Here is a 55,680-nt window from a genome sequence, read left to right as displayed (position 1 = left end):
GCCGGTGTTCGCGGGCCTCGCGGAGCGGCACCGGCGGGAGCTGCACGTGCACTGCTACCGCATGCTCGGGTCGTTCGAGGACGCCGAGGACACCGTCCAGGAGACGTTCCTGCGGGCCTGGCGCCGCCGGGAGACGTACGAGGGACGCTCGACGTTCCGGGCCTGGCTGTACCGGATCGCCACCAACGCCTGCCTCGACCTGCTCGCCAGGTGCCGCCCGGAACCGGCGACCGGCGGAGAGGTGCCCTGGCTACAGCCCTACCCTGACCGCCTGCTCGACGAGCTCACCGCGGACGACGCCGACGAGCCGGAAGCCGTCGCCGTCGCCCGGGAGACGATCGAGCTGGCCTACCTGGTCGCCGTCCAGCATCTCGCGCCGCGCCCCCGCGCCGTGCTGATCCTGCGGGACGTGCTCGGCTGGCGGGCCAAGGAGGTCGCGGAGTTCCTGGGGGACTCGGTGAACTCCGTGAACAGCGCCCTGCAACGGGCCCGCGCCGGCCTGCGCGAGCACCTGCCCGCCGAGCGCCAGGACTGGACCGGCGGCGAGGAGGACGCCGGGACCCGCGAACTCGTGCGCCGCTTCACCGAGGCCAGCGTGGCCACGGACATCCCGGCGCTCACCGCGATGCTCCGCGACGACGTCCGCTGCTCGATGCCGCCGACCCCGGGCCTGGCCGTCGGCCGCGCCACGGTCCTGAACAGCTGGATCGAGGACGGCTACGAGGGCATGACGGGCCTGCGCCCCCTGCCCACCGCCGTGAACCGCCAGCCGGCCGTCGCCTACTACCTCTGGCAGGAGCGCGAGAACGCCTACCTGCCCCTGACGATCGACGTCCTGCGCGTCACCGGCGGGGCGATCACCGAGATCACCATCTTCGACAGCACCCAGTTCCCCCACCTCGGCCTCCCCGCCCGCCTGCCGGCGGAGACCACGGAACCGGCGTGACGCGATGATCTCGTGGGCGCGTGTCGCCTCCGCCCTCCGAAGCCCGTCACCTGCGGTGACGGCTCAGGCGCGCAGGGCCTCCAGTTCGGCCGCGCGGCGCCGGTCCTTGGGCCGGCCGAGGGAGCGCCGCATGAGGATCAGGTCGTCCAGGCCGGCGTAGCGGATGGCGAAGCCCGCCGGGTCGTACGTGACCGCCGCCCGGTCCAGGCAGGGGGTCACGTCCATGGGGCCCCACGGCAGGGCCGGCGTGCAGAGGTCACCGCTCGCGCCGGTCACGCGGTACAGCACCTGAGGGCGGTCCAGCGGGGGCAGGTCCGCGCAGCCCGTGGCGGTCAGGGCCCGGCGCAGGGCGTCCGCCTGCTCGGGCGTGCCGTCCCACAACAGGTCGAGGTCGCCCGTCAGGTCCGTGGAGCCGTGCAGGATGCCGGCCACCTGGCCGACGACCACCGCCCGGGAGCCGGCCTCGTGCAGCGCCCGCAGGAACGGCAACGGGTCGAAGCCGAGCGCGCCGTCCGTGCCGAACGTCCCGGCCACCTCGTCGGCCTCCTCCGGGCCCACCCCGGTCGCGGCACGGTCCCGGGTGTGGTCGGCGATCCGCCGGACGGCCTGCCGGAGGCGCAGCGCGGCGGTCTCATCCCTCGGCCCGTCGGCATCCCTCGGCCGGTCCGCATCCCTCGGCCCGTCCGCCCGGCCATCCGTCACCCGGCCACGCGTGCGCTCACCCGTCCGCTCATCCATCGGTTCATCCATCCGCTCATTCAATCGTGGCCCGGGCCGTCCGGAGGTCCGCCCTCACCACCCGCCCGCCGGTAGGGACCATCGGCCCGCCCCCGGGACCTCAGGCCCCTGCCCCGCGCCCGTACCCGGAGACAGGGTGGAGACAGGACAGCGGACTGAGGAGGAGATCGGCATGGCCCGCACGATCACCGTGGGACTCGACGGTTCGGGGGAGAGCCGGGCGGCCGCCGAGTGGGCGGCCCGTGAAGCGGCGCTCCGCCGGGTGCCGGTACGGCTGCTGCACGTGTGGCAGCCCGTCCCGGAACCCCTCGCGCAGGCCCCGCTCCTCGGCGCCGAGACCCAGCAGCACTGGACCGAGCGGATCCCCCGGAACGCCGCCGAGGGCCTTCGGCTGCGGCACCCCGGGGTCGAGGTGACCACCGAACAGTGGCCCGGAGCACCCGCCGACGTCCTGCTCGAAGCCTCTCGGGACGCGGAGCTGCTGGTGCTGGGTTCGCGGGCGCTGAGCGGCCTCGCGGGCTTCCTGGTCGGATCCGTCGGCCAGTCGGTGGTGGCCCGCGCCGAGGTGCCCGTGGTGCTGGTCCGGGCGGGCGCACAGGCCGCCGACGAACATGTGAAGGACCCCGCCGGCATACCGTCCGCCGCCACCGGATTCCGGCCCGTCGTCCTGGGCGTGGACACCCGCGGCCCCGACGGGACGGTGATCTCGTTCGCGTTCGAGGAGGCCCGCCGCCGTGAGGCCACCCTGACCGCCGTCGAGGGCTGGAACCTGCCGCCGGCCTCCGTCTACAGCCTGGCTGCCGGCGTCGACCCCCGCGAGGAGATGATCCGCGAGCGGGCCGCCGCGCTCACCGAGGTGCTGCTGCCGTGGCGGGAGAAGTACCCGGACGTCGAGGTGACCGAGGTGTCCCGGATCGGCAGCCCCGCGAACCACCTCGTCGACGCGGCCCGCGACGCCTCCCTCGTCGTCGTCGGGCGCCGGGTGCGCCGCAGCCCGTTCGGCATCCACATCGGCGCGGTCACCCACGCGGTCATGCACCACGCCGTCGCGCCCGTCGCCGTCGTCGCGCACGAGTGACGCGGTCCACCGAGGAGAACCGGGAGGAGTATGCACCATGAAGGCAGCGGTCGTCCGGGCGTTCGGCGCCCCACTGGTCATCGAGGACCGGCCCGATCCGCGGCCCGGACCGGGGCAGGTCCGGATACGCGTCGAGGCGTCCGGGCTGTGCCACACCGACATCCACGCCGCCCACGGCGACTGGCCGGTCAAGCCCGTCCCGCCGTTCGTGCCCGGCCACGAGGGCGTCGGCCTCGTCGAGGAACTGGGTGAGGGCGTCACCCACCTCGCCGTCGGGCAGCGTGTCGCGGTGCCCTGGCTCGGCAAGGCGTGCGGGCGCTGCGAGCACTGCCTCTCCGGCTGGGAGACGCTGTGCGAGAGCCAGATCAACACCGGGTACGGCTGCGACGGCGGTTACGCCGAGAAGATGCTGGCCTGGGCCGACTTCGCGCAGCCCGTGCCCGACGGCGTCGGCGCCCTCGACGCCGCCCCGCTGACCTGCGCGGGCGTCACCACCTACAAGGCGCTCAAGGTCGCCGGGGTCCGGCCCGCCCAGCTCGTCGCGATCTCGGGTGTGGGCGGTCTGGGGCATCTCGCTGTGCAGTACGCGAAGATCGCCGGGGCCCGGGTCGCCGCGATCGACGTGACCGACGACAAGCTGGCCCTGGCCCGGGAGCTCGGCGCCGACCTCGTCATCGACGCCCGCGCCCAGGACGTCGGCGCCGAGCTGAAGCGGCACGGCGGAGCCCACGCGGCGCTCGCCCTCGCGGTGAACCCGGATGCCTTCGCCGCCGTCAACTCCGGTCTGCGGCGCGGAGGAAAGCTCGTCATGGTGGCCCTGCCCGCCCATGGAACCCTCCCGCTCCCGATCTTCGACACCGTCCTCAACGGCACCTCGGTGATCGGTTCCATCGTGGGCACCCGCCAGGACCTCGCCGAGGTCTTCCAGCTGCACGCCGAGGGACGTACGAGGGTCATCCGGGAGACCCGGCCGCTCGCCGCCGTCAACGACTGCGTCGACGAGGTGCTGCGCGGCCAGGTCAAGGCCCGCATCGTGTTCGACCTGAGCGCCGAGGACTGACCCGCGCCGCACCGGCCGGCGCGTGACCGGTGGATGGTCGCCCGACTAGTGGATGGTGAGGCGCCCCCGGCCCGCGAGCCGGAAGAGCAGGACGAGGGAGGGCAGGACCGTGACCCCGGCGACGCAGGCGACGACGATCAGCACCTGCAACGTGGCCCGGGGCGAGGCGCCTTCGTCGATCGTGAGGTGGGTGCCCAGCAGATAGGGGTACTGGGCGACCCCCCACCCGCACACCACGAGCGCCACGGCGGCCGCCGCCGTCTGCCGCAGCAGGACCGTGCGATGGGTGAGCAGCAGGAGGATGCAGGCCACGCCGCACACCGCGGCCCCGATGACGAGCGGCAGCGCGACATGGCTGAGGTCGTGGAACAGCCGTTTCGCGTCGGAGTGCAGGACGAAGACGCCGGCCACGGACACCGCTCCCGCCGCTGCGCCCGCGGCGAGGCCCCGGTCGCGGAAGTACCGGGCCAGGGCCGTGTCGCCCGCGCGCCGCGCCTCCACGTGCAGGTACACGGCGGCGAGGTAGGCGCAGACCACGACGGCCAGGACGCCGCCCAGGTGGGAGGTCGGGTGGTTCCAGCTCGTCAGCGCGTTGCCGTTGCCGCCGGTCGGCACCCGTCCGGAGGCGATGGCCCCGGCGATCGCCCCGAAGCTGTACGGCGTGAGGACGCTCGACAGCGCGAACACCGCACCGTACAGCCGCTGCTCGGGCGTGCGCAGGGCGTTGTGGCGGAACGCGAAGCCGGAGCCGCGCAGCACGATGCCGAGGGCGGCGAACACCAGGGGCAGATACAGCGTCGTGGTGATCGCGGTGAACGCGGTGGGGAAGCCGGACCACAGGATGACCAGGCAGTAGATCAGCCAGGTGTGGTTCGCCTCCCACACCGGTCCGATGGAGGTGTCGATCAGATGCCGGGGCCGGCGGCCCCGGTCGGCGCCCCCGGCGGTGAGGTCCCAGAACCCGGCCCCGAAGTCGGCTCCGCCGAGCAGGGCGTAGGCGACCACGCCGACGAACAGGAGGATGGCGACGGTGTCCTGCATCTACTGCTCCCTCGAACCCGGACGGGCGGCCACGGGCTCGGGCGCCGGGCCGTAGGGGACGGTGACGTTGTCGTCGCCCTCCGCGCGCCAGCGCCGCCGCATGGAGCGCAGCACCCAGATCGCGGCCGCGCCGACCGCGGCGTACAGCGCCAGCACGCAGGCGAACAGCGCCCAGATGTTGCCTTCGGTGGTCACCGCGTCGCGGGTCAGCAGCAGGCCGACGACGGTCCACGGCTGCCGTCCCACCTCGGTGACGACCCATCCGCTCTCCAGGCAGACCACGGCGAGGGCGCCGCTGACGGCGGCGGCGCGCAGGAACCAGCGGTTGTCCGGGACGCGCCGGTGCCGGTACCAGAGCCAGGCGAACCACGCCGCCAGCAGCGTCAGCAGGCTGCCCGTGCCGACCATGACGTCGAAGGCGAGGTGGACGACGCTCACCGTGCGGTCGTCGGGCCGTACGTCGGCCGGGATCGCGTCGAGCCCCTTGATCGTCGTCGACGGCGAGAAGTCGGCCAGGATCGAGCCGAGGTCGGGGATCTGCCAGCCGTAGCGGACCTCGCCGTCGATCATGACGCCGCCCAGCGTCTCGGGCACGTGGTCGTCGGTGGTGGGCACCATCTCGATCGCGGCGAACTTGGCGGGTTCGTCGTTGAAGACGTCACGGGCGATCGTGTCGCCGACGAGCAGCTGGACCGGCATGAGGCAGGCGGCCGTGACGAAGCCGATGAGGAACCCGGTGCGGTGGTAGTGGTTGTCGCGTCCCCGCAGCAGGCCCACCGCGTACACGCCTCCGACGGTGAAGCCCGCCACGATGTACGCGGCCAGCAGCATGTGGATGGTCTCGCCCCAGAACGCCCCGTTGAAGAACACCTGGGACGGGACGACGTCGACGACCTTCCCGTCGCGCATCGTGATGCCGCCGGGCTGGTTCATCCAGCTGTTCGCGGCGACGACGGAGGCGGTGCCGCCGATGCCGGACAGGGACACGGGGACACCGGTCCAGAAGTGCGCCCACGGGGGCAGCCGGTTCCAGCCGTAGATGTAGATCGAGACGAAGATGGCCTCGAGGAAGAAGAACAGGCCCTCGATGGAGAACGGGAACCCGAACGCGGACCCGAAGGTCCCCATCAAGCCGGGCCACAGGACGCCCAGTTCGAAGGTGAGGACGGTGCCGGTGACCGCGCCGACGGCGAACAGGACGGCCGCCGCCTTCGACCAGCGCCGGGCCAGGAGCAGGGCGGTGGAGTCGTCGTGCCGCAGCCCCCGGTGGTGGGCGATGAGGGTGAGGCTGGTCAGGGCGACGCCGAACGGGACCAGGATGATGTGGAAGCCCAGCGTGAAGGCCATCTGCTGGCGGGCGGGGAGCAACTGGGCCGGCTCGTCCGCAGCGGTGGCGAGACCGTGCAGGACCGTGTCGAGTGTGAGCATCGTGTCTTTTCGTCCGGACTCGCGGGTGCGCGGGGCGACGGCACCGTGGGGGACCCAAATGGCCGACATGTCCCGTTTCGTATGCCGGTCATGCTAAGGGCTGTCCCGTGATTCCCGGTGGATCAGCGTGCGGCGTCAGATGCGGTGCGTCGCAAGGCGGAGGGTCGTCCGCATACTGGATGTATGCGGACGACCCGACAACGCGGCGAGGTGCCGTAGCTGTCGTCGCACGCCCGCCGGGAATCACGGGACAGCCCTTAGGCCACGGCCCGCGCCTCGCCTCGGACGTCCGCCCGCGTCATCGCCGGGAGGTGTCGGCCCGTCAGGTCGTACGGTCGCCGCTCCGCAGGAGACGGACCGTCACCGCGGCCGCGACGGCGATGACGCACCCCACGAAGATCAGACCGGCGCTCCGCAGGCCGAGCGGGACCGAGAGGGCGCCGATGCCGACCACCGGCAGCGAGATGCCGACATAGGCGGTGACGAAGAGCGCGGAGATCGTCGCGCCGCGCTGCTCGGCGGGCGCGGCCCGCGCCACCGTGGCGACCGAGGCGCGGAACGACATGCCCTGCCCGCCACCGGCGACGACCGCCCCCGCGACCAGCAGCCCCAGCGACTCCGCCAGCAGGGAACCGCCGATCAGGAAGAGACCGGCGATCAGGATCGCGCAGCCCAGCGGCAGCGCGCGGTCGGGGCCGCCTTGGCTCAGCAACTGTCCCGCGGTGGAGGCCAGGAAGGCCGCCAGGACGATCGCGCCGGCCACGGCCAGGTTGTCGACGCCCAGATACCGCGCGGCGAACGACGGGGCGACGGCGGTGAACAGGCCGAGCACGGAGAAGCCGGCGAAGGACGCCAGCGCGGCGGGCACGAAGACGGACCGGGTCGGCGGCGGCACCACCATGCCCTCGGGGCGCAGCGGCGGACGCGGGACCGGCGGGTGCACGGACTCGGGCAACGCCACCACCAGGACCGTGGCGACGGCCAGCATGCCGAGGTGGACGAGGAAGGGCAGGCGCAGCGGATGCGGGGCGTACTCGGCGAGGACTCCGGCCAGCAGCGGCCCGCACCCCAGCCCGCCCATGTTCGCCGCGGTGGCCGCGAACGCGGCGCGCGCCCGCTCGCCGGGGCGGGCCAGTTCGGTGACGGCGGCGGTGGCGGCGCCGCTGAGCAGCCCGGCCGCGAACCCGGAGAACACCCGGCCCGCGAACAGCAGCGGGAGACCGTCCTGGAAGAGGAAGCAGAGCGCGGACAGGACCGACAGCACCAGCGCGGTGAAGATCACCGGCCGCCGGCCGATGACGTCGGAGAAGTTGCCGGCCAGCAGCAGGGCCACGATGACCCCGACGGCGTACACGGCGAAGATCACCGTGATCATGAACTGTGAGAAGCCGATCTCCTCGCGGTAGAGCCCGTACAGCGGCGTGGGCAGCGTGGTGCCGGCCATGCCGACGGCGAACACCACGGCCGCGACGACGTACCAAGGGAATTCCCGCTGCCTGGGTTCCGTCATTCCGCCCTTCCCTGGGTCGCCGGGGCGCGGCGCGCACGGAGCCGGGCCGCACGCGATCAGCTCACCACAGGCGGCCGTCCCGCGCATCGCGCCGCGCGCACCGCACGACGGTGTCCGCTCGGGCGGGTGCCCCACCGGCGGATGCACCCGACGGGGCCCCGGGTGATCCCGAGGGTTCTGCCGTGGTGCACCATGGATGTGACGTAGCTCATGGGAACTCCTCCGCGCGAGCCGACAGTTCAGGTCGTGACCACAGACAGACGAGCGCGGGTGCGCAACGGGGATCCGGATGCCTTCGCGGAGCTTTTCGACGAGTGTGCCCGCGCGGTGTACAACCACGCCTTCCGCCTGACCGCCGACTGGTCGACGGCCGAGGACGTCATGGCCACGACGTTCATGGAGGCCTGGCGGCGCAGGGACACGGTCGACGCCGAAGGGGGCACGCTGCGGCCGTGGTTGCTCGGCATCGCCACCAACGTGGCGCGCTCCCACCATCGCAGCGACCGCCGCTACCGCGCCGCGGCGAGCGCCGCGGCGGCCGCGATGGAGGACGTCGGGGACCACGCCGAGGAGATCGCCGGACGCGTGGACGACCGGCGCACGCTCCAGGCCACGCTGACCGCCCTGAGCCTGCTCAAGCGCGCCGAGCGCGAAGTGCTGACCCTGTGCCTGCACGAGGGGATGGCGTACGCCGAAGTGGCGCGCGTCCTCGGGATCCCCGTCGGGACCGTCCGCTCCCGCCTGTCCCGCGCCCGCGGCAGGCTGCGTCGGCTCACCGACGCTCAACTGCTCCGCGAAAAACGGGAACCAACCCCCGCAAACCGGCAGATACAGGATGACCGCGGATATGCGGTCCGGTCCGCACAGGAAGGAAACCGATGAACGCCAGCCCCTCCCACCAGCCGCACCCGGCTGAGTGGACGGAGACGCAGAGCCTGCTGCCCTGTGTCGAGCGGGATCTGCCGGCGGGCCGCCACCAGTTCCACAAGGAGCAGTTGATGGCCCGGATCCACGAAGACCTGCGCACCACCACCCGCCCCGAGCCCCCGAAGCGCCGCCCCAACCCGTTCCTGCGCCGCACGGTCCTGCTGCCCGCTGCGGCCCTGGCGCTGGCCGGAGCGGTCGCGGGCGGCTTCGCCCTCAGCAGCGGCGACCCGCACGACGGCAGGACCGCGCTGGCCACCGGCCCGGCCCTGACCACCACGGTGGGCGCCGCCGACGCCGAGGGCGCCCCCCGGCTCCTCGACCGGATCTCCCTGGCCGCCGCCGACACCTCCACGCCCACGCCGCGCAAGGGCCAGTACATCTACATCGAGTCGAAGGTGGCCAGCACCTACGCCAGCTCCGTCGGCGACAAGACGTCGGTCGTCAGCGAGGAACTCCACCCCCGCCAGGTGTGGAACTCCCTCGACGGCAAGGACGGCTGGCTGATCGAACCCGGCCAGACGGGCGACGAGGGCATCACCTTGGCCAGTGAGGTGGTGATGAGCGGGGCCTACGACGTCCTCGCCACGCTGCCGACCGACCCGGACGCGCTGCTGCGGCGCATCTACCGGGAGTCGGACGCCACCCGGGACCACGAAGTCCCGCGCGACCAGGCCGCGTTCACCGCCATCGGGGACCTGCTGACCGAGAGCTACCCGCCCGCCGACGTCAGCGCCGCCCTCTACAAGGCGGCGGCGAAGATCCCCGGTGTCGTCGCGGTGGACGACGCGGTCGACGCCACGGGCCGGCACGGAGTCGCCATCGCCCGGGAGGACGGCACCGGGGAACGCACGGAATGGATCTTCGACAAGAAGACGCTGCGCTTTCTCGGCGAACGGGTCGTCGTGGTCAAGGCCGTGGCGGGAAGCCCGTTCAAGGTGGGCACCGTCGTCTTCACCAGCGCGATCACGCAGCGCGCGGTCGTGGACTCGAACAGGCAGGTCCCCGGAGGAGCGAGCTGACCGCAGACGCGGCCCGCACTGGCCGCCGCCGTCCTTCGCGGCGCGTCAGCACGCCTCCAACGCGGCCTGAAAGGCGTCGGCGGTCGGCGCGATGACCACCGCGCCGTCCTGCAAGGCGGCGGGGAGATGGCGGCGCTCCTCCTCGTGGAAGATGAGGGCGCCGCCGTCCTGGGGCAGTATCACCGCCCCGAGGTCCACGGCGAGCCGGGCGAGCAGACCGCTGATCTCCCCGCGGGCGAAATGCGTGGCCGTCACACACGTCAGCCCCTCGTCGCCCTCGCAGGCGTGGTATAGGTCGGCCTCACCGCCGTCCTCCGCGCGCAGGGCGGAGAAGCCGTCGTCGCGCCCGTCCGGCACGACGTACGGCTCGGTCGTCCGCAGGAGACGTCCGGTGTCCAGGGCGACGGGCTCGCCGTCCACGAACCGGAGCAGGAAGACGCTGTAGCTCACGGCCTCACTGTGCCACCCGCTCAGCGCCAGCCGAGTTCCGGTGCCACATGCGTGAGGATGCTCTCCAGCACGTGCGTGTTGTAGTCGACGCCCAGCTGGTTCGGGATCGTCAGCAGCAGGGTGTCGGCGGCCTGGATCGCCTCGTCGTCCTGGAGGAGCTTCACCAGTTCGTCCGGCTCCCCGGCGTACGACCGCCCGAAGATGGCCCGGGTCGTGTCGTCGATCATGCCGATCTGGTCCCGCGACCGCCGGTCACGTCCGAAGTACGCCCGGTCCAGGTCGCTGGTCAGGGCGAAGATGCTGCGGCTGACCGACACCCGGGGCTCCCGTGTGTGGCCGGCCTCGCGGTAGGCCTCCCGGTACGCCTCGATCTGCTTGCGCTGCTGCACGTGCAGCGGCTCGCCGGTCTCGTCGTCCTTCAGCGTCGAGCTCTGCAGGTTCATCCCGAGCTCGCCCGCCCAGACGGCGGTCGCGTTCGACCCGGAACCCCACCAGATCCGGTCGCGCAGCCCCTCGGAGTGCGGCTCGACGCGCAGCAGGCCGGGCGGGTTGGGGAACATCGGCCGCGGGTTGGGCTCCGCGAACCCCTCGCCGTCGAGGACCTTCAGGAACTCCTTGGTGCGCCGGCGCGCCATGTCGGTGCCCGACTCACCGGGCGCCGGTTCGTGGCCGAACAGCCGCCAGCCGTCGATGACCTGCTCCGGTGAACCCCGGCTGATGCCCAGCTGCAGCCGGCCGCCCGCGATGAGGTCGGCGGCGCCCGCGTCCTCCGCCATGTACAGCGGATTCTCGTAGCGCATGTCGATCACGCCGGTGCCGATCTCGATCGTCGAGGTCCGCGCCCCGATCGCCGCGAGCAGCGGGAACGGGCTGGCCGCCTGCCGGGCGAAGTGATGCACCCGGAAGTACGCGCCGTCCACGCCGATCTCCTCGGCGGCGACCGCGAGGTCGATCGACTGGTGCAGCATGTCCGTGGCCGTCCGGGTCCGGGAGTACTCGCCGGGCGACCAGTGACCGAAGGAGAGGAAGCCGATTCTCTTCACACTCTCCCCAGCGCCCGGACGCCCTCGTTGATTCCCGCTCCTGGTCAGCGGGGCAGCAGGGCCAGCGCCGCCCCCGCGTTGTGCTCCGCGATCCCCCGCATCACGTCGCGGTGCGGGAAGTCGCCGTCGAGGAGCCGCAGCGGACCGGCGACGAGGGACAGGTGCGTCGCGAGCGTGTACAGGTCGAGCCGTGCCGGATCGAGTCCGGGACGGGACAGGACCGGGTACCGCTCGGCGAAGCGCAGCTTCAGGAAGACGTGCTCCCACTCGACGTCGAAGTACATCAGGCCCTCGATGTCGATGAGCACGGGCCGCCCGTCGGCGTCGACGAGGACATGGTCGGGCCCGAGCTCGCCGTGGATCAGCCCGTGCCCGGTGCGCGGAGCGACCCGCGCGGCCAGCTCCCGCAGCCGGTCCCGCAGCTGGGACGCGGCCGCACCGATCGCGGGGTCCCGGCCGGCCGCCTCCGCGAGATCGCCGAGAGCCCGCTCCAGCACCAGCCCCTGGCACGACTCACCGGGGGCCGCGCCGCCGCGTTCGAGCACGTCCACACGGCCGTACCGCGCACCACGCTGCCCGTGCATCACGTCGAGCATGGCCGCCAGCTCGCGCAGGGCACCCGACGCCCGTACGGGATCCGCCTCGAACAGCGCTTCCAGCGTGCCCCCGGAGACGTCCTCGACGACCGCCACGTCCGCCGCGAACCGGGTTCGGCTGTCGTCGGCGAGGAGCACGGCGGGCACCCGGACGCCGAGGCCGTCCAGCACGCGCTGAGCGGCCAGGAAGGGGGCGAGGCCGGAGGCCGGGGCGAAGGGGTGGGCCGTGTCCACGCCGTCCGCGCCGGGCCAGAAGTTCTCGGCCTCGGCCCAGCTGTAGACGATCACCCGCGCGGGCCGCGGTCCGTCCGTGCGGACGCGGTACACGCCCTTCTTGCTCCCGCCGCGCAACCGCTCCACGCCGGTGACGCGGGCCGCCGCCCCCAGTGCTTCCCGTACGACCCCCGACAGGGCTTCACCCTCCGCGAACCGGCGCATCCGGCGACCCTACCGGGGTGGAGGGCCCGGGTCAGGCCGCGCCCGGGTGGGAGGCGAAGAACCCGGCCATCCGCCGGAGGCCGTCGGGCGCGAACATGTCCCGCAGGTTGTCGGCGGACTCGGCGGCAGCCGCCCGGCCGCGGGGGAAGAGAGCCTCCTCGTAGCGGGCGAGGGCGCTCTCCACGTCGCCGGGGTGCGCGGCGAGCGCGAGGGCCAGTTCGGCGCCGTCCTGGAGGGCGAGGTTCGCGCCCTCGCCGGCGAACGGCGACATGAGATGGGCGGCGTCGCCCAGCAGGGTCACCCCGGGGGTGCGCTCCCAGCGGTGTCCGACGGGCAGGGCGTGGATGTGGCGCGGGGTCACGGTCACCGCCTCGGCGACCAGGCCGCGCAGATCCTCGTGCCAGCCTTCCAGGTGGGCGAGGACCGCCTTCTTCGCGAGGGCGGGGTCGGCGAAGTCCACGGTGCCGAGCCAGTTCTCGGCCGCCTTGAGCGCCGTGTAGACGTGGAGGCTGCCGTCGGTCTCGCGGTGGGCGAGGATGCCGCGTTCGTCGCCGAGGCACATGAACGAACCACCGCCGACCAGGGCGGCGCCGCGCGGATGCCGGGTGTCGGCGTCGTGCAGGTCCGTCTCCACGAAGGAGATGCCGGTGTAGGCGGGCCGGGCGGCGGAGACGAGGGGCCGGATGCGCGACCAGGCGCCGTCCGCGCCGATCAGCAGTCCGGTGGTGACGGCCGAGCCGTCGGCGAACGCGACCTCGTGACGGCCGTCGCCGAGCGGACGCGCGCCGGTGACCTTGCGGCCCCACCGGACCGTGCCGTCGGGCAGGGACGCCAGCAGCAGGTCGCGCAGAGCGCCGCGATCGACCTCCGGACGGCCACCGGAGCCGTCGTCCGCGATGTCCACCAGGACGGTGCCGTCGGGACCGGCCAGGCGCAGGGCCTCGCCTCCGGGGTGGACGATCGCCCGGAACCCGTCGTACAGACCGGCCGCGCGCAGCGCCCGCTGCCCGCTCTCCTCGTGGATGTCCAGCATGCCGCCCTGCGTGCGGGCCTCGGGTCCGGACTCCAGGTCGAAGACGGCCGCCTCGATGCCGTGGACGTGCAGGACACGGGCGGCGACGAGACCGCCGAGACCGCCGCCGATGATCGCGATGGGGTGGTGGGGGACGGACATGGTCGCCTCCGTGGGTGGGGTGGGTGCTGACCTCTCCACCGTAACGAACATGTTCGTGACGAACAAGTTCGTTCGTGGGTGTGCGTCGGTACGGCCGGGGGGAGAGAGGGGGTCAGCCGGCCGCCGGACCGGAAACAGGCGTGTGCGTGATCCCGTTGACGATCACGTCGAAGCCCCAGCGCAGCCGCTCCTGGGCGGTGCCGCTGATCAGCTCGGGCATATGGGCGGCGATCGCCGGGTGCGTGTCCTCGTTCACGGCACGCAGCGCGGCGACGGCGGCGTTCCAGTCGTCCGCGGCGGCCGGGTCGCGGTCCTGGGCGGAGTGCTCGGCCGCCGTGGCGGTGGCGTCCTGCAGCACCTTGTCCACGCCCCAGGCGACCTGCGCCCGGGAGGCCCCGCTGTGGGATAGCAGATCAAGGACACGGTCGACCAGCCGCAGATAGTTCTCCCCGCTGGGCCGGGCCACGAGCGCGGACCGGGCGAGCTGCGGGTGCGCGAACAGCACGAGGGTGTACGACGTGACGACGGCCCTCAGCCGCTCCCGCCAGTCGTCCCCGGCGTCCGCGCCCGTCAGGTCGACCTCGCCCAGGAGGGCGTCCAGCACGGCGGCGTGCAGCTCGGCGGTGTTGGCCACGTAGACGTAGAGCGAGGCCGCGCCGGTGTCCAGCTCCTGCGCCAGCCGGCGCATGGTCACCTTCTCCAGTCCCTCGGCCCGCATGAGCGCCACCGCCGTGTCGACGATCACCCGCCGCGACAGGGCGGGCTTGGCGGGACGCTCACGGCGGCTGACCGGCTCTCTTCTCGCAACCATGACGCCGATGCTAACGAACGCGTTCGTCCCGCCTCCCGGGCCGGCGTACCGCGTGCCGACCCGAGAGCGAGAGGCCCTACCGGCGCAGGTCGTACCGGTCGAGGTTCATCACCTTGTCCCACGCGGACGCGAAGTCACGGACGAACTTCTCGCCGGCGTCCCGGGCGGCGTAGACCTCGCTGACGGCGCGGAGCTGGGAGTGCGCGCCGAAGACGAGGTCGACGGCCGTCGCGGTCCACTTGACGTCACCCGTGACCCGGTCGCGGCCCTCGTACACGTTCTCGTCCGTCGTGGACGTGGACCACTCGGTGCCCATGTCGAGGAGGTTGACGAAGAAGTCGGTGGTCAGGGCGCCGGGCCGGTCGGTGAGGACGCCGTGCCGGGAGCCCTTGAAACCGGTGTCCAGAGCGCGCATGCCGCCGATCAGGACGGTCATCTCCGGGGCGGTGAGGGTGAGCAGGTTCGCGCGGTCCAGCAGGAGCGTCTCCGGGGAGAGTTTCTCGCCGGCCGGCAGGTAGTTGCGGAACCCGTCGGCCGAGGGCTCCAGGACGTCGAAGGTGTTCACGTCCGTCTGCTCCTGCGTGGCGTCCGTACGCCCCGGCGCGAAGGGGACCGTGATCGGGTGCCCGGCGTCCGCCGCCGCCTTCTCGACCGCGGCGCAGCCGCCCAGGACGATCAGATCGGCGAGGGAGACCCGTGTGCCGCCGGTCCGGGAGCCGTTGAAGTCCTGCTGGATCCGCTCCAGAGCGCTGATGGTCTCGCGGATCTCGGGGAGGTCGTTGAGCTCCCAGTCCTTCTGCGGGGCGAGCCGGATGCGTGCCCCGTTGGCGCCGCCGCGCTTGTCGGTGCCGCGGAAGCTGGCGGCCGACGCCCAGGCGGTGGTCACGAGCTGAGGGACCGACAGGCCCGCGTCGAGGATGGTGCGCTTGAGGGCGGCGATGTCCGCCTCCCCGACCAGGTCGTGGTCCACGTCCGGCACCGGGTCCTGCCACAGCTGCGGCTCGGGGATCCACGGGCCGAGGTAGCGCGAACGGGGACCCATGTCGCGGTGCAGCAGCTTGAACCACGCCTTGGCGAAGGCGAGCGCGAACTCCTCCGGGTTCTCGTGGAAGCGCTTGGAGATCGGCCCGTAGACCGGGTCCAGCTTCAGCGCCAGGTCCGTCGTCAGCATGATGGGCGCGTGCCGCTTCGACGGGTCGTGCGCGTCGGGCACCTTGTCCCGGGCGTCCGGGTCGGTGGGCGTCCACTGGTGGGCGCCAGCCGGGCTCGTCGTCAGCTCCCAGTCGTAGCGGAAGAGGTTGTCGAAGAACCCGTTGTCCCACTTGGTCGGCTCGTACGTCCACGCCCCCTCGAGTCCGCTGGTGAGCGCGTCGGGGCCCTTGCCGGCGCCGCAGGTGTTCCGCCAGCCCAGGCCCTGCTGCTCGATGGGGGCTCCCTCGGGCTCCGGGCCGAGGCAGCTCGGGTCGACCGCGCCGTGACACTTGCCGAACGTGTGACCGCCCGCGATGAGCGCGACCGTCTCCTCGTCGTTCATCGCCATCCGGCCGAACGTCTCCCGGACGTCCCGGGCGGCGGCCATCGGGTCGGGCGTGCCGTTGGGGCCCTCCGGGTTGACGTAGATCAGCCCCATCTGGACGGCGCCGAACGGGCCGGTCAGCTCGCGGTCCCCGCTGTAGCGCTCGTCGCCGAGCCAGGTGTCCTCCGGGCCCCAGAAGATCTCCTCGGGCTCCCACAGGTCCTCCCGCCCGAAGGCGAACCCGTACGTCCTGAAGCCCATCGATTCCATGGCGCAGTTCCCGGCGAAGACCAGGAGGTCCGCCCAGGAGATCTTCTTGCCGTACTTCTGCTTGACCGGCCACAGCAGGCGGCGCGCCTTGTCCAGGCTCGCGTTGTCCGGCCAGCTGTTCAGCGGGGCGAACCGCTGCGCTCCGGTGCCGCCACCGCCCCGGCCGTCCGCGATCCGGTACGTCCCCGCCGAGTGCCAGCTCATCCGGATGAAGAGCGGACCGTAGTGCCCGTAGTCGGCGGGCCACCAGTCCTGCGACGCCGTCATCACCTCGAACACGTCCCGCTTCAGCGCCTCCACGTCGAGGGACGCGAACTCCTCGGCGTAGTCGAAGTCGGGGTCCATCGGATTCGAACGCGACGAGTGCTGGTGGAGGACCTGGAGGTCCAGCTGGTTCGGCCACCAGTCCCGGTTCGTCCGGGGCCGCGGGGTGGGCTTCGGGGAGGGGGAGGGGATTGCCGGGTTCTCGCTCTCACTGCCGGGCATGCGCGCGTCCTGCTTCCTGGTGTCGTATCCCTTTTGCCGGATTCTTCTCCTGACGGTGGGTGCTTTCGACGCGCCGGGCAATCCGACACGCGCGCAGGGGGCGCCATGGCGCCCACAGGAGGGAAATACGGGGGTGCCGCCGCGCCCGGTCGTGGGGTGAGGGGCCGGCGGCGCCGCGCGCTACGGCTGGACGCCGTCGATGCGCTCCAGCAGTGTGGCGGCCTCGACGGTACGGCGGTGCTCCGGACCGAATGACGCCAGACAGGCGTCGTGCGCGACCGCGGCGCGGTGACGGGCGTCCGAGGTGCGCCCCAGCCCCAACAGGGCGTTGCCGAGGACGAGTTCGACGGCGCCCGTGTCCGGCCGGCGGAGGTCCGAGGGAAGCGCGCGATACAGCTCGTCGGCGCTCTCGGCCACGGCGAGGGCCTCGTCGTGGCGGGCCTGCCCGTTGAGGCTGCGCGCCAGCCCGAGCCTCAGGACCAGGGCGGCCCGGTCCCGCGCGGCATGGGCGGCCAGGGCCTCGCGGGCGTGCGCCTCGGCCTCCTTGTGACGGCCCTGCGCGTTGAGCGCGAAGACCAGCCCGTTGCGGGCGGCCGACGCGAGGAAGGCCATCTCGGGCCCGGTGCCGCGCGCCGCCGCATCGGCGACCGCCGCGCACTCCGCGGCGGACTCGGAGTGCCGGTCGAGCGACACCATCTGCTGGGCGCGGTCCGAGCGCAGTTTGAGCGTCAGGAAGTGATCGGCACCGAACAGCCCGGTGAAGACGGGCAGCGCCTCGTCGTACGTGTCGACCGCCTCGGCGTGCCGGCCCTGGGCGCCCGCCGCGAGGGCGGCGATGTTCAGCGCCACGGCCGTGTACTCGTCCTCACGCGGCCGGGACCCGGCCACGGCACGCGCCTCGGCCTCCGCCTCGGCGTAACGCCCGGCCTCGTAGAGCGCCTTGGCTTCGGCGACCGGCGTTCCCTTCATACGCTCGTCGTCACTTCGGCCACGCCGGAAGAATCGCATGCCCGGGAGCATACGCACCGCGCGCGGCCGCCCGGCGACGAGGCCAGACGAGGTCAGGAGGGGCGGCGGGCCCCGGACGAGACGGCGCTCGTCACACCTCCACGGCGCTCGAGGAGTGCGTCAGGCCGCTGACGGAGGGGAAGCCGACCGCGCTCACATGGGCCATCGCCTTGCTCGTCACCCGGTAGCGGTCGTTGGGGACGTCACGGGACGTGGTCACGTGCACGGCCAGGGGTCCCGCCCACTCGTAGCCGCGGCGTGCGCCGTACTGCGCCAGCTTGTCGGTGAGGACCTGACCCACCCGGGCGCCGTGGCCGCCGAGTTCGGCGTGGACGTGCTCGGCGAGCTCCACGTCGTAGGCGTTGGGGACCACGACCCGGTTCTCGCTGCACACCACCGCCTGACGGTCGCACTCGCGCCGCAGCGCGTCGACCAGTTCGACCGGCTCCTTGGGGAACCACCGCTCCCACAGCCGCCCGCCGACCCGTTCCAGCGCCTGTTCCCATCCCGTGAGGCTGCTCATCCGCACGCCACTCCTCTGTCCCGTCGACACGGCCTTGCGTCACGTCATGGGAAGGCGGGTGCCCAGAACGCCGACTTCATTGCCTCGGAGCCCCGCCTTCCCTCGCCCCCTCACTCGAACGGGCGTGTGCCCCGTCTAGGAACGGGCCGCCGTGGGGTAGTCCGTGTAACCCTCCGCTCCACCGCCGTAGTACGTGTCGCGGTCGCCGTCGGCGAGCGGGTGGCCGTGCGCGAAGCGGTCGACGAGGTCCGGGTTGGCGATGAAGGGCTCACCGAAGGACACCGCGTCCGCCAGCCGCCGTTCGAGCAGCTCGTTCGCCGTCGCCTGCGTGAAGCCGAGGTTGGCGACGACGGCGCCCCGGTAGTGGCCGCGGAAGCGGGAGAACGCGGTGAACGTGTCGTCGGTGTGCGTGCCGGGCGCCGGACCGACGAGGTGGAGATAGGCCAGGTCGCTGTCGCCGAGGCGCTTGAGCAGCAGGTCGTAGTCGGCCAGTGCCTCGGCGTCCGCGGTGAACGCGGGCCCGGTGTTCCAGTACGGGGACAGCTTGACGGCGACGCGCTCGCCGCCCCACACCTCGCTCACGGCCTCCACGATGTCGAGGAGGAGCTGGGCCCGCTTCTCGCTGGTGCCGCCGTAGGCGTCGGTGCGCTGGTTGAGGCGGGGGTTGAGGAACTGGGCGATGAGGTGGGAGCCCTGGGCGTGGATCTCCAGGCCGTCGAACCCGGCGCGCAGGGCGTTGGCGGCGGCCTTCCGGTAGTCGCGGACGGTGGCCGCGATCTCCGCGCCGGTCAGGGCGCGCGGCGTGACGGTGTCCTTCGGCCCTTCGGCGGTGAAGGACATCTCCTGCGGGTTGACCGCCGACGGGCCGACGGGAAGGCGGCCGCCCTGGTGGTCGGGGTGCGAGGCGGCACCGAGATGCCCGATCTGGGAGACGATCCTGCCTCCCGCCGCGTGTACGGACTCCGTGACCCTCGCCCAGCCGTCGGTCTGTTCGTCGGTGTAGATGCCGGGGACGTGGATGTAGCCGATCGCCTCCCGGTTGACCCAGGTCCCCTCGCTGACGAGCAGGCCGGCGCCGGCCCGCTGCGCGTAGTACGTGGCGTGCAGTTCGGTCGGGGCCAGTGCGGCGTTCGTGGCGCGGGCGCGTGTCATGGGCGCCATGACGACCCGGTTGGGCAGTTCGAGCGCGCCCAACTGGACGGGACGCAGGAGGGGCTGGGTGCCGGGTGCCGAGGTCTGGTCGGACATGAACGTCTCTTTCGTGAGGTCGAGGCTGGGCTGATGTCCTCCTCGCGGACGCGGGGAGGACGTGTGGGTCAGCGGGGGAGCGGGTTCAGTCCTGCTTGAGGACGTGGAGGCCGGAGAGGGGGCCGCCGAGCTGCATGAGACGTCCTCCCTCGCGCAGGCTTCCGAGGTCGACCGGCGCGAACCCGAACGCGGAGGTCAGGCCGATCACGGTGTTCTTCGCGTCCGCGTCGTCACCGGCGAGGAACAGCACCTGCCGCCCGGCCTCATGGCGCGGGTCGGGCGCGATGTACCGCGCGAACAGGGAGTTGAAGGCCTTGACCACGCGTGCGCCGGGCAGCAGGGAGGCCACGTACTCGCTCCCCGTGAGGTCGCCGAGGTCGGCGATCCGTGCGTGCGGTGGAAGGGACTCGAACTGGTTGGTGGCGTCGATGACGACGGTCCCGTCCAGGTGGGGGAGCCGGGCGGCGACGTCCGGGACACGCGTCCAGCCGACGGCGAGGACGACGAGATCCGCGGCGGCGGCCTCCTCGGGCGTCGCGGCCGACGCGAGCGGGCCGAGATCCGCGACCAGAGGGGCCAGGGAGTCCGGCCCCCGGCTGTTGCTGAGCACGACCTCGTGACCGTGCCGGATCGCGTGCCGCGCGACGGCCTGGGCGATGGTCCCGGCTCCGAGCATGCCGATCCTCACCGGACGGCCTCCTGCCCGGCGCCGGTCGATCGCGGCGAGGTGAGCAGGACGGTCCCGCTCTTCCCCGGCCGACGGACGTGTTCGACGGCCGCCTCGACGTCCGCGAGGTCGTAGCGGGCCGCCACCTCGAACAGCTCCGGCGTGTTCCGCGCGAGGTCCAGCGCGAAGGCGACGTCCTGGGCACGCTCCTCCGGGCCGCGGCGCGTCCAGTGCCACACCGTCACGCCCTGGACCGTCAGTCCCCGCTGGACGACGGGCAGCTCCTCCAGGGCCGTTGTGCCGGAACCGAGCCGTCCGTACGTGATCAGGGTGCCGCCGTCGGCGAGCAGCGTGACGAGGTCCTGGGTCAGGGGGTTGCCGACGCAGTCGAGAACCGCCTGGAGAGGGCGGCCGCCGGTGTGGCGCCGGACCTGCTCCCGCCAGTCGCCGTCGCTGGTCGTGACGACCGGCAGCGTGGGATACGCCTCCCGCATCCGCTGCGCGCCGGACGCGCTGCGGACGAGGTTGACCAGCGGCAGACCGTGCCGGACGGCGGCCGCGCTGACGAGCCGCCCGATGGACGAACCGGCGGCCGTCTGGAGGACGGGCCCCTTGTCCTGCTCGCCCAGGGCGTTCTCCAGCGCCCGGTACAGCATGCGCAGCGTCAGCGGGTTGACCAGCAGCAGGGCCGCCGTCTCGTCATCGACGCCGTCCGGCACGGGCACGGCACGCTCGGCCGCGACGACGACGAAGTCGGCCCAGGTGCCCGGCGCCGGGAAGACCGCGACGCGCTGACCGGGCCGCAGCCCCCGCACGTCCGGCCCGACGCTCTCGACGACGCCCATGCCCTCCACGCCGGGCGTCCGGACCTCTCCCAGCCGCTGTTCCGCGAGGCCCGGCATGCCCTCGACGCCGGCCAGGTCACCCGGATGGACGGGCCGGACCAGCAGCCGGACGAGGACCTGTCCGGTGCCGGGACGGGGCGGCGGATCGGGGTCCTCCCTCAGTGTCAGTACGTCTGCGGGGTTCCCCTGGCGGGTGTGCACGACGGTGCGCATGGCTCCTCCGAACCGTTTTGATGACGAGCATCATTAAAATAATGATGAGAGGTAACCTTGAAAACGTCAAACACGGGCCGGTGAGCGAGGGAGGGCGGACATGCCGCGGATCACCAAGGAAGAGAAGGCCAGGAACCGGCGGAACATCGTGGACGCGGCCGGGCGCATGTTCCGCGCGCAGGGCATCGACGCCGTCGGCATCGCCGACCTGATGAAGGAGGCCGGCCTGACGCACGGCGGCTTCTACAACCACTTCGCGTCCAAGGACGACCTGGCCGCCGAGGTCTGCAACGCCTCGTTCACGGCCTCCCTGGGCGTGCTCGCTCAGGCCATCGAGGACGGGGACGCTCCCGCCGGGTCACCGCTGCGACGGGTGGTGGACGACTACCTGTCGGCCGAGCACCGCGACGCCCCGGACGGCGGCTGCCCGTCCGCCTCCCTCGTGATCGACGCCGGACGCCACGACGAGACCATCCAGCGCTCGTACGCGGCGGGCGTGGAGGGCTACTTGACCGGCTTCGCCGCCGAACTCGCCCGGGAGCACGACGGCGAGCCGGGTTCGCCGGAGGCCCGCGAACAGGCGGTGCTGCTGCTCAGCCGGCTGGTCGGCGCGATGGTGCTGGCCCGCGCCGTACGCGACGTCGAGCCCGAACTGTCCGACGAGATCCTGCGGACCTGCCGCGCGCACGCGCTCGACTGAGCGGTGCCGCGGCTCAACTCCGGGCGGCGCCGTCCCGCGGGTGCCGCGCGTACGGCACGACGACGATCTGCACGTCGTCCTCGTAGACGACGCGCCCAGGATCGGCCGAGCGCAGCAACCGGCACTCGACGCCGTGCGCGGCCAGGATCTCCAGGTACCCCGGCACCCGGGCGAGGAGATGCGTGGCCGACGGCTTGAACCACGCGGCGGCGCCAGGGTTCACGGCGTCGTCGTAGACGCCGGGGTCGACGGTCGAGGGGTCGGTGTACGCGGCGTCGTACCAACGGTTGTTACGGCGCCGGAAGTCCTCCTGCTCCTCCGACAGCCTGCCCTCCCGCGCCAGGTTGTTCACGAGCCCGAAGAGCCCGGTGAAGTGACCTCGGCCGTTGCGGTGCGGCGATTGGAACCGCACGTACTGGACGCTCTCGCTGTCGTCGCTCGCCATCGGCACATCCTCGCACCGACGCCCACACGTTCGGAGGCTGCCTTGCCAGATTGCGTCGCCGGGCGGCGTGGGTACTTCTCTGAACCGAGCCATTGTTTGGGTCGCGGCGGATGACATGCCTGGCTCCTCCATTCCGGTAGGCGCGGGCCTCCCGACTTCAGCACATCTTCCCGATCCGCAACGCTCGCGCCCGCTCTCCACCGTTCTCCGGACGGATGCGCTCGGCCAGGCAGTGCCGGTGCGAGATGATGGTGTGGCTTCCTGGACCGTCGATGCTGCGCGAGTCCAGGACGAGGGCGTCTCCACCTGGGCCCAACTTGATCGGTTCACCACAGAAGTCGCAGCTCCAGACCAGCGACTCAAGGTCGGCGGGCCGGATGGACAGCCGCACCGATACCGGCGGATGCCAGCGGGTGATCTGCTCGATGACCGCGTCGATCCGGGAACCGACGGGTGGAAAGAGAGCGAGCAGTTCGTCATGGCTGCTCGTCGTCCGGGAGAACTGCTGGATCATGTCGACAGAGGCCGACAGACCTGCGTTCTCGTAACCAACGATCTCGACGAGCACACCCCATGGGTGATGACTGAGCACCCTGGCCTGCACCTTCTGGCCGGGCATGAGCGCCAGGCTCGCCGTCTCGAACCTTTCCACGAACCGCTTCCCCCTCACTCAGAACTGCAGTGCGTCATCGTATTGGTGACGCTCGAACCGGGTGTCGTTGCGCCCCGGCAACGTCCCCCGTGGTGACCGGACTTCCTTCCGGCATGAGGTGCGGTGCCGACGCTGCACGCCGGACGTTCTACCCTCCGGCGTGCAGCGTCGACCCCTCATCGCGTGCCCTGGGCGCCTTCCTGGGCCTGGTGGAACAAGGCGACCAGGCCATGTGCCGTGTTGTCCGGGGAGTCGATGTCGGGCATGGCGTCCTCCTCCGTCTCCGCGGCGCGGGCGAACATGGCCTCCTCGTACACGGTCAGCGCCCCCTCCACGTCCTCGGGGTGCGCGGCGAGCGCCTGGCCCAGTTCGGCGCCGTCCAGCATGGCCAGGTTGGCGCCCTCGCCGTTGGGGGCCGCGAGATGGGCGGCGTCGCCGAGGAGGGTCACCCCCGGCACCCGGTCCCACCGGTGCCCCGTCGGCAGGGCGTACAGCGGACGCAGCACCGGCGCGGTGTCGCTTTCCGTGATCAGGGCGGTCAGTTCGGGCGCCCAGCCGGTGAACTCCCGGGCGATGCGGGCGAGGGCCGCCGCCGGGTCGGAGACGTCGATCGCCGCGAACCAGTCCCGCGGTTCCGAGAGGCCCACATAGGCATGCAGCGTGTCGCCCTTCTCCCGGTGGGCGAAGATCTCCCTGCCCGGCGACAGCGCGATCAGCATGCCGCCACCGACCGCCTTCGCCGCGGCGGGATGGCGGGTGTCGGCGTCGAACAGGTACGTCTCCACCACCGTCTTGCCGAGGTACTCGGGCTCGGCGGCCGACAGCACCGGCCGTACGCGCGACCAGGCCCCGTCCGCGCCGACCAGCAGGCCGGTGACGACCGTGCCGCCGCCCGCGAACGCCACCTCGTGGCGGCCCGCACCGAGCGGGCGGACACCGGTGACCTTGTGCCCCCAGCGCACGGTCCCCTCGGGCAGGGAGTCGAGCAGCAACTGCCGCAGGTCGCCGCGCTGCACCTCGGGACGCCCGCCCGTACCGTCGTCGGCCACTTCGAACACGACCTTCCCGTCGGTGTCGAGCACCCGCGTCGCCTGCCGGCCCGCCAGGACGAGGGGACCGAACTTCTCCATCAACTCGGCTGCTTCCAGAGCGAGTTGTCCGTTGTAGTCGTGGATGTCGAGCAGTCCGCCCTGCGCGCGGGCCGTGGGGGAGGACTCGGCCTCGTACACCGCGACGGGTATGGCGTGGAGGTGCAGGACACGGGCGAGCGTGAGGCCGCCGAGTCCGGCTCCGATGATCGTGACGGGGGTCTGCATGATGGGGCTCTCCTTCGTCAGCGAGCCGCCCGGCGAGATCCGGCCGGCCTTCGCTCCCACCGTGCCGACCGCCGCCGACGGGTCACCGACAGTGAGCCGACAGCTCCGACACCGCCCCGACACCGCCCCGACAGGCCTCCGGCGAGGCGGTGACACACCCCCCGAGGCCCCGGCCGATACCCGGCCGAGCCGAGACCGATACACGATGGATGGGTTCGGCGGACATAATGCGCAGTCGAACGACAGGCCGCCGCGGCTGATGCGGACGGTGCACGGCACGCAAGAAGGAAGGTCGGGCCCCATGGCTGACGGGGACACCCCGGCACCCGTGTCGATCCTGCTGGTCGAGGACGACGACGTGATCCGCAGATCTCTCACCCTGGCGCTGGAGCGCTACGGCTACCGCGTCACCGGCGCCGCCGACGGTCTGACCGGCCTGGAGCTGTTCCGGGAGGGCCGCCACGACCTGCTGCTGCTCGACGTGATGCTGCCCGGCCTCGACGGCATCGGGCTGTGCCGCCGGATCAGGGAGACCAGCATGGACCCGATCCTCATGATGTCCGCGCGCGGCGACGCCCTGGACATCGTCTCCGGCCTGGAGGCGGGCGCCGACGACTACGTGGTCAAGCCCGTCGACACCGCCGTCCTGGTGGCCCGTATCCGCTCCCTCCTGCGGCGGGCGGTCTACGCCCCCACCCCCGACGGACCCCGTGCCGCCCCCGCAGGCACGGAACCCTCGCTCCCCGAGCCCGGCACCCGGCTCGTCTTCGGCGACCTCGTCATCGACACCGCGGGTCTCGAGGTCTCCGTGGCGGGGCGTGCCGTCGCGCTGGCCCCCACGGAACTGCGGCTGCTGCTGGAGTTCGCCGCCAATCCCGGCATCGTGCTCGACCGGCAGACCCTGCTGCGGACCGTGTGGGACTACGGCTGGGACGGCGACAGCCGGGTCGTCGACCTGTGCGTGCAGCGGCTGCGCAGGAAGATCGGAGCCGAGCGCGTGGAGACCGTACGCGGCTTCGGCTACAAGCTGCGGCGCTGACATGGACGTCCTCCGTGACCTGCGCAACTGGCGTTCGCTGCGCTGGAAGATCGCCCTGCTCGTCGCCGTCTGCTGCTGCGCCGTCGCGCTGACCGTCGGCCGGCTGGTGCACACCAGCACCCTCGACCGGTCCATGAACGACGGCGGCGCCAAGGCCGTGGCGGCACTGGACCGGGCCCTGGACGACTACGAGCGCGACGGCACCCCACCGGACGGCCTCCGCACCGCTCCCGGGGAACTCCCCGGCGAACTGCTGCACCGGCTGCGCGGCGGCCAGGACACGAGCGGCGGGTCCGTCACGTGGTACGACGCGGACGGCCCCGGCGACCACCCCTCCATGTGGGCGGCGAGGACCTACCACGGCGAGCCGGCCGCCGTGGAGACCGACATGACCAGCGATCTGCTCACCCGCCGGGCCCTGGACCGGCACATGTGGAAGTACTCGCTGCTCACGCTGGGCGTCGTGGTGCCGCTCGCGGCGCTCGCCGCGGAACTCCCGCACCGAAGACTGCGGCGGGTCGCGCACACCGCACGCCGTATCGCCGCCGGTGACCTGACCGCCCGCACGAAGGCCGGCGGCCGGGGCGGCGACGAGATCACCGACATCTCGGCCACGGTCGACTCGATGGCCGACAGCCTGCACCAGCGGCTCCTCACCGAGCAGCGCTTCACCGCCGACGTCGCGCACGAACTGCGCACCCCGCTGATGGGCCTGGTCACCGCGAGCGGACTGCTGCCCGAGGGCGAGGCCACCGAGCTGGTCCAGGACCGCGTCCACGTCCTGCGCACACTGGTCGAGGACCTGCTGGAGATCTCCCGGCTCGACGCGGGCGCCGAGGGGGCCGACGCCAGGCCCGTGCCGCTGGCGGAGGCAGTGGCGGAGTCCCTGAGCCGTACGGGGCTGGAGACGCCCCTCACCACGTACGACGCCGCCCGCGTCGAGACCGACCCGCGGCGCCTGGACCGTATCGTCACCAACCTGGTCGTCAACGCCCACCGGCACGGTCGGCGGCCCGTCGAGGTGACGGTCGCCGGGACCACGGTCACCGTGCGGGACCACGGTCCCGGCTTCCCCGAGGACCTGCTCGCCGACGGACCCCAGCGCTTCCGCACCGGGACACCGGAACGGGGCCGCGGCCACGGTCTGGGCCTCACCATCGCGCTCGGCCAGGCCCGCGTCATCGGCGCGTCGCTGTCCTTCGCGAACGCCCCCGACGGCGGCGCTGTCGCCACGCTCCGCCTGCCGGCGACCGGCTAGCACCCCTCCCTCGGACCCTGTTACGTGACGGACGCATGGCCGAGCGGAAGCGAAGACCCGGCCACGGTCACCCCGACATCCGGACCGCCCACAGTGACCGGTGTGCGTGAACGCCGCGCACGCCGACCTGTGGAGACGCCCCCATGCCCCCGACGCCCGACCCCGCACTCCGCCCCCGGACCTGGCCCCTCAGGCGCCGCCCCCTGCTCATCTCGACCGGCACTCTGTCCCTGGCCGCCCTGCTGACGCTCGGCGCCACCGTCCTCGGCGCGGGTGACCCACCGGGCACCCCACCGGCGCCGTCGTGGAAGCTGCCGTGGCCCCAGGAAGGGCAGGCGGCCGTACGGATCGACGGCCTCGGCGACCGAGGCGACCTGGGCTCCCACGGCTCGCGCACACCGGTGCCGATCGCCAGCGTCACGAAGGTCATGACGGCCTACGTGATCCTGAGCGACCACCCGCTGCGGGACGGCACGCCCGGCCCCCGGATCACCGTCGACCAGCGGGCCGCCGACGAGTCCGTCTCCGGCGTGGAGTCGACCGTCCCGCTGGAGCGGGGGGAACGGCTGAGCGAACGGCGACTGCTGGAACTGATGCTGGTCCCGTCCGGGAACAACGTCGCCCGGCTGCTGGCCCGCTGGGACGCCGGCTCGGAGGAGGCGTTCGTGACGAAGATGAACCGGGCCGCCGACGCGCTCGGCATGCGCCGGACCACCTACACCGGAGCCAGCGGCCTCGAGCCCACCACCACGAGCACCGCCGCCGACCAGCTGAGACTCGCCCGCCAGGTCATGCGGGACAAGGCGTTCCGGTCCGTCGTCGCCCAGCCCCGCACCACCGTTCCGGGTTCGCCCCGCACCCTCCCGAACACCAACACGCTGCTGGACACCCCGGGCGTGATCGGCATCAAGACCGGCTCCAGCACCCCCGCGGGCGGCGCGCTGATGTGGGCGGTCACCGTGCCCGACCGGCGCGGACGGGAGCACCTCGCCCTCGGCGTCGTCCTGCACCAACGGGCCGGCACCAGCCCCCAGGAGGGTCTGCGGGCGGTCTTCGACAGCAGCCGCGAACTCGTTGAGGCGGTACGGCACCGGATGTCCGGTACCGAGTCCGGGGCCGTGAACGCCGCCGGAAGCCGGTGAGGCGGCCATGACCGCACTCCTCGACCCCTCGCCGGTTACCCCCGCCCGTCCACGACGCCCGGACCGGTACGACGGCATCTGGCGCAGAGGCCGGATCATCGCCCTGCTCGCGCTTCTGGCCGCCGCGACCATGCCGGCCCCCTCCTTGATCCCCGACCGGCCCGGCCACCTCGGAAGTCTGCTCCAGACGTTCCTGCCCTGGACCGGCCTCGCGGTCCCGGTGCTCCTCGTGTGCGCGGTGGTCCGGCGCTCCGCCACGGCCGCCGTGGCCCTGCTCCTGCCCGCCATCGTGTGGACCTCCCTGTTCGGCGGGCGCTGCGTCGACAAGCGTGCGGCGGGCGGAGACCTGACCGTCGTGACGCACAACGTCAACGAGCACAATCCGCACCCGGCCCGCACGGCCCGCGCCCTGGCCGCCTCCGGCGCCGACGTACTCGCCCTGGAGGAGCTGGGGGACAACACGCCGGTCTACGAGCGCGCGCTGGCCGCCGGTCACCCGTACCACTCGGTGCACGGCACGGTCGGCCTGTGGAGCCGCTATCCCCTCGCCGACGCCCGCACCGTCGACATCGCGCCCTGGCCCCGCGCCCTGCGGGCCACCGTCCGCACCTCTGAGGGGCCCGTCGCCGTGTACGTCGCCCATCTGTCGTCCGTCCGCTTCGGCGTCACGTCGGGGTTCGGGACGGACGCCCGGGACGCCGGTGCCCGGCGTCTCGCCGCCGCGCTGCGTGCCGAACCACTCGCCCGGACGGTCCTCGTGGGTGACCTCAACGGCACGACGGACGACGACGCCCTGTCCGTCCTGACCTCGGATCTGCGCTCGGCCCAGGACGTGGCGGGGAAGGGCTTCGGCCTGAGCTGGCCCGCCTGGTTCCCGCTGGCGCGGATCGACCACATCCTGGTCCGGGGAGTGGAGCCCCGGTCGGCCTGGACACTTCCGGCTACGGACAGTGATCACCTCCCGGTGGCGGCGTCCTTGAGGCTGCGCGGAGGCCCGTGACCAGGTCGTGGAACCGAAGTGGGCACTCGTCGGCGTTGTGATTAACTGCCTGTCGCGGTGTGTAAGCGCCCGTGATCCGGTGGAGGAGGAAGCAGATGACCCGCCGGGACGAGCCCTCGATGCCGGAGCGCGCCCCCTCCGGTGGGGGCGGAGCCGACGCCCTCACCCGCATCCGGGCGGGCCGGCCCACGCTGCCCCCGTCTCTCCGGCGGGTGGCGGACGCCGTGCTCGCGGACCCGGCGGGCAGTTCGGAACTCTCCATCGGCGCGCTCGCCGAACAGGCCGCCACGTCACCGGCGACGGTGCTGCGGTTCTGCCGGACGCTCGGCTTCGGCAGCTACCCCCAGTTGCGGCTCGCGCTGGCCGCCGCGGTCGCGCACGAGCGGGCCGTGGGCGGGGAGCGATCCGCGCTCGGGACGGACATCGACCCGTCCGACAGCCTGGAACAGGTGGTCAAGAAGATCATCTACAACGAGGTCCGGGCGCTCGACGAGACCGCCCGCAGCGTGGACCCGGGGGTCCTCGGCCGTGCCGTCGACGCGATCACCGAGGCCCGGCGCATCGACATCTTCGGCGTCGGCGCCAGCGCGTTCGTCGGCCAGGACCTGCACCAGAAGCTGCATCGCATCGGGCACATCGCGTTCGTGTGGACGGACGTGCACGCCGCCCTGACGGCGACCGCCCTGCTGGGCCCCGGTGACGTGGCGATCGGGATCTCCCACTCCGGCGAGACGGAGGACACGGTGGAGCCGCTGACCGTGGCCGCCGCCCGCGGCGCCACCACGGTCGCCCTCACCAACTTCCCCCGGTCATCCCTGGCGGAGGCGGCCGACCTGGTCCTCACCACATCCGCCCGCGAAACCCCGTTCCGCTCCGGCGCCACGGTGAGCCGCATCGCCCAACTCGCCCTGGTCGACTGTCTGTTCGTCGCCGTGGCCCAGCGCACCTACGACGCGGCGGCGGAGGCACTCCAGGAGACGTACACGGCGGTGCAGCGGCGGAGGAAGCGCCAGCCGTAGGCGCGGAGCCGGCATTTCGGGCTCGGCTCACACGCGTGATCCCGAGAACCGACCCAGCGGCCAATGCGTCAGCTTCATCGGATTCAGCATCAGCCACACGTGCGTGATGCCATCATCGCTGACGTCGAAGGTGGCAATTCCGTGCCCGTGCTCTCCATTTCGAAGAACATAACCGAGACCGTCAGCCGTGTCGCGTCGCTCCAGACGGAGTGCCGGCTGCTTGCGCAGTACTCCAAGGAACCACCGGGCGACATGATCCGGGCCACGGATGGCCCGTGGCGCCGCATTGACGAAACCGCCGCCTTCGACTCGCAGTTCGACGTCCGGAGCCAGCAGGCGGAGCAGGTCCTCGATGTCCCCTCCGACGGCAGCGTCACGGAAGGCCCGGACGACGCCGTCGTGCTGGTGTGGAGAGACCTCAGCGCGTCTTCCTCGTCGGACGTGGCGGCGTGCGGACGTCGCCAATTGCCTTGTTGCTGCGGCTGAACGGCCCACGACACCGGCGATCTCGCCGAACGGGACCCCGAAGACGTCGTGCAGCACGAACGTCACTCGTTCTGCCGGGGTCATGGCCTCGAGGACCGTCAGCAACGCCATGCTGACCGTCTCGTCGAGGGTGACGCGCTCCACTGGATCGGCAGAGGAGTGACCGGAATTCAGTGGTGTATTCGCCGTGCCTGCGAAGAGATCCGCCGGAACCGGCTCCGGCAGCCACTGCCCGACGTACGTCTCCCGTCGTGCGCGTGCGGAACCCAGCAGGTCGAGTGAGATGCGGCTGGCCACGCGCGTCAGCCATGCCGAGGGCACGGCGATCGCGTCCCGTTCCTCGGGTTCGAGGCGGTACCACCTCACGTATGTCTCCTGCACGACGTCCTCGGCGTCCGCCAGGGTGCCCATCATGCGGAAGGCCAGCGACAGCAGACGATGGCGTTCCGCCATCACCGAATCCAGGCCCCGTGATTCCGCACGCTCGGCTCCCGCGGATTGCGCTGAGGCGTTGGGAAGGCCTTCCGACATGGGGCACCCTTGGTTTCGTCATTCACGTCGGTGTTCATCTTCGCATTCAGGCGGTGGGGATTCCCGTGATCGGGTATCGCACGGTTCCTTTCCGGTGCGCGCCACGCGGGACCATGGCCCCGACGGGCCCCTCTCCGTCCACGGTGACCACCTCACGAGGGTCTCCGCGATGGGCCAGAGTGGCGCGGAAGAGATCGTCGTGGAAGAAGCGGTCGGGCCCGGCGATCTCGACCTCACTGCCCGGTTCCGGCATCGTGACGGCCTCGGCGAGCAGATCGACGACTTCGTCCAGTGCGACGGGCTGGATGTAGGACCGCGGAGCGAGAACCTTTCCGTCCACGGTGTGCTGGTCGATGAGGACAGGGATATAGCTCTGGAACTGCGTGGCCCGAACGATGGTGGCGGGGATCGGCGCGGATCGCAGGGCCCTCTCCTGTGCCACCTTGCCGAGGTAGTACCCGACCTCGGACGCGTCACCTTCCCCGACGCCGACGATGGAGAGCACGATGTGGTGACGCACACCTGCCCGCACGCCCTCCGCGGTGAGCGTGTCGATCGATCCCTCGAAGAACGAGACCGCCCCCTCCGCGTCGAATCGGGGGGTGTTGAGGACGTTCACGATGGTGTCGATTCCCACAAGGGCCTCCGCGAGCCCCTTGCCCGAGATCACGTCGATCCCGTCCTCCAGCCCTCCCGAGACGACCTCGATGCCCTCGGCCTCCAGGGTGTCGGCGAGGCGGGACCCCACGCGGCCGCGTCCACCAGCGATGAAAACCTTCATGTCCTCACTCCGTTCCGGGGCGCCGTTCGCTGCCCTCACCGACATGACGACGCAGGCCGGACGGATGTGAGGTGGCTCAGGTCACTCAGCAGGACCGGTCTCGATGTAACTAATTTTCATCGCACGCATCCGATTGAAAGTTATTGACACCGGGCGGGCCTGCTCCTGATACTCCCGTGACCCACCGTCGTCCCACGCGACCCGTCGAGCCGCCTTCCCCCGCGACCCGCCCCCCGTCGCGCCGCCGAGGAGCCATGAACCACCCCACCGCCTCCGTCCCGTCCGCCGCCGCGACACCGCCCCCCTCGGACGAGCGGCTGGCTCAGGTCCTCGCCTCCTGCGTGGCCGACCCGGCCCGGGTCACGACCGCGCTGCCCCGCCGGATCGCGGCGGCTCACGACGCCTCCCCGTACCTCTTCACCCCGCGCGCCGTGGTCCGCGCGGCCTCCGCAGACGAGGTCGGGGCGCTGATGGCCGGGGCCCGTGAGGCCGGCGTCCCCGTGACCCTGCGGTCGGGCGGCACCAGCCTCGCCGGTCAGGCCGGTGGCGACGGCGTCCAGATCGACGTCCGTACGCACTGGCGGGACGCGGAGATCCTGGACGACGGGCACCGCATCCAGCTTCAGCCCGGGCTGACCGTCCGCCAGGCCAACGCCCGTCTCGCCCGGTACGGCAGGCGGCTCGGGCCGGACCCGGCCAGTGAGAGCGCCTGCACGATCGGCGGTCTGGTGGCCAACAACTCCAGCGGCATGAACTGCGGCACCCGCGACAACGCGTACCGCACGATCGAGTCCCTGCGCTTCGTCCTGCCGTCCGGGACCGTCGTCGACACGGCGGACGCCGACGCGGACGCGGCCCTGCGGGCCCGCGAGCCCGAGCTGCACGCGGGACTGCTACGGCTGCGGGACCGCGTGCGCGGCTCGGCCGCGTCCCGGGCCACGGTGGAACGGCTCTTCGCCATGAAGAACACCATGGGCTACGGGCTGAACTCCTTCCTCGACCACGACACCCCGGCCGAGACGCTGGCCCGGCTCATGGTCGGCAGCGAGGGCACGCTCGGGTTCGTCGCCGAGGCCGTCTTCCGTACGGTCCCGCTCCTGCCGCACACCGCCACGGGCCTGCTCGTCCTGCCGGGCCTCGCCGAGGCGACCGACTGCCTGCCCGTGCTGCTCGCCGCCGGCGCCCGCACCGTGGAACTCCTCGACGCGGCCTCCCTCAAGGTGGCCCAGCGGTACGGCGACCCGGTGGAGGCCCTGCGCGGGCTCACCGTCGCCGGCCACGCGGCCCTGCTCGTCGAGTTCGCGGAGGACGAGGCCGAGGCGCTGGAGCACACCGTCGCCGCCGCGCGGCCCGCGCTGCGGCTGCTGCCCACGCTCACCCCCGCCACGCTCACCCGGGACGCCGCGGAGCGGAACCGGCTGTGGCGGCTGCGCAAGGGCCTTTACACGGCGGTCGCGGGGGCGCGCCGTCCGGGCACGACCGCCCTGCTGGAGGACGTGGCCGTGCCGATGGACCGGCTCACCGCCACCGGCGAGGGGCTGATCGACCTGTTCGCCCGGCACGGCTACGACGACGCCGTGATCTTCGGGCACGCCCGGGACGGCAACCTGCACTTCATGCTCACCCAGGAGTTCGACTCCGACGGGGAGCTGGAGCGGTACGCCCGCTTCACCGCCGACATGGTCGACCTCGTCCTCGGCGCCGGCGGCACGCTCAAGGCCGAGCACGGCACCGGGCGCGCCATGGCGCCGTTCGTGCGCCGCCAGTACGGCGACGAGCTGCACGAGGTGATGCGTGAGCTCAAGCGGCTGTGCGACCCGCACCAGATGCTGAGCCCCGGCGTCCTGCTCGACGACGATCCCCGGGCGCACCTCGGCAACCTCAAGAGCGTTCCCCAGGTCGACCCGGCCGTCGACGCGTGCGTGGAGTGCGGCTACTGCGAACCCGTCTGCCCCACCGCCGACGCCACCACGACCCCGCGCCAGCGCATCGCCCTGCTGCGCGAGATCGCCGTGGCCGAAGCATCGGGCGACGACGCCCGCAAGCGTGCCCTGGAGGACGACTACGGCTACGCCGCCGTGGCCAGCTGCGCCGTGGACAGCCTGTGTGTGACCGCCTGTCCCGTCCACATCGACACGGGCGAGGTGATGAAACGGCTCCGCGCCGACGGGCACGGCAGGACGGCCCAGGGTGTGGCCGACCGGGTCGCCCGGCACTGGCAGGGCACGATCACGGGCGTGCGTACGGCCCTGAAGGCGGCCCACGCCGTCCCGCTGCCCGTCACCCGGGCGGCGACCAAGGCGATGCGCGGACTCGGCGCCGGCGAGCTGGTGCCCGAGTGGACGGGTGACATGCCCCGCGGCGGACCCGAGCGGCCCGCCGCGCGGCACCCCGCGGGAGCGGAGGCCGTCTTCTTCGCCGCGTGCATCGGCAGCCTCTTCGCCCCCGAGGAAGGTGGCGGCGGGGCCGGGGGAGCGGCGCAGGCGTTCCTGCGGCTGTGCGAACGCGCGCGGGTGCCCGTCGCCGTGCCGGACGGACTCGGCGGTCTGTGCTGCGGTACGCCCTGGCAGTCCAAGGGCTACACGCGCGGGCACCGGACCATGGCCGCGCGCACGCTGGACGCCCTGTGGGCCGCTTCCGACGAGGGCAGGCTGCCGGTCGTCTGCGACGCCTCCTCCTGCACACACGGACTGGAACGGCTCGCCGGCGCGCTGCCCGAGCAGGACCGCGCCCGCTACGCGGCCCTGCGGTTCGTGGACAGCGTCACCTTCACCGCCGAACGGCTGCTCCCGGCCCTCCCCGCCGCCCGGCCCCTGGCGTCCATGGCCCTGCACCCGACCTGTTCGACCGCCCATCTGGGCGCCGACGACGCCCTGCGGACCGTCGCCGCCGCCCTGAGCGGGGACGTCACCGTGCCCGACTCCTGGGGCTGCTGCGCCTTCGCCGGCGACCGGGGGCTGCTGCATCCCGAGGTCACCGCCGTGGCCACGGCACGCCAGGCCGCCGAGATCAACAGCCGCTCCTACGACGCCTACGCGTCCTGCAACCGGACCTGCGAGATCGGCATGACCCGTGCCACCGGACAGCCCTACCGGCACATCCTCGAACTCCTCGACGAGGCCACCGCCTGAGCCGTACGCGGAGCGTGACCCGATGATCGCGCCAAAGGTCTTGACGCACACCCGGGCTGAAAATATGTTTCATGGCATCGAGGTGAAGTGAAAGAAAGTTTCGGACGCTGTCTCTCGTGTCACACAGGCCAGCCATACAGGCTTCCGTCACGTATGACGGAATCGCGCCCATATCGCCCAGCCCCCTCGCACCGCCCGAACCACAGGAGCCGTGAACGCCCATGTCCATCCACGACGCCGTCGGTGACGCCCTGCTGCGTGACCAGCTGGCCACCCTGGCCACGGAGGCGTACCGGCCCGAGCTGGCGGACATCGACCGCCGCACCACGCTGGACATCGCCCGCCACATGAACGCCGAGGACGCCACCGTCCACGCGGCGGTCGCCGCCCGGCTCCCCGAGATCGCCGCCGCGGTCGACGGCATGGCCGAGCGGATGTCCCGCGGCGGACGGCTCGTCTACGCCGGAGCGGGCACCGCCGGGCGGCTCGGTGTGCTGGACGCCTCCGAGTGCCCGCCCACCTTCAGCACCGACCCCTCCCAGGTCGTCGGCCTCATCGCGGGCGGCCCCGCCGCCATGGTCACCGCCGTCGAAGGCGCCGAGGACTCCGAGGAGGGAGCCCGGCAGGACCTCGACGCGCTGAACCTGACCGCCGACGACGTCGTGGTCGGCATCTCCGCCTCCGGCCGCACCCCGTACGCCGTCGAGGCCGTCCGTCACGCCCGCTCCCTCGGCGCACTCACCGTCGGCCTGTCCTGCAACGCCGGCAGCGCCCTCGCGGCGGCCGCCGACCACGGCATCGAGGTCGTCGTCGGCCCGGAGATCCTGACCGGCTCGACCCGGCTCAAGGCGGGCACCGCGCAGAAGCTGGTGCTCAACATGTTCTCGACCATCACCATGATCAGGCTCGGCAAGACCTACGGGAACCTGATGGTCGACCTGCGCGCCTCCAACGAGAAGCTGCGGGCGCGCGCCCACCGGATCGTCGGCCTCGCGACCGACGCCTCCGACGAGGCCGTCTCCGCCGCGCTCGCCGCCACCGGCGGCGAGGTCAAGAACGCGATCCTCCTCCTGCTCGGCGGCGTCGACGCGCCGACCGCCGAGCGCCTTCTCCGCACCGCCCACGGACATCTGCGCAGCGCCCTCGAAGCCGCAGCCGCCTGACGCGGCCGCCTGACGCACCAGCCCTTACTCACAGCAAGGCCGATCTCATGGCGAACGAGAACAAGTACCGCGACACCGCGGCCGCCATCCTGCCCCTCGTCGGAGGCGCGGGGAACGTGGCGTCGGTGGCCCACTGCATGACCCGGCTCCGGCTGGGCCTGCACGACCGGACCCTCGTGCAGGAGGAACAGCTCAAGGCACTCCCCTCGGTGATGGGCGTCGTCGAGGACGACACCTACCAGATCGTGCTCGGCCCGGGCACCGTCGCCCGCGTCACCCCCGAGTTCGAGACCCTCGTCGAGGAGGAGCGCGCCGCCGCTCCGCAGGCGGCTGCCCCGGCCGGCGCCCCGGCACCCGAGGCCGTCACCGCCGAGGAGCTCGCCGCCCAGGGCGCCGCCCTGCGCGCGGAGCGCAAGGCCCGCAACGCCACCCCGTTCAAGCTGCTGCTGCGGCGCATCGCGAACATCTTCGTGCCGCTGATCCCCGCCCTCATCGGCTGCGGCATCATCGCCGGCCTGAACGGCCTGCTGGTCAACCTGGGCTGGCTGCCCGGCATCACCCCCGCGCTCGCCGCGATGGCCTCCGGGTTCATGGCGCTGATCGCCGTGTTCGTCGGCCACAACACGGCGCAGGAGTTCGGCGGTACCCCGATCCTCGGCGGCGCCGTCGCCGCGATCATCGTCTACGCGGGCGTCGCCAACGTGGAGGCGTTCGGCCAGCACCTCTCCCCGGGCCAGGGCGGTGTGCTCGGTGCCCTCGGCGCGGCCTGGCTCGCCGTGCAGGTCGAGAAGTGGTGCCGGCGCTGGGTGCCGGTCTCCATCGACGTCCTCGTCACGCCCACCATCACCGTGCTCGTGTCCGGACTCGTCACCCTGTTCGGGCTGATGTTCCTCGCCGGTGAGGTCTCCACGAAGATCGGTGAGGCCGCCAACTGGCTGCTCTCCCACGGCGGCGCCGGCGCCGGCCTGATCCTCGGCGGGCTGTTCCTGCCGCTGGTCATGCTCGGCCTGCACCAGGCGCTCATCCCGATCCACACGACCCTCATCGAGCAGCAGGGCTACACCGTGCTGCTCCCCATCCTCGCCATGGCCGGCGCGGGCCAGGTCGGTGCCGCGATCGCCGTCTACTTCCGCCTGCACCGCAACACCTCCATCCGCCGGACCATCAAGTCGGCGCTCTGGCCGGGCTTCCTCGGCGTCGGCGAGCCGCTGATCTACGGCGTCTCCCTGCCGCTGGGCCGCCCCTTCATCACCGCCTGCACCGGCGGCGCCCTCGGCGGCGCGTTCATCGGGTTCTTCAACCAGCTGGGCACCGACGTCGGCTCCACCGCGATCGGCCCGTCCGGCTGGGCGCTCTTCCCGCTGCTCGACGGCGACCACGGCCTCGGCCAGACCGTCGCCGTGTACGCGGGTGGCCTGATCGTCGGCTACATCGGCGGCTTCCTCGCCACGTACTACTTCGGCTTCACCAAGACGATGCTCGCCGAACTCAACGTGGCTCCCGCGCAGCCCGAACCGTCCGCACCCTCCGCACCGGACACCGCGACCGCCACGAACCCGGCCACGGCCGACGCGGAGACACCGGCACCGGCCGGCGTCCCGGCCCGCTGACAGCCGGAGCCACGGGAATCGACCGTGGGGCGGTCACCGTTCAGCCGACGGTGACCGCCCCACGGCGCGTTCCCGTCAGTCCCTCGCCTCACCAGCAGCCTCCGACGTGAGGAAGTCCCACATCGCGCGGCCCGTGTCGAACTCCAGATTGGTCCGCCCCAGCAGTCGGGGCGCGGCAGCCGTCAGGTTCGGGACGACGTGCCCACCGTTGTGGACGGTGACGGCCCGCACCGACGGCTTGCCGGGCTCCCGGTGGTCGACGGTCTCGACCGACGTCCCGCGCGCCCTCGGCCCCGGTTCGCGCCTGCCGCTCACCGGTGCCGTGCCGATCCCGTTGCGCCGCGCGTAGTACGCGGCGGTCCGTGCGAAGGACAGCCCGAGACCGCGCGGTCGGAACCCCCACATGCTCGCCATGCCGCCGTCGTACGGGACGAGCGGGTCCCGCGTGCCGTGCACCAGCAGCACGGGCAGCGGACGCACCTCGCCGACGGCCATGAAGTTCTCCGGGGCCGGCTGGGTCGCGGCGATGACGGCCGCGCCGGCGAACAGCTCCGGCACCTCGTGCAGCAGCCGGATGACCATCTGGCCGCCGTTGGAGTAGCCGGCGCAATGGACACGCGCCGGGTCCGCGCGGCCGTCCCCGGTGAAACGGGAGACCACGGCCCGGGTGAACGCCACGTCGTCGTAGTTCTCGCGACGCGCCGCGAAGCCGGCGGACACCCGGGCGTCGTTCCAGTGCCCCTTGTACCCGTCGAGGTAGACGACCCGGACTCCGGAGCGGGCGGCGAGAGCGTCGAAGGTGTGACCGCTGAACGCGCGCAGCTTCCGCCCGTTCTGGTTGGAGCCGTGGAAGACGAGGAGCAGCGGCGCGCCCTGTGGGAGACCGGCGGGCCTCACCTCGCTGTACGTGCGACGCCGGCCGGCGACCTCGATCGCGCCGGGCTCGACGACCAGGCTGCCGGATTCACGGAGTGCCGCTTCCGCGGCGGACGGACGAGCCAAGGTGATCATGTCTCCTTCGTCGGGCGTGCGCTTCCCCTTCAGCGTGGTGCCGGGGGGAGGCGGCAACCAGGGACCGACGGTCCGTGGCTACGGGGTCCCGGCCCTGGCTACTGTTCCCGTATGGACAGACGCGCACTGGGCGAGTTCCTGCGCCACAAGCGGGAGCGGATCAGCCCGGCGGCCGTCGGCCTGCCCCGGGGACCGCGCCGGCGGACGCCGGGTCTGCGCCGCGAAGAGGTCGCCCAGCTCGCCCACGTCTCCGTGGACCACTACACCCGGCTGGAACAGGCACGCGGCCGCAACCCCTCCCAGCGTGTCCTCGTCGCCGTCGCCCGCGCGCTGCGGCTGACCGATCTGGAACGCGCCCACCTCTTCCGGCTCGCCGGGATGACCGAGGACGAGCCGGCCGGAGAGCCGCCGCGCGAGGTGCCGGCGAGCACGCTCAACCTGCTGGACCGCCTCCCCACGACACCGGCCGTGATCGTGGACAGCACCTGCCGCGTGCTGGCCTGGAATCCGCTGGCCGCCGCGTTGTTCGAGGACTTCTCGGCGCTTCCCGACGCCGACCGGAACGTGGTTCGCCGCTATTTCCTCGACGCGGACTCAGAAAACGGCAAGCGCCTGTACGGCATGGAGAATCCCGGGCCTTTCGCCCTTTCGGCACTGAGCTATCTGCGTATCGCCGCCACGCGCTACCCGCAGAGCCGGGAGATCCGGGAACTGATCGAGGATCTGCTGGCGGGCAGCGAGGAATTCCGGCGGCTGTGGCGATCCCCGGACCTGCGGATCGAACACCACGCGAGCCAGCGTTTCGACCACCCCGAGATCGGCCCCATCGAGCTCGACTTCGACATCCTCTCCCTGCCGGAACAGCGGCATCAGCTGATCCTGCTCTCCGCCGAACCCGGATCGCCCGCCGAGCAGGCGCTCCAGGTTCTGGGTGTCATCGGTGTCCAGCGGGTCGCCGCGGAGAGCTGACCGCTCACCGCAGGATCAGCAGCGGCTCGTCGCGCTCGCTGTGCAGGCGCCACAACTGCCGTGCCACGTCGTCCGGGTCGTGCCGGGCGCCGGCACCGATCGCGCCGACGATCGTGAGCTGCGCGGCGTGCACACCGTCCCCGGCGAGCGCGTCGTGGAGCATGCGGGTGTACGCCGACTCGGCGGCGTACGCCACCCCCGACACCGCGCGGTCGCGGTGCGGGTCGACGGCGGCGCCGCCGGTGGTGAACAGCAGGGTCCCGGACCGGCGTTCCCGCATCTCCGGCACGACCGCGCGCACGACGGCCGCGGCCGCCACCACGTTCAGAGCCAGGGCGCTGTCCAGATCGGCGGGTGTCGTGTCGAGCACCGGCTTGATCCACGCCAGACTCGGCCGCGGGCTGAACAGGACGACCTCGATCGGCCCGAGCCGCTCCCTGAGCGAGCCGATCGCCCGTGTGACGGCGTCCTGGTCGGTGACGTCCGCGGCGGCCGTCGCCGTCGTGACCCCGGCGGCCGTCAGCTCACCGGCGATCGACTCCAGGCGCCCCGTATCCCGCGCGACGAGCCCGACGGAGTACCCCTCGCGGCCGAACAGGCGGGCCGCAGCGGCCCCGAGACCGGGACCGGCGCCGACCACCACGCATGCGCCCACGGTCATCCCCGCTCCTCGAAGTCCACGCCGGTGGTCAGCGCCTCGTTGGCGTCGATCTCGGCCCGCACCCGCTGCAGCCGGGCCCGCGCACCCGCGAGCGCGTCGGACCCGAGGAGCAGCCGCAGCGGTGGCACGTCGGTGTCCACGACGGCGGCGATGGCCGCGGCCGCCCGGGCCGGATCGCCGGGCTGGTGCCCGGAGACGGCCAGCGTCGACGCGCGGCGCTTGCCCGCGGTCTGCTCGTAGTCGTCGAGCCGGACGGGGGACTGCCGCATCGAGGTGCCGGCCCACCGCGTCCGCAGACCGCCGGGCTCGGCGATGGTCACGGAGATGCCGAGCGGGGCGACCTCCGCCGCCAGCGACTCCGACAGACCCTCCAGGGCGAACTTCGTGGCGTGGTAGTACCCGGTCGCGGGGAAGGCGGCCAGTCCGCCGAAGGAGGAGACGTTGACGACGCGGCCCGCGCGGCGCGCCCGCATCCCGGGCAGTACGGCCTTCAGCACGGTGACCACGCCGTGCACGTTCGTGTCGAACAGGGCGCGGACGGCGGTGTCCTCGCCTTCCTCGACGGCGGCCAGATAGCCGTACCCGGCGTTGTTGACGAGGACGTCGATCCGTCCGAAGAAGCGCTCGCACTCGGCGACCGCCGCGCCGACCGAGTCGGCGTCGGTGACGTCCAGTTCCAGAGGGAGGGCCCGGTCGCCGTATCCGGCGGCGAGGCCGGTGACGTCCGCGCGGTCGCGTGCCGTGACGGCCACGCGGTCTCCTCGTTCGAGAGCGTGCCGGGCCAGGGCCTCACCCAGACCGCTGGAACAGCCGGTGATCAGCCATACAGGGGGTGCGGTGTTGTTTCCGAAGTTCTTGCTCTTGTCCTTTTGCATGTCTCCAGGACAACAAGGCGATTCGAGCCGTGCCACACCCTCTTGAGGGTGGCTCTCACAGGGTCAGGCTGGGGGGACGCGGGGCACGGATCCGGCACAAGGGCCGGTGCTATCGTCGGGTCCGATGACCGGTGAGAATCAGCTCGGGGAATTCCTCCGCAGTCGGCGCGACAAGTTCGACATCTCCCAAGGAGGCGTCGTGGACAACACGCGACGCCGGGTCAAAGGGCTGCGGCGTGAGGAACTGGCGCTGATGGCGGGGCTCAGCCCCTCCTATTACACCCGTATCGAACAGGGCCGTGACAGAAATCCCTCCCGTGAGGTCCTGGAGGCGCTGGCCCGAGCGCTGCGCCTGGACGACACCGAGCGCACCTACCTGTGGTCCGTGGCGATGCCCGCGCCGAGCCGCACCGACCCCGGCGCCGCCCACTCCGTACGGCCCGGAGTGCTGCACCTGCTGAACCGGTGGGCCGATCTGCCGGCCTTCGTCGTGGACCCGAGGCGTGACGTCCTCGCCGGGACGGACCTCGCGGCCCGAGTGAACCCGGCGTGGAGCCCGGGGCACAACCTGATCGAGTTCACCTTCCTGGACCCGAGGGCCCGCACGGTCTACCCCGACTGGGATGAGATCGCCCGGCAGGCGGTGGCCGGACTGCGTGCGACGGCGGCGACCCGCAAGGCGGAGCTGGACGGCTTTGTGGCCGACCTACGAGAGCGCAGCGAGAGCTTCCGCACGCTGTGGGACGCGCACGACGTCTATGAGCGGGTGATGGGGCAGAAGGCCCTGCGGGTGGACGAGGGCGTCGTGCTCCGGCTCGGCTACGAGACGTTCGCGCTCACCGGGCCGGAAGGGCACGTCCTGTACGTGTACTTCGCCGAGCCCGGCACCCCGGACGAGGACGCCTTGCGGGCTCTGGCCGCCGGGAGCCGACCGACGTGAGGTCCGCCCGCCGCTGAAGGCCGATCACGCCTGTGGAGCGCCACCGTCCGCGGCCAGCCGGGTCAGCCACTCGCGCAGCAGCCGCTGCTCGGCGTCGCTCAGGACGTCCGCCTCGTCGGGGAGCGCGGCACGCAGGGCGCGGGCCGCCGCGGCGGGGCCGCTCTCCGTGGCGGGGACCGTCGGCTCGGCGTGGGTGATCGCGGCGATCGTGGCCTCGCGCAGCGCGGTCAGCAGTGCGGGGGTGCGGCGTTCCGGCGGGGTGGAGTGCCAGGTGGTGACCGCGCCCCGGCCGGTCGCCTGGATGATCTGCGCGGCCAGTTCCTCGTCGACCCGCAGCCATCCGGTGGCCGCCAGCCGGCGCACCCGGCCGTAGAGCATCTCCAGGCCCGCGCGGTGTGCCTGGTCGGCGCCGCGCCCGGTCGCCCGCGTCATGACGGCGAACAGTTCCGGACGGGAGACCCCGAACTCCACGACCATGTCCCACGCGCGGCGCAGATCCTCCACCGCGTCCTTGGGCTCGGGGTCGAGCAGCGCGCGCTTGCTCTCCAGGAACTGCGCGTACCCGTGCTCCGCGACGGCCTCGAGGAGCCCCTCCTTGTCCCCGAACAGGCGGTAGATCGCCGGGGGCTGCATCCCCGCGGCGGAGGCGACCGCGCGGGTGCTCACCGCGTCCGGGCCGCCGGTCTCCAGGAGCTCGACGGCGGCCTCGACGATGCGGCGGCGAGGGCTGTCGGTCGTGTCGCGCGTAGTCATGGAATCGATGATATCGGCTGGTTGCTTCCACTGATATTACAGTGTTAGCGTCAAAATGATTCCACTGGAAACAAGCCGGGGAGAACCCCATGATCATCGTGACCGGAGCCACCGGAAAGCTCGGCCGCCGCGTCGTCGAACGCCTCCTGGAGCGCGTCCCCGCCGACCGCGTGGGCGTCAGCGTCCGCGACCCCCGCAAGGCCAAGGACCTCGCCGACCGGGGAGTCCGCGTCCGGCAGGGCAGCTTCGACGACCCCGCCTCCCTCGTGCACTCCTTCGACGGCGCGGGGCAGCTGCTCCTCGTCTCCCTCGACCGCGCGGGCGAGGAGTGCGTCGCCGGACACCGCACCGCCATCGACGCGGCGGTGAAGGCCGGCGTCGGCCGCATCCTCTACACCAGCCAGATGGGCGCCGCCCACGACTCCCACTTCCAGCCCTGCCGCGACCACGCGCGGACCGAGGACCTGCTGCGCGCCACCGGCCTGCCCTGGACGGCCCTGCGCAACGGCTTCTACACGTCCAGCGCCCTGCAGTTCCTGGAGGCCGCCCGCCACACCGGCGACATCGCCCTCCCCGCCGACGGCCCGGTCACCTGGACCGGACACGACGACCTCGCCGAGGCCACCGCCGCGATCCTCACCGACGAGGGCCGCTTCGAGGGCCCCACCCCGCCCCTCACCGGCACGGCGGCCCTCGACTTCGCCACGGTCGCCGAGATCGCGACCCGGGTCACCGGACGGCCGTTCACCCGGACCGTCGTCCCCGACGACGCCTTCCGCGAGCAGATGCTGACGCACGGGGCCCCGGAATCCCTCACCGACCTGCTGCTGAGCATCTTCGCGGCGGCCCGCGGCGGCGAGTTCACCGCCGTCGATCCGACCCTCGCCGAGCTGATCGGACGCGAGCCGACGTCCTTCGGTGACCTGCTGGAGCGGGCCTGGGCCGAGGAGAGCCCGGCGCGAGGGACCGCCTCGTAACCGAATCGCGTCCTGTGTCCTCGGGAGTCGCGAGCGTGCATCGCGCCTTCCGGGGGACACGAGGCGGTATGGCAAGAAGAGTCGGAAACAGCACGGCGGCACAGGCCGGCACGGACACGGCGGCACCCGGAGGGGCAGGGGAGGGCACGGCGCTCAAGCGCGCCCTCACCACCCCGCTGCTCTACTTCTTCATCCTGGGCGACGTCCTCGGCGCCGGGGTGTACGTCCTGGTCGGACAGGTCGCCGCCGACGCGGGCGGAGCCGTATGGGTGCCGCTCGTCGTCGCCCTGCTGCTGGCCCTGCTGACCGCCGCCTCCTACGCCGAACTCGCGACGAAGTATCCGAGGGCGGGCGGCGCCTCCCACTACGCGACCCGCGCCTTCGGGCCGTTCGCCGGGTTCGTCGCCGGCTTCTGCATGCTGGCCGCCGGCGTCGTCTCCGTCGCCGCCCTCGCCCGGGGCTTCGGCGGCGACTACCTCTCGGCGTTCGTGACGCTGCCCGTGGGCCTGGTGGCCGTCCTGTTCCTGGGGCTGCTCGCCTTGATCAACGCGCGCGGCATCAAGGAGTCCACCCGCGCCAACGTCGTCGCCACCCTCATCGAGGTGGGCGGACTGATGGTCATCATCGTGCTCGGCGCCTGGCTGCTGCTGCGCGGCGACGGCGACCTCGGACGGCTCACCCAGCTGGGCACCCCCGAGAAGGGCGCCGCGGCGGCCGTCCTGAGCGGGTCCGTGCTGGCGTACTACTCCTTCGTCGGGTTCGAGACCTCGGTGAACGTCGCCGAGGAGACCCGCAATCCGAGGCGCTCCTACCCCCGCGCCCTGTTCGGCGCCCTCGCCACCGCCGGGGCCGTGTACGTCCTGGTCGGCCTGGCCGCCTCCGCCGCCGTACCGACCACCCGGCTGGCCGGGTCGAGCGGGCCGCTGCTGGAGGTCGTCAAGGAGGCGGGCGGCGTCCCCGAGCGCCTGTTCAGCGCCATCGCGCTCGTCGCCGTCGCCAACGGCGCACTGCTGACCGGCATCATGTCCTCCCGCCTCACCTACGGCATGGCGAAGGACGGCCTCCTGCCCTCCGCGCTGACCAAGGTGCTGCCCGGCCGCCGCACCCCGTGGGCCGCGATCGCCGCCACCACCGTGCTGGCGATGCTGCTCGCCCTCACCGGAAGCGTCGCTACCCTGGCCTCGACCCTGGTGCTGCTCCTGCTGATCGTCTTCGTCATGGTCAACACGGCGGTCCTCGTCCTGCGCCGCGACGAGGGCGAGGCGGACCACTTCCGCACCCCGACCGTCCTGCCGGTGCTGGGCATCGCCTCGTGCGTCCTGCTGGCCACGCAGATCGAGGGCGCGGTGTGGCTGCGCGGACTCATCATCGTGGCCGTCGGCGCGGCGCTCGGTGCGGTGGCCACCGCACGGCGGAAGAAGGGCGCGCGGCGGACGGCCCCCGCCGAGCCCGCCCCGAGCGGCGCACCGGACCAGAATCGTTCCCATGAGCACACGTGAGCCCCCGGAGAAGACCCCCGACGGGCACTTCGTGGTCATCGACGGACGGAAGTGGCGGGCCACCGACCCGTCCCTCCCCGGGGAGACCGGGGCACGCCTGCGGAGCCACCTGATGTCCGCCCGCCGCGCGGTGCGCGCGGCGACGACGGCGAACGACGAGAAGGCCGAACGGGAGGCCCGGGCCCGCGTGCAGCGGGCCAAGGTCGCGCTCGGCGAACGGGGCACCCCGTGGTGGGAGCAGTCCGACGACGAGCGGCGCCGGCGCTGGGAGGACGGGCTGGCGGCCCTCGACGAGGACGCTCAGAGCTGAGTCGGAGCGGCGGAAGCGGCCGGCTGCGACGCCTTCCCCGGGGCGACCCGCAGACCTACTGGGTGGGGTCGGGAACGGCGGACACCAGCGGGGACGCGTCCAGCAGGATGGCCGCGGCGGCGCGGGCGCTGGTGGCCGCCGACGGGTCGCGGTCCATCTTCGCGGACTGACCGGCACCGTCGTACAGCAGCAGGAACTGCCGGGCGATCGTGTCCGGATCGGCGTACCCGGCGGCCGCCGCCAGTTCGGTGAACAGGCCGCGCAGCCAGGCGCGGTAGTCGTCGGCCACCTTGCGGGCGGCGCTGTCGTCGGCCGCCTCGGAGGTGGCCCGGGCGAACGAGCAGCCGTTGTACCCCGGCTCGGTGAACGCCTCACCGAGCGCGTCGAACACGCCGAGCATCTGCTCACGCGGAGTGCGGAAGCGCGTCAGCGTGCGGGTGATGTGGTCCTTGCGGCGCTCGAAGCGGAGCTCCAGGTAGGCGCGGACCAGGCCTTCCTTGCTCCCGAAGCTGTTGTACAGGGAGGCCTTGGCCACTCCGGCGTGCTCGATCACCCGGTCGATACCGACGGTCTGCACGCCTTCGCTGTAGAAGAGCTCGTCGGCCGCCATGAGCAGACGTTCACGCGCGGACACGCGGGCCGGGGTCTTGGCAGCCATGGCGCCCACCTCTCTGTAGACAGACTTGTTCATTCTAGACCTTGCGAGGTCCGCGGTCACGCCTCGGACATCTGGGCCGACAGCCGCTCCCGCTTCTCCCGGCGACCGCTGCGCAGAAGCCCGGCGAAGGCGGCGAGCGCCAGCACGATGAGGGCGACGCTGTACTCCTTGGACGTCGTGATCAAGCCGCCGCCGTGCACCACCAGCACACCGGCGATGACGGCGGGGATGCCGAGACCGATGTAGCACACGACGTACAGCAGGGAGAGCGCGCCGGCGCGCTCATGCGCCTCGACCTTCGGGATGACGAGCCTGATCCCGCCCTGGAACCCGCTGCCGAACCCGACACCGGCTATCACGGTGCCCACGAAGAACCCGATCACCGACCAGGTGCCGCCCTGGCCCGAGCCGATCGACAGCAGGGTGATCGCGGCGCCGGCGACCAGGGTGCCGATGCTGAGCAGCATGACGGTCCGGGCGGCGGCACTCCGCAGGGTGATCGTGGTCAGCGCCGCGGAGACGGCGAGGACGAACAGCGGCAGCCCGCCCCACACCACGGACGAGGAGTGCTCCAGGGTCCGCATGAGGGACGGCCCCAGAGCGCCGTAGAGACCGCTCATCGACCACACGGCGAACATCACGGGCGCGGCGACGGCCACGGACGCGCGGGCCGACTTGGGCAGCTTGAACTCGGGGATCATGCTGGCCAGCGCGCCCGACTTGCGGCTCACCGTCTCCCGTATCGCGAGGACGGCCAGCGCTTGCAGGGCGAAGACGCCGAGCAGCACCGTGTAGACCAGGCGCGTGGGTGCCGGCAGGTACTGCACGATCAGCCCGGAGACCAGGGCGCCGGACGCGGTCCCCAGCATGGGCGCGAAGGAGTTCAAGAAGCCGCCCCGGCGCGGGTGGATGTCGAGCATGCCGGCGCCGAGCGCTCCGGCGGCCGCCCCCACGCTCAGACCCTGGAGGACGCGGCCGACCATCAGCGCGCCCACGTCACCGGCGGTGATGAAGATGGCCATGGCCACCACTTGGACGACCAGGGCCGTCACGATGACCGGCCGCCGGCCCACATGGTCGGAGAGCTTGCCGAACAGTAGGAGCGAGGAGAGGACGGCCACCGCGTACACGCCGAAGACGACGGTGACGGTGATGGGGGAGAACCCCCAGCGCTGCTGGTAGATCGCGTACAGAGGCGTGGGCGCGCTGGACGAGCCCAGCAGCGACATGAGGATCGAGGCGTACACGGCCATCGAGACCTTGGGTCCCAGGGGGAGGAACCTGCGCCGGGGGACCGCGTGCGCCGGGTGCCGCTTGATCGCGACGGTCGGAGGGGCTGAGGGGGAGACGGTCGTTACGCGACTCATGGGTGACTTTCAGCAGGAGGACGAAGCGGACTCCCCGATAGTAGACAGACCTGTCTGTTCAATGCCACGTGAGCCAGGTAAGAGTCAGGCATGGTTCAGGCAAAGGCGGCATCGGCTGTGACATCACCTGCGAGATCACCGGCGACATCACCGGGTGAGGAAGCCGGCCCCGCTCAGCACACGCTGACCCTCGGAGGACTTCACGAGGTCGATGAACGCCTTCGCCGTCCCGGGGTTCCTCGACTCCTTGAGCAGGGTGATCGGGTAGTCGTTGACGGCGCCGGCCGACTCGGGGAAGTCCACGCCCTCCACCTTGTCGCCCGCGGCCTTCACGTCGCTCCGGTAGACGACGGCCGCGTCGGCCTCCTTCAGGGCGACCTTGCTGAGGGCGGACTTGACGTCCTGCTCCCAGGAGACGGGAGTGAGCCGCAGCTTGCCGACGGCCAGGGCCTTCTGCGCGGCGGCACCGCACGGCACCGTCTTGTCGCACAGCACGACCTTCAGGCCCGGGCGGGTGAGGTCCTTGAGGGAGTCGACCTTGTGCGGGTTGCCCGGCAGGGTGGCGATCTCCAACCGGTTGCGCACGAAGGTGGTCGGGGCGCCACTGTTGCCCCCCGCGTCGGTCACGATCTTCATCGTCTTCGGACTGGCCGACGCGAACACGTCCGCCGGGGCCCCGCCGGTGATGCTCGCGGCCAGGGCGTCACTGCCGCCGAAGCTGAAAGTGACCTTCGTGCCGGGGTGGTCCTTCTCGAACGTCCTGCCCAGTTCCTCGAAACTCTCCTTGAGCGAGGCGGCGGCGAAGACGGTCACCTCACCGGACGGCCCGCCCGAGGCGGACGCCGACGAGCCGGAGCCGCCGGACGAGCAGGCGCTCAGAGCCAGCAGGGAGGCGGCGATGACGCCGGTCACCTGCGGCGTTCGACGGGTCCGCATTGTGGAACGACTCATCACTGGTCCACTCCCTCAGCTCCTCGATTGCGTCGATGATAATGCCGCAAGTGCGAACTGAAAGTCTCCTGTCGCATCGCATGAGCCGGGGGAGTCGTCCTGTGGCCTGGCATGTGCGTACCTACGGCTTTTAATGGGCAGGCAAAACCGGACACCGCGGGCGGCGGCTCGTCGGAGCGTGGGGACGACCCGAGAGCCTGCCTGCCCATCTGGCTGCAGAAGTGGGCCGGGACACCGGACATGGTGGACCCGTTCCTCGATGCGATCGGCGACAGCCCGGCCGCGGTGCGGTGGGACTTCAACGCCTGGTCCGCGGTGCCAGGGGTGGGGCCCGAGGCGCCTTCGTCACGGCCCAGGTCGGCCTGACGGTGATCGGGGACCTGGTCATGGCGCCCTGACGGCCGGGATATTCGGTGTCCTGGCCGCCGTCGGCGTCCCAGGATGGTGTGCATGACTCCGCCCACTCCCGTCCTGCACACCGAGCGCCTACGGCTGCGTCCCTTCACCGACGCAGACGCCGACTCCCTCTTCGCCCTGCACAGCAGCTCCCACGTGCTGCGCTACTGGGACTCCCCGCCGTGGACCGACCCGGCCCGCGCGCAGCGGTTCCTCGCGAACTGCCGGACGCTGGAGGACGAGGGCACCGGAGCGCGGGTGGCCATCGACCGTGTCTCCGACGGGGCGTTCGTCGGCTGGTGCGGTCTGTCCGACTGGAACCCCACGTACCGCAGCGCCTCGTTGGGCTATGTCCTCGGCGCTGCCATGTGGGGGCACGGCTACGCGACCGAGGCCGCGCACGCCCTGCTGCGGTGGGCGTTCGACACCCTGGACCTGAACCGCGTCCAGGCCGAGGCCGACACCCGCAACCAGGCGTCGGCCCGCGTCCTCGAGAAGCTGGGCTTCGTCCGTGAGGGGACGTTGCGGGAGGACTGCGTCGTGAACGGCGTCGTGTCCGACTCCTGGGTGTACGGCCTGCTGAAGCGGGACTGGCAGCCCCCGGCCGTGCCAGGAGCGCGCTGAGCGACCGCGTCTACAGGTCGGCCACCAGAAGGCGGCCAGGAATCCGTCGGTGCAGTCGTGCGGTACGGGAACCGTTCCGACGCGGGCGCCTCCGAGCAAGGAGACCAAGCGGTCCACGAGGACCGCACGGGTGGTCGAACCGGGCCGCCTCCGGCAGGTACTCGGCCGGCAGCCAGAACCGTACGGGGGTCGGGCCGCAGCGTCTCGGCGTAGGTCGCTGAGGCCACTTCGGTGCCGGGAAAGCAACTTCGACAGGGCCGGCGAATGCCTCTACCGTCACGTCACCCGCACCGGGGCCCTCGGCGATCGCCGTGCGGCTGCCCCGTACCGGGAACATCACCCCAGGGAGAGACGCATGCCCCAGCTCGCGCTGTACACCTTCGGAGTCCTGAAGGCACCGCTCGCCGATCCCTCCCCGCTCACACGCGAGTTCTACGCCGCCGGAGAGGCCGTCTACGGGACGATCGGCCGGCACCCGGGGTACCTCGCCCGCGCCGAACCGGCCGAGGGTGACCGAGGCGTGCTCTTCGGAGCGGACTGGGGCCCGTGGGGACAGTTCGCCGTACCCGCCTGGTACGACAAGGGCCGCACGGCGGACACCACCGCCCTCGCCGCGACCCTCTCCCTCTGGACAGGCCTGCGCCCCGCCTACGACGCCGTGTACACCGGGCTGCACCGCGGGGCACTGAACAGGCGGCACGACTGGTTCGAGCGCACGGGACACCCCGGTCACGTGCTCTGGTGGATCCCCGAGGGCACGGTCCCCACCTGGCAGGACGGAGTCTCCAGGCTGGAATCCCTCCACGACCGCTGTCCCGCGCCGGACGCCTTCGCCTTCCACCGCGCGTTCACGCCGGAGGGAACCGCGACCAGGGCCGGCGATCAGGCCGGGTGAGACGACCCGGACACGGCCGACCGGGCGGCCCGTTCGATCTTCGCGCGGTGGGCCGCCCGGGCCTCCTCGTCGACGTCCTGCTCGTACTGGGAGCGCATCCCGGTCCGCCCGTCGACGCCCTCGCGCAGGATGTCGGCGTGCCCGGTGTGCCGATTGATCTCGCCGAGGACGTGGACGAGGACGGCGAAGAGGGTCGTGTTGGGACGGGGGTCCGGCCACCACGGCACATGGCCGGCGGCGTCGAGGGGAAGCCCGCTGATCGTCGCGTCCGCATGTTCCCAGGTACGCCGGTAGAACCCGACGATCTGCTCGCGGGTCTCGTCCCCGGCCGCCCAGTGATCGCTGCCGTCGTGGTCCTGCCAGTGGGGCAGCCCCTCCGGGGAAGGCCGGCCGAAGACCTCGCCGAAGTACCTGGCCTCCACCTGGGCCACGTGTTTCACCAGGCCGAGGAGGTTGGTCCCGGTCGCCGTCAGAGGCCGCCGCGCGTCGTATTCGGACAGGCCGTCGAGCTTCCAGAGCAGCGCCTCACGGTCCCGCCGCAGCCTGCCGTGCAGGAGGTCCTTCGCCAAGTCGTCGATCATGCGGCAGGAGCCTGCCATGGACTGGCTCCTGCCCTCAAGATCCTCAACCTGCCCCCGGTTCACCTTCGGACACACTTGAAGCTGCCCGCGCTGTCCGGGTCGCCGGCCCGGTACTTCGGCCAGCTCGGGTACTCGCACAGGGGGCGGGCCCTGCCGTCGTTCGCGTCGGTGACGACCGGAGCGACGGGCTGCCTGTCCTGCTCGGTCCAGCGCTCGACGGCGGTCAGGGAGTCCCAGGCGGCGGCGAAGGCGGGGCTGCCGAAGTTCGCGTGGTTGGCGCCCGGTACGAGGTAGTACCGCATGAACTCCCGTGTCCTGTGCGGCCCCACCGTGTCGGCGACCCGCTCGTAGTAGTCGTTCGTCGCCCGGTGCGAGACCAGCTCGTCGGCCGCGCCGTGCAGGAGCAGGAGCTTGCCGCCGGCCCGGGCGAAGGGGGAGAGGACCGCGTCGTTGACGTCCTGCAGTTCGGACAGCCGGCTGATGCGCTGGAGCCACTTGCCGGGGCGGGCCGGGTCGACGGCCAGGGAGTCGTGGCCGGGGTCCCTGGTGAGGGCGTACCTCACCCACTGGTCCCAGTACTGCATGCCGTACCCGCTCGTGAGCGGCATCGGATGGGACGGCGCCGTCGTGCCGAAGCCCAGGACCGGGGTGCGCAGGTCGGCGCCGGAGAGGAAGGGGAAGCCGGGGTAGCTTCGCTCGCCGCTCGCGACCCGGTACGGCCACGTCCACGGCGACGAGATGGCCCGGACCGCGGCGATCTGACGGTCCGACAGGCAGGAGGGGCCCGTGTCGGCGCCGGCCGGGCAGCGCAGGGTCGCGGGATCGAACCGGCAGGCGTCCGGGTGGGAGACGACCCGGTCGTTCAGCCCGTCCAGGCCGTCGCACGCGCGCAGCACGCTCTCGTACAGCAGCGTCTGCTTCTCCGGGCCGGGGAACGCCCCCGGCTGGGCCAGCGCCTGTGTGGCATGACCCAGATAGAGCGCTTCGGCGAGGTTGTTCCAGGCCGGGTAGGCGGAGATCACGCCGTCCATCGCGGTGGGCCACCGCTGGACCATCGCGAGCGCCTCCCGGCCACCGGTGGATCCGCCCGCGAAGTACGTGTACCGGGGCGTGGCGCCGTAGAACGCGCGGATCAGGAACTGGGCGGCGTCGTGCGTCTTCTTGAGCGCGTCGCCGGCGGCGAAGTTCCGCAGCGCTTCGTCGTTGACGGCGAAGGAGCCGTCCAGGGAGAGGATCGGGTGCTTCGCCGGGTCCGCCTGGTGCCCGGAGTCACTGGCGTAGGTGGCGTAGCCGCGTGCCAGCGGTGTGGTCCCGCCCTTCGGGGCGAAGGGCACGTCGCCGCGGACGTCGGGGACCGTGCCGTTGTAGCCGCCGCCCCCGAACATCATGGATCTGCGGTTCCAGTCGACGGGGAGGGCGACGCGCAGGGTGATGTCGGGTGCCGAGCGGTCGACGGGGGAGAGGGCCGCGTCCACCCGGCAGTAGGTGAGGCTGACCCCGCTCACGGTCTCCGTCACCGGGGACGAGGCGGCGACACGGCCGCCACGCGTGGGCAGGGAGATGACGGCCGCCGGAATGGCCGTCCCGGTCAGCGACGCGCACTGAGCCGGGGCGCTCCGGGCCGATGCCTCCGACGGGCGCGCCTGCGCGGGGACGGCCAGGAGGGCGCCGGCCGTGGCCAGCGCGATCCCCGTCAGCGTCCTGGGGTTCATACGGGTTCCTTCCTCCGGAGGGAAGCGGTGCGCGAGGAGGGGGTCACCGGCTCGGCTCGGGCATGCGCTGGGCGCGCAGCTCCGAACGCCGGACCTTGCCCGCCGCGTCCCGCAGGGAGTCGTGGACCAGTTCGATCGACCGGGGCAGCTTGTGGCGCGACAGCCGTCCGTCGAGGAAGGCGTGGATGTCGTCGGCGCTGACGTCGGCCTGGCGGGGCGTATGGACGATGGCGTGCAGCCGGTTGCCGGTGTCGGCGTCGGGCAGGCCGATGACGACGGCGGTGAGGACCTGCTCGTGTTCGACGAGGGCGGCCTCGATCTCCGCCGGGTACACGTTGACGCCTCCGACGGTGATCATGTCCGAGCGGCGGTCGTGCAGATACAGGTAGCCGTCGGCGTCGAACCGTCCCATGTCACCCAGTGACGACCAGCCGTCGCGTGAGGTGGGTTCGGAGCCGATGTAGCGGTAGGTGGCCGGGGTTCCCGGGGTGACCCGCATGTAGATCTCGCCCTCGACGCCGGGTTCGGTGACCTCGGCGCCGTCGGCGTCCAGTAGCTTCATCTGACCCCATGTCACCTTGCCGACCGACCCGACGTGTCGGAGCCATTCGTCGCCGCGCAGCGTGCATCCGGCCTCCGCCTCCGTGCCGCCGTACAGCTCCCAGACCCGTTCGGCTCCCAGCCACTCGATCCACGTCCGCTTCAGCCAGACGGGGCAGGGTTCCGCGCAGTGCCAGACCGAGCGCAGCGAGGTGAGCGCGTAGCGGTCGCGGACCTCGTCCGGGAGCGCCGTGATGCGCCGCATCATCGTGGGGACCAGATACACCCAGGTCACCGCGTGCTCGTCGATCGCGGACAGCGTCCGCTCCGCGTCGAACCTGGTCAGCAGGGTCACCGAGCCGCCGAGGAAGATCGTCGTCAGGGCGGTGACGAACGGGGCGTTGTGGTGCAGCGGAGCCGTGATCAGGGCTTGTTCACCGGCGCCGATCCCCCACATGTCCGAGTCGAACGGGGACGTGACCGCCGGCCGGCCCGACAGGATGATCTTCGGGCGCCCGGTCGATCCCCCGGAGGTCGGGGCCTTCCACGACGTCGCGGTCACCGGCGCGAGGTCGTCGTCGCTCCGCCCGGCCGCCAGTTCCCCGACGGTCACCGCCCTCGAACGGTCGACGAGCGCGCCGTCCGGTTCGGTGACCACCACGGCGGGCTCGCCCAGTTCGAGGACGGCGTCGAGCTCGGCCGCCCGCATCCTCGGTGACAGGACCTGCGGGGTGGCGCCGGCCTTGTAGCAGGCGAAGACGGCGAGCACGAGGTCCGTCGAGTTGGGCAGCACCAGAGCCACGATCCGGCCGGTGGCCGCCCCGGCGTCCAGGAGCCCCCGCGCGACGCGGTTGCTGCCCCGGTGCAGCTCCGCCCAGGTCAGCGTGTCGGTGCCGGCGCGCACCACCACGGTGTCCCCGATCTCGGCGGCGAACGCGCCGGGGATCTCGGACAGGGGGAATCCCTCGGGGGGCAGGAACGTCACGCCAGGACCTCCGGGTCGCGCTCGACGGTGGACGGTGCGTCGTCACCGGCGGTCGTGCGGTCCTCGCGTCGCAGGGCCCAGCGCAGGGCCACCGCGAGTCCGCCCGCGACGAGGGACGCGACGATGATGATGGGGAAGCCGGAGGTGGGGTCCCCGGAGTCGGACTCGGCCAGACCGAACAGGTACGGCCCGACGAAACCGCCGGTCAGACCGACCGTGTTGATGAAGGCCAGGCCCGCGGCCGCCACGATCCCCGTCATCCGGGCCATGGCGACCGACCAGAAGACGGGCAGGGTGCCGAACAGCAGCATCGACATGACGCCGATCAGGACGATGCGCACGGAGGGCGAGGAGACCGCCAGGAACACCGCGGCGACCAGGGCGGGGGACACCGCCAGGACGCCGATGGTCAGGGACTCGCGGGGGAAGCGCCGGTAGAGCGCAGGGATCACCAGCACGCCGATCGTCCCGCCGATGCCGGTCACCCCGCTGAGCAGGCCGACGACGAAGGAACCGTTCACGTCCAGCGACTCGATGATCGACGGCACGTTGAACGTCACGCCGTTCATCGTGAGCTGGTTCAGGAAGTAGATGACGCCGATGAGCAGGATGAACGGCCGTCCGAACGCCTGCCCCACATTGCCCTTCAAGGTGTGCGCGCCCTTGCCGTCCGGGGTGGTCCCGCCGTTGCTCTCCCCACCCCGCGCGGTGTGTTCGGCCCCCTCGCTCAGTACGGCCGCCTCATCCGCCGCCAGCCACTTCGCGTCGGCCGGCACCTCGGGCAGGAGCGCCAGGACGACCAGGCCGATGCCCATGGTGATCAGGCCCTCGACGAGGAACATCCACTGCCAGCCGTGGAAGCCGGCGACGTCGTCCAGTTCCATCAGAGCGCCGCCCAGCGGCCCGCCCAGGAGCAGACCCAGCGTGGGCGCCAGGTAGATGAAGCCGATCGCGGTGGCCCGGTCCTTCTGCGCGAACCAGCGCGTCATCATGAACATCATCGCCGGGTACAGACCGGCCTCTGCGGCACCGAGGGCGATACGCCCGATGTAGAACGTGACGTCGTCCGAGATGAACATCATGAGGGACGTCACCGCGCCCCAGGACAGAGCGATCCGGGCGATCCAGCGCCGCGGGCCCACGCGGTACATGATCAGATTGCTGGGCACCTCGAACAGCGCGTACGTCAGGAAGAAGAGACCGGCGCCCAGACCGAACGCGGCCGCGCTGATGCCCACGTCCGCCTGCAGGTGGGTCTTGGCCAGGGCGATGTTGGTCCGGTCGACGTAGGACATGAAGTAGGTCAGGCAGAGCAGCGGCAGCAGCCGCAGCATCGCTTTGCGGGTCGCGGCGGCGTGCGGACCGCCGACAACGGGGATCGACATGCGGGTCACTCCCAGGAAGCCGGGCTCGGGGACGGGGGATCGCGCGCGGTCGACCGGCCGGGCGGCCGACCGCCGGATCACCGTGGGTGCGGGGACATCCGACTGCGTCGTGCATGACAACGAAGCGCGTGGGGCGACAGTAGAGCGCCGCACGCCCGACCAGAGATGGAACGTACCTCCACCGCTGACCCGGTGAGGGTGTAAGAATTCACCACCCGACGGCGCGAGTGGTGGCAGCGATGGAACAGACCGAATCCGGCACGGCCGGTCCCGTCGGCGACGG

Annotated in this window: 53 protein-coding genes (2 of these 53 cut by a window edge); 22 read left to right on the top strand and 31 right to left on the bottom strand. The window is 72.2% G+C overall.

The annotated features are described in order from the left end of the window. On the top strand, window positions 1-946 hold the 3' portion of the coding sequence (locus F8R89_RS02565) for an RNA polymerase subunit sigma-70 (RefSeq protein WP_151782401.1). It extends 62 nt beyond the left edge of the window; 946 of the gene's 1,008 nt are visible here — the last part of the coding sequence; its start codon lies beyond the left edge, outside the window; it ends in the stop codon at window positions 944-946. 63 nt (window positions 947-1,009) lie between these two features. Here F8R89_RS02565 and F8R89_RS02560 read toward each other — a convergent pair whose 3' ends face one another. After that, window positions 1,010-1,684, bottom strand: coding sequence for a hypothetical protein (locus F8R89_RS02560; protein WP_225994306.1), 675 nt, complete (start codon window positions 1,682-1,684; stop codon window positions 1,010-1,012). Window positions 1,685-1,856: 172 nt separating this feature from the next. Between F8R89_RS02560 and F8R89_RS02555 the strand changes: the two genes are divergently transcribed. Next, on the top strand, window positions 1,857-2,762 hold the full coding sequence (locus tag F8R89_RS02555) for a universal stress protein (protein ID WP_151782400.1): 906 nt from the start codon (window positions 1,857-1,859) through the stop codon (window positions 2,760-2,762). Between the two features lie 37 nt (window positions 2,763-2,799). Further along, a complete protein-coding gene (locus tag F8R89_RS02550) occupies window positions 2,800-3,822 on the top strand; it encodes a zinc-dependent alcohol dehydrogenase (RefSeq protein ID WP_151782399.1) in 1,023 nt (340 codons plus the stop codon). 45 nt (window positions 3,823-3,867) lie between these two features. Here the strand turns inward: F8R89_RS02550 and F8R89_RS02545 are convergent, their stop codons facing one another. From F8R89_RS02545 to F8R89_RS02535, 3 genes are all read right to left on the bottom strand, one after another. Then, window positions 3,868-4,863 (bottom strand): cytochrome d ubiquinol oxidase subunit II, encoded by a 996-nt coding sequence (locus tag F8R89_RS02545; RefSeq protein ID WP_151782398.1) that lies wholly within the window; start codon window positions 4,861-4,863, stop codon window positions 3,868-3,870. Beyond that, window positions 4,864-6,291: a cytochrome ubiquinol oxidase subunit I gene (locus tag F8R89_RS02540; protein WP_151782397.1), complete on the bottom strand. Its 1,428-nt coding sequence runs from the start codon at window positions 6,289-6,291 to the stop codon at window positions 4,864-4,866. Between the two features lie 322 nt (window positions 6,292-6,613). After that, window positions 6,614-7,801 carry an MFS transporter gene (locus F8R89_RS02535; RefSeq protein ID WP_151782396.1) on the bottom strand — a complete coding sequence of 396 codons (1,188 nt, stop codon included), beginning with the start codon at window positions 7,799-7,801 and terminating at the stop codon, window positions 6,614-6,616. A gap of 246 nt (window positions 7,802-8,047) precedes the next feature. Between F8R89_RS02535 and F8R89_RS02530 the strand changes: the two genes are divergently transcribed. Both F8R89_RS02530 and F8R89_RS02525 read left to right on the top strand, forming a co-directional pair. Further along, window positions 8,048-8,683, top strand: a complete 636-nt coding sequence (locus tag F8R89_RS02530; protein WP_151782395.1) for an RNA polymerase sigma factor — start codon at window positions 8,048-8,050, stop codon at window positions 8,681-8,683. Continuing rightward, window positions 8,680-9,747: a CU044_5270 family protein gene (locus tag F8R89_RS02525; RefSeq protein WP_151782394.1), complete on the top strand. Its 1,068-nt coding sequence runs from the start codon at window positions 8,680-8,682 to the stop codon at window positions 9,745-9,747. Before F8R89_RS02530 ends, F8R89_RS02525 begins: the two co-directional genes overlap by 4 nt. Window positions 9,748-9,792: 45 nt before the next feature. On the opposite strand, the gene F8R89_RS02520 is transcribed toward F8R89_RS02525, so the two are convergent. The 11 genes from F8R89_RS02520 to F8R89_RS02470 all read right to left on the bottom strand — a co-directional run bounded on the left by F8R89_RS02520 (window position 9,793) and on the right by F8R89_RS02470 (window position 21,035). Beyond that, window positions 9,793-10,197 (bottom strand): hypothetical protein, encoded by a 405-nt coding sequence (locus tag F8R89_RS02520; RefSeq protein ID WP_151782393.1) that lies wholly within the window; start codon window positions 10,195-10,197, stop codon window positions 9,793-9,795. Between the two features lie 20 nt (window positions 10,198-10,217). Further along, window positions 10,218-11,240, bottom strand: coding sequence for an LLM class flavin-dependent oxidoreductase (locus F8R89_RS02515; protein ID WP_151782392.1), 1,023 nt, complete (start codon window positions 11,238-11,240; stop codon window positions 10,218-10,220). A 44-nt stretch (window positions 11,241-11,284) separates the two neighbouring features. Continuing rightward, complete coding sequence (locus F8R89_RS02510; RefSeq protein WP_151782391.1) at window positions 11,285-12,274, bottom strand: phosphotransferase family protein; 990 nt, start codon at window positions 12,272-12,274, stop codon at window positions 11,285-11,287. Window positions 12,275-12,305: 31 nt separating this feature from the next. Further along, complete coding sequence (locus tag F8R89_RS02505; RefSeq protein ID WP_192806029.1) at window positions 12,306-13,448, bottom strand: FAD-dependent oxidoreductase; 1,143 nt, start codon at window positions 13,446-13,448, stop codon at window positions 12,306-12,308. A gap of 112 nt (window positions 13,449-13,560) precedes the next feature. Beyond that, window positions 13,561-14,259, bottom strand: a complete 699-nt coding sequence (locus F8R89_RS02500) for a TetR/AcrR family transcriptional regulator (protein WP_151782389.1) — start codon at window positions 14,257-14,259, stop codon at window positions 13,561-13,563. Between the two features lie 76 nt (window positions 14,260-14,335). Next, entirely contained in the window at window positions 14,336-16,531 is a 2,196-nt protein-coding gene (gene katG, locus F8R89_RS02495; protein ID WP_151782388.1) for a catalase/peroxidase HPI, read from the bottom strand. 180 nt (window positions 16,532-16,711) lie between these two features. Beyond that, a complete protein-coding gene (locus tag F8R89_RS02490; RefSeq protein ID WP_192806028.1) occupies window positions 16,712-17,500 on the bottom strand; it encodes a tetratricopeptide repeat protein in 789 nt (262 codons plus the stop codon). A gap of 130 nt (window positions 17,501-17,630) precedes the next feature. Then, window positions 17,631-18,062, bottom strand: coding sequence for a DUF3662 domain-containing protein (locus F8R89_RS02485; protein ID WP_151782386.1), 432 nt, complete (start codon window positions 18,060-18,062; stop codon window positions 17,631-17,633). A 135-nt stretch (window positions 18,063-18,197) separates the two neighbouring features. Then, window positions 18,198-19,310 carry an alkene reductase gene (locus F8R89_RS02480; RefSeq protein ID WP_151782385.1) on the bottom strand — a complete coding sequence of 371 codons (1,113 nt, stop codon included), beginning with the start codon at window positions 19,308-19,310 and terminating at the stop codon, window positions 18,198-18,200. A gap of 85 nt (window positions 19,311-19,395) precedes the next feature. After that, window positions 19,396-19,998 carry an NADPH-dependent F420 reductase gene (locus tag F8R89_RS02475; RefSeq protein WP_151782384.1) on the bottom strand — a complete coding sequence of 201 codons (603 nt, stop codon included), beginning with the start codon at window positions 19,996-19,998 and terminating at the stop codon, window positions 19,396-19,398. Then, entirely contained in the window at window positions 19,995-21,035 is a 1,041-nt protein-coding gene (locus F8R89_RS02470; RefSeq protein WP_151782383.1) for a zinc-binding dehydrogenase, read from the bottom strand. The genes F8R89_RS02475 and F8R89_RS02470 overlap by 4 nt, the downstream gene beginning before the upstream one ends. Window positions 21,036-21,135: 100 nt before the next feature. Between F8R89_RS02470 and F8R89_RS02465 the strand changes: the two genes are divergently transcribed. Beyond that, window positions 21,136-21,735 (top strand): TetR/AcrR family transcriptional regulator, encoded by a 600-nt coding sequence (locus tag F8R89_RS02465; protein WP_151782382.1) that lies wholly within the window; start codon window positions 21,136-21,138, stop codon window positions 21,733-21,735. Window positions 21,736-21,748: 13 nt separating this feature from the next. Here F8R89_RS02465 and F8R89_RS02460 read toward each other — a convergent pair whose 3' ends face one another. The 3 genes from F8R89_RS02460 to F8R89_RS02450 form a co-directional block, all read right to left on the bottom strand. Next, window positions 21,749-22,180, bottom strand: a complete 432-nt coding sequence (locus F8R89_RS02460) for a hypothetical protein (protein ID WP_151782381.1) — start codon at window positions 22,178-22,180, stop codon at window positions 21,749-21,751. Window positions 22,181-22,337: 157 nt separating this feature from the next. Then, the gene (locus F8R89_RS02455) at window positions 22,338-22,832 is read right to left on the bottom strand and encodes a hypothetical protein (protein WP_151782380.1); all 495 of its coding nucleotides are present in this window, start codon (window positions 22,830-22,832) and stop codon (window positions 22,338-22,340) included. Between the two features lie 176 nt (window positions 22,833-23,008). Further along, a complete protein-coding gene (locus tag F8R89_RS02450; RefSeq protein WP_151782379.1) occupies window positions 23,009-24,148 on the bottom strand; it encodes an FAD-dependent oxidoreductase in 1,140 nt (379 codons plus the stop codon). 301 nt (window positions 24,149-24,449) lie between these two features. Here F8R89_RS02450 and cseB point away from each other — a divergent pair, with 301 nt between their 5' ends. The 5 genes from cseB to F8R89_RS02425 all read left to right on the top strand — a co-directional run bounded on the left by cseB (window position 24,450) and on the right by F8R89_RS02425 (window position 29,606). Further along, the gene (gene cseB / locus F8R89_RS02445; RefSeq protein ID WP_151782378.1) at window positions 24,450-25,187 is read left to right on the top strand and encodes a two-component system response regulator CseB; all 738 of its coding nucleotides are present in this window, start codon (window positions 24,450-24,452) and stop codon (window positions 25,185-25,187) included. A 1-nt stretch (window position 25,188) separates the two neighbouring features. Continuing rightward, window positions 25,189-26,445, top strand: a complete 1,257-nt coding sequence (locus F8R89_RS02440; RefSeq protein ID WP_151782377.1) for a sensor histidine kinase — start codon at window positions 25,189-25,191, stop codon at window positions 26,443-26,445. Window positions 26,446-26,588: 143 nt separating this feature from the next. Then, window positions 26,589-27,587 carry a D-alanyl-D-alanine carboxypeptidase family protein gene (locus F8R89_RS02435; protein WP_151782376.1) on the top strand — a complete coding sequence of 333 codons (999 nt, stop codon included), beginning with the start codon at window positions 26,589-26,591 and terminating at the stop codon, window positions 27,585-27,587. Between the two features lie 130 nt (window positions 27,588-27,717). Continuing rightward, a complete protein-coding gene (locus tag F8R89_RS02430; RefSeq protein WP_225994608.1) occupies window positions 27,718-28,587 on the top strand; it encodes an endonuclease/exonuclease/phosphatase family protein in 870 nt (289 codons plus the stop codon). Window positions 28,588-28,682: 95 nt separating this feature from the next. Beyond that, window positions 28,683-29,606 (top strand): MurR/RpiR family transcriptional regulator, encoded by a 924-nt coding sequence (locus tag F8R89_RS02425; RefSeq protein WP_151782374.1) that lies wholly within the window; start codon window positions 28,683-28,685, stop codon window positions 29,604-29,606. A gap of 27 nt (window positions 29,607-29,633) precedes the next feature. Here F8R89_RS02425 and sigJ read toward each other — a convergent pair whose 3' ends face one another. Together sigJ and F8R89_RS02415 are read right to left on the bottom strand one after the other, a co-directional pair. Continuing rightward, entirely contained in the window at window positions 29,634-30,623 is a 990-nt protein-coding gene (gene sigJ / locus F8R89_RS02420) for an RNA polymerase sigma factor SigJ (protein WP_151782373.1), read from the bottom strand. 46 nt (window positions 30,624-30,669) lie between these two features. Continuing rightward, on the bottom strand, window positions 30,670-31,443 hold the full coding sequence (locus F8R89_RS02415; protein WP_225994305.1) for an SDR family oxidoreductase: 774 nt from the start codon (window positions 31,441-31,443) through the stop codon (window positions 30,670-30,672). Between the two features lie 215 nt (window positions 31,444-31,658). On the opposite strand from F8R89_RS02415, the gene F8R89_RS02410 reads away from it, so the two are divergent. The 3 genes from F8R89_RS02410 to F8R89_RS02400 all read left to right on the top strand — a co-directional run bounded on the left by F8R89_RS02410 (window position 31,659) and on the right by F8R89_RS02400 (window position 37,308). Next, entirely contained in the window at window positions 31,659-34,535 is a 2,877-nt protein-coding gene (locus F8R89_RS02410; RefSeq protein ID WP_151782372.1) for an FAD-binding and (Fe-S)-binding domain-containing protein, read from the top strand. 221 nt (window positions 34,536-34,756) lie between these two features. After that, the gene (gene murQ, locus F8R89_RS02405; RefSeq protein ID WP_151782371.1) at window positions 34,757-35,698 is read left to right on the top strand and encodes an N-acetylmuramic acid 6-phosphate etherase; all 942 of its coding nucleotides are present in this window, start codon (window positions 34,757-34,759) and stop codon (window positions 35,696-35,698) included. A 47-nt stretch (window positions 35,699-35,745) separates the two neighbouring features. Continuing rightward, entirely contained in the window at window positions 35,746-37,308 is a 1,563-nt protein-coding gene (locus F8R89_RS02400) for a PTS transporter subunit EIIC (protein WP_151782370.1), read from the top strand. A 75-nt stretch (window positions 37,309-37,383) separates the two neighbouring features. Here F8R89_RS02400 and F8R89_RS02395 read toward each other — a convergent pair whose 3' ends face one another. Then, window positions 37,384-38,319, bottom strand: a complete 936-nt coding sequence (locus tag F8R89_RS02395; protein WP_151782369.1) for an alpha/beta hydrolase family esterase — start codon at window positions 38,317-38,319, stop codon at window positions 37,384-37,386. Window positions 38,320-38,430: 111 nt separating this feature from the next. Here F8R89_RS02395 and F8R89_RS02390 point away from each other — a divergent pair, with 111 nt between their 5' ends. Continuing rightward, window positions 38,431-39,288: a helix-turn-helix transcriptional regulator gene (locus F8R89_RS02390; protein ID WP_151782368.1), complete on the top strand. Its 858-nt coding sequence runs from the start codon at window positions 38,431-38,433 to the stop codon at window positions 39,286-39,288. Window positions 39,289-39,292: 4 nt separating this feature from the next. Here F8R89_RS02390 and F8R89_RS02385 read toward each other — a convergent pair whose 3' ends face one another. Together F8R89_RS02385 and F8R89_RS02380 are read right to left on the bottom strand one after the other, a co-directional pair. Further along, window positions 39,293-39,949 (bottom strand): SDR family NAD(P)-dependent oxidoreductase, encoded by a 657-nt coding sequence (locus tag F8R89_RS02385; RefSeq protein WP_151782367.1) that lies wholly within the window; start codon window positions 39,947-39,949, stop codon window positions 39,293-39,295. Then, window positions 39,946-40,824, bottom strand: a complete 879-nt coding sequence (locus F8R89_RS02380; RefSeq protein WP_151782366.1) for an oxidoreductase — start codon at window positions 40,822-40,824, stop codon at window positions 39,946-39,948. Before F8R89_RS02380 ends, F8R89_RS02385 begins: the two co-directional genes overlap by 4 nt. A gap of 124 nt (window positions 40,825-40,948) precedes the next feature. On the opposite strand from F8R89_RS02380, the gene F8R89_RS02375 reads away from it, so the two are divergent. Next, a complete protein-coding gene (locus F8R89_RS02375) occupies window positions 40,949-41,764 on the top strand; it encodes a helix-turn-helix domain-containing protein (RefSeq protein WP_151782365.1) in 816 nt (271 codons plus the stop codon). 24 nt (window positions 41,765-41,788) lie between these two features. Here F8R89_RS02375 and F8R89_RS02370 read toward each other — a convergent pair whose 3' ends face one another. Continuing rightward, window positions 41,789-42,517, bottom strand: a complete 729-nt coding sequence (locus F8R89_RS02370) for a TetR/AcrR family transcriptional regulator (protein ID WP_151782364.1) — start codon at window positions 42,515-42,517, stop codon at window positions 41,789-41,791. An 89-nt stretch (window positions 42,518-42,606) separates the two neighbouring features. On the opposite strand from F8R89_RS02370, the gene F8R89_RS02365 reads away from it, so the two are divergent. The 3 genes from F8R89_RS02365 (at window position 42,607) to F8R89_RS02355 (ending at window position 45,303) form a co-directional block, all read left to right on the top strand. Continuing rightward, window positions 42,607-43,494, top strand: a complete 888-nt coding sequence (locus F8R89_RS02365; RefSeq protein ID WP_151782363.1) for an SDR family oxidoreductase — start codon at window positions 42,607-42,609, stop codon at window positions 43,492-43,494. A 68-nt stretch (window positions 43,495-43,562) separates the two neighbouring features. Beyond that, the gene (locus tag F8R89_RS02360) at window positions 43,563-44,993 is read left to right on the top strand and encodes an APC family permease (RefSeq protein WP_225994304.1); all 1,431 of its coding nucleotides are present in this window, start codon (window positions 43,563-43,565) and stop codon (window positions 44,991-44,993) included. Next, entirely contained in the window at window positions 44,980-45,303 is a 324-nt protein-coding gene (locus F8R89_RS02355) for a hypothetical protein (protein WP_151782362.1), read from the top strand. Before F8R89_RS02360 ends, F8R89_RS02355 begins: the two co-directional genes overlap by 14 nt. A 55-nt stretch (window positions 45,304-45,358) precedes the next feature. Here F8R89_RS02355 and F8R89_RS02350 read toward each other — a convergent pair whose 3' ends face one another. The 3 genes from F8R89_RS02350 to modA all read right to left on the bottom strand — a co-directional run bounded on the left by F8R89_RS02350 (window position 45,359) and on the right by modA (window position 48,279). Beyond that, the gene (locus F8R89_RS02350; RefSeq protein ID WP_192806027.1) at window positions 45,359-45,961 is read right to left on the bottom strand and encodes a TetR/AcrR family transcriptional regulator; all 603 of its coding nucleotides are present in this window, start codon (window positions 45,959-45,961) and stop codon (window positions 45,359-45,361) included. A gap of 56 nt (window positions 45,962-46,017) precedes the next feature. Then, complete coding sequence (locus tag F8R89_RS02345) at window positions 46,018-47,328, bottom strand: MFS transporter (protein WP_225994303.1); 1,311 nt, start codon at window positions 47,326-47,328, stop codon at window positions 46,018-46,020. A 147-nt stretch (window positions 47,329-47,475) separates the two neighbouring features. Next, window positions 47,476-48,279, bottom strand: coding sequence for a molybdate ABC transporter substrate-binding protein (gene modA / locus F8R89_RS02340; RefSeq protein ID WP_151782361.1), 804 nt, complete (start codon window positions 48,277-48,279; stop codon window positions 47,476-47,478). Window positions 48,280-48,729: 450 nt separating this feature from the next. Between modA and F8R89_RS02335 the strand changes: the two genes are divergently transcribed. Together F8R89_RS02335 and F8R89_RS02325 are read left to right on the top strand one after the other, a co-directional pair. Next, a complete protein-coding gene (locus F8R89_RS02335) occupies window positions 48,730-49,299 on the top strand; it encodes a GNAT family N-acetyltransferase (protein WP_151782360.1) in 570 nt (189 codons plus the stop codon). 355 nt (window positions 49,300-49,654) lie between these two features. Then, the gene (locus F8R89_RS02325; protein WP_151782359.1) at window positions 49,655-50,194 is read left to right on the top strand and encodes a DUF3291 domain-containing protein; all 540 of its coding nucleotides are present in this window, start codon (window positions 49,655-49,657) and stop codon (window positions 50,192-50,194) included. On the opposite strand, the gene F8R89_RS02320 is transcribed toward F8R89_RS02325, so the two are convergent. From F8R89_RS02320 to F8R89_RS02305, 4 genes are read right to left on the bottom strand one after another with little or no spacing between them, the layout of a single operon-like run. Then, window positions 50,182-50,775 (bottom strand): DinB family protein, encoded by a 594-nt coding sequence (locus F8R89_RS02320; RefSeq protein ID WP_151787957.1) that lies wholly within the window; start codon window positions 50,773-50,775, stop codon window positions 50,182-50,184. The genes F8R89_RS02325 and F8R89_RS02320 overlap by 13 nt on opposite strands. Before the next feature lie 59 nt (window positions 50,776-50,834). Next, window positions 50,835-52,487 (bottom strand): tannase/feruloyl esterase family alpha/beta hydrolase, encoded by a 1,653-nt coding sequence (locus tag F8R89_RS02315; protein WP_151782358.1) that lies wholly within the window; start codon window positions 52,485-52,487, stop codon window positions 50,835-50,837. A gap of 43 nt (window positions 52,488-52,530) precedes the next feature. Beyond that, the gene (locus tag F8R89_RS02310; RefSeq protein WP_151782357.1) at window positions 52,531-54,012 is read right to left on the bottom strand and encodes an AMP-binding protein; all 1,482 of its coding nucleotides are present in this window, start codon (window positions 54,010-54,012) and stop codon (window positions 52,531-52,533) included. Then, a complete protein-coding gene (locus F8R89_RS02305; RefSeq protein WP_225994302.1) occupies window positions 54,009-55,397 on the bottom strand; it encodes an MFS transporter in 1,389 nt (462 codons plus the stop codon). The genes F8R89_RS02310 and F8R89_RS02305 overlap by 4 nt, the downstream gene beginning before the upstream one ends. A 239-nt stretch (window positions 55,398-55,636) precedes the next feature. Between F8R89_RS02305 and F8R89_RS02300 the strand changes: the two genes are divergently transcribed. Beyond that, window positions 55,637-55,680, top strand: the 5' end (the start) of a protein-coding gene (locus F8R89_RS02300) for a helix-turn-helix domain-containing protein (protein WP_151782356.1). The gene runs 1,762 nt beyond the window's last position; only the first 44 of its 1,806 coding nucleotides appear in the window; it begins with the start codon at window positions 55,637-55,639; the stop codon falls past the right edge of the window.

The organism is Streptomyces sp. SS1-1, from assembly GCF_008973465.1.
Lineage (GTDB): Bacteria > Actinomycetota > Actinomycetes > Streptomycetales > Streptomycetaceae > Streptomyces.
Note: the sequence above shows the minus strand (reverse complement) of the source record. Positions and strands in the feature narration are given on the sequence as shown.

Coding starts and splice junctions, on each gene's coding strand:
- F8R89_RS02380 (WP_151782366.1), bottom strand. CDS start 40,824: ATGCAAAAGGACAAGAGCAAGAACTTCGGAAACAACACCGCACCCCCT.
- F8R89_RS02550 (WP_151782399.1), top strand. CDS start 2,800: ATGAAGGCAGCGGTCGTCCGGGCGTTCGGCGCCCCACTGGTCATCGAG.
- F8R89_RS02470 (WP_151782383.1), bottom strand. CDS start 21,035: ATGCGCACCGTCGTGCACACCCGCCAGGGGAACCCCGCAGACGTACTG.
- F8R89_RS02560 (WP_225994306.1), bottom strand. CDS start 1,684: ATGGATGAGCGGACGGGTGAGCGCACGCGTGGCCGGGTGACGGATGGC.
- F8R89_RS02400 (WP_151782370.1), top strand. CDS start 35,746: ATGGCGAACGAGAACAAGTACCGCGACACCGCGGCCGCCATCCTGCCC.
- F8R89_RS02305 (WP_225994302.1), bottom strand. CDS start 55,397: ATGTCGATCCCCGTTGTCGGCGGTCCGCACGCCGCCGCGACCCGCAAA.
- F8R89_RS02465 (WP_151782382.1), top strand. CDS start 21,136: ATGCCGCGGATCACCAAGGAAGAGAAGGCCAGGAACCGGCGGAACATC.
- F8R89_RS02355 (WP_151782362.1), top strand. CDS start 44,980: ATGAGCACACGTGAGCCCCCGGAGAAGACCCCCGACGGGCACTTCGTG.
- F8R89_RS02425 (WP_151782374.1), top strand. CDS start 28,683: ATGACCCGCCGGGACGAGCCCTCGATGCCGGAGCGCGCCCCCTCCGGT.
- F8R89_RS02525 (WP_151782394.1), top strand. CDS start 8,680: ATGAACGCCAGCCCCTCCCACCAGCCGCACCCGGCTGAGTGGACGGAG.
- F8R89_RS02485 (WP_151782386.1), bottom strand. CDS start 18,062: ATGAGCAGCCTCACGGGATGGGAACAGGCGCTGGAACGGGTCGGCGGG.
- F8R89_RS02320 (WP_151787957.1), bottom strand. CDS start 50,775: ATGATCGACGACTTGGCGAAGGACCTCCTGCACGGCAGGCTGCGGCGG.
- F8R89_RS02395 (WP_151782369.1), bottom strand. CDS start 38,319: ATGATCACCTTGGCTCGTCCGTCCGCCGCGGAAGCGGCACTCCGTGAA.
- F8R89_RS02505 (WP_192806029.1), bottom strand. CDS start 13,448: ATGTCCGTCCCCCACCACCCCATCGCGATCATCGGCGGCGGTCTCGGC.
- modA (WP_151782361.1), bottom strand. CDS start 48,279: ATGAGTCGTTCCACAATGCGGACCCGTCGAACGCCGCAGGTGACCGGC.
- F8R89_RS02545 (WP_151782398.1), bottom strand. CDS start 4,863: ATGCAGGACACCGTCGCCATCCTCCTGTTCGTCGGCGTGGTCGCCTAC.
- F8R89_RS02315 (WP_151782358.1), bottom strand. CDS start 52,487: ATGAACCCCAGGACGCTGACGGGGATCGCGCTGGCCACGGCCGGCGCC.
- F8R89_RS02375 (WP_151782365.1), top strand. CDS start 40,949: ATGACCGGTGAGAATCAGCTCGGGGAATTCCTCCGCAGTCGGCGCGAC.
- F8R89_RS02345 (WP_225994303.1), bottom strand. CDS start 47,328: ATGAGTCGCGTAACGACCGTCTCCCCCTCAGCCCCTCCGACCGTCGCG.
- F8R89_RS02535 (WP_151782396.1), bottom strand. CDS start 7,801: ATGACGGAACCCAGGCAGCGGGAATTCCCTTGGTACGTCGTCGCGGCC.
- F8R89_RS02480 (WP_151782385.1), bottom strand. CDS start 19,310: ATGTCCGACCAGACCTCGGCACCCGGCACCCAGCCCCTCCTGCGTCCC.
- F8R89_RS02365 (WP_151782363.1), top strand. CDS start 42,607: ATGATCATCGTGACCGGAGCCACCGGAAAGCTCGGCCGCCGCGTCGTC.
- F8R89_RS02430 (WP_225994608.1), top strand. CDS start 27,718: ATGCCGGCCCCCTCCTTGATCCCCGACCGGCCCGGCCACCTCGGAAGT.
- sigJ (WP_151782373.1), bottom strand. CDS start 30,623: ATGTCGGAAGGCCTTCCCAACGCCTCAGCGCAATCCGCGGGAGCCGAG.
- F8R89_RS02540 (WP_151782397.1), bottom strand. CDS start 6,291: ATGCTCACACTCGACACGGTCCTGCACGGTCTCGCCACCGCTGCGGAC.
- katG (WP_151782388.1), bottom strand. CDS start 16,531: ATGCCCGGCAGTGAGAGCGAGAACCCGGCAATCCCCTCCCCCTCCCCG.
- F8R89_RS02410 (WP_151782372.1), top strand. CDS start 31,659: ATGAACCACCCCACCGCCTCCGTCCCGTCCGCCGCCGCGACACCGCCC.
- F8R89_RS02370 (WP_151782364.1), bottom strand. CDS start 42,517: ATGACTACGCGCGACACGACCGACAGCCCTCGCCGCCGCATCGTCGAG.
- F8R89_RS02385 (WP_151782367.1), bottom strand. CDS start 39,949: ATGACCGTGGGCGCATGCGTGGTGGTCGGCGCCGGTCCCGGTCTCGGG.
- F8R89_RS02325 (WP_151782359.1), top strand. CDS start 49,655: ATGCCCCAGCTCGCGCTGTACACCTTCGGAGTCCTGAAGGCACCGCTC.
- F8R89_RS02390 (WP_151782368.1), top strand. CDS start 38,431: ATGGACAGACGCGCACTGGGCGAGTTCCTGCGCCACAAGCGGGAGCGG.
- F8R89_RS02510 (WP_151782391.1), bottom strand. CDS start 12,274: ATGCGCCGGTTCGCGGAGGGTGAAGCCCTGTCGGGGGTCGTACGGGAA.
- F8R89_RS02435 (WP_151782376.1), top strand. CDS start 26,589: ATGCCCCCGACGCCCGACCCCGCACTCCGCCCCCGGACCTGGCCCCTC.
- F8R89_RS02450 (WP_151782379.1), bottom strand. CDS start 24,148: ATGCAGACCCCCGTCACGATCATCGGAGCCGGACTCGGCGGCCTCACG.
- cseB (WP_151782378.1), top strand. CDS start 24,450: ATGGCTGACGGGGACACCCCGGCACCCGTGTCGATCCTGCTGGTCGAG.
- F8R89_RS02555 (WP_151782400.1), top strand. CDS start 1,857: ATGGCCCGCACGATCACCGTGGGACTCGACGGTTCGGGGGAGAGCCGG.
- F8R89_RS02350 (WP_192806027.1), bottom strand. CDS start 45,961: ATGGCTGCCAAGACCCCGGCCCGCGTGTCCGCGCGTGAACGTCTGCTC.
- F8R89_RS02335 (WP_151782360.1), top strand. CDS start 48,730: ATGACTCCGCCCACTCCCGTCCTGCACACCGAGCGCCTACGGCTGCGT.
- F8R89_RS02500 (WP_151782389.1), bottom strand. CDS start 14,259: ATGGTTGCGAGAAGAGAGCCGGTCAGCCGCCGTGAGCGTCCCGCCAAG.
- murQ (WP_151782371.1), top strand. CDS start 34,757: ATGTCCATCCACGACGCCGTCGGTGACGCCCTGCTGCGTGACCAGCTG.
- F8R89_RS02490 (WP_192806028.1), bottom strand. CDS start 17,500: ATGAAGGGAACGCCGGTCGCCGAAGCCAAGGCGCTCTACGAGGCCGGG.
- F8R89_RS02460 (WP_151782381.1), bottom strand. CDS start 22,180: ATGGCGAGCGACGACAGCGAGAGCGTCCAGTACGTGCGGTTCCAATCG.
- F8R89_RS02440 (WP_151782377.1), top strand. CDS start 25,189: ATGGACGTCCTCCGTGACCTGCGCAACTGGCGTTCGCTGCGCTGGAAG.
- F8R89_RS02360 (WP_225994304.1), top strand. CDS start 43,563: ATGGCAAGAAGAGTCGGAAACAGCACGGCGGCACAGGCCGGCACGGAC.